Origin of the sequence: Colwellia sp. C1TZA3 (genome assembly GCF_007954265.1) — a bacterium.
In the GTDB taxonomy this organism is placed as follows: domain Bacteria; phylum Pseudomonadota; class Gammaproteobacteria; order Enterobacterales; family Alteromonadaceae; genus Cognaticolwellia.
Genome location: NZ_VOLS01000028.1, coordinates 1 through 54,895 on the forward strand (window position 1 = coordinate 1; position 54,895 = coordinate 54,895).

Annotated in this window: 45 protein-coding genes; 15 read left to right on the forward strand and 30 right to left on the reverse strand. The window is 38.6% G+C overall.

Annotated elements, in window-relative coordinates; genetic code table 11:
- Window positions 1-308: 308 nt before the first annotated feature.
- Window positions 309-677, reverse strand: a complete 369-nt coding sequence (gene rnk, locus ESZ39_RS09780) for a nucleoside diphosphate kinase regulator (RefSeq protein WP_146879731.1) — start codon at window positions 675-677, stop codon at window positions 309-311.
- Window positions 678-861: 184 nt separating this feature from the next.
- Here rnk and ESZ39_RS09785 point away from each other — a divergent pair, with 184 nt between their 5' ends.
- Window positions 862-1,041, forward strand: a complete 180-nt coding sequence (locus tag ESZ39_RS09785; protein WP_146879732.1) for a hypothetical protein — start codon at window positions 862-864, stop codon at window positions 1,039-1,041.
- A 54-nt stretch (window positions 1,042-1,095) separates the two neighbouring features.
- On the opposite strand, the gene ESZ39_RS09790 is transcribed toward ESZ39_RS09785, so the two are convergent.
- Window positions 1,096-1,305 carry a hypothetical protein gene (locus tag ESZ39_RS09790; RefSeq protein WP_146879733.1) on the reverse strand — a complete coding sequence of 70 codons (210 nt, stop codon included), beginning with the start codon at window positions 1,303-1,305 and terminating at the stop codon, window positions 1,096-1,098.
- Window positions 1,306-2,435: 1,130 nt separating this feature from the next.
- Here ESZ39_RS09790 and ESZ39_RS09795 point away from each other — a divergent pair.
- Window positions 2,436-2,840 (forward strand): META domain-containing protein, encoded by a 405-nt coding sequence (locus ESZ39_RS09795; protein WP_191321748.1) that lies wholly within the window; start codon window positions 2,436-2,438, stop codon window positions 2,838-2,840.
- Window positions 2,841-3,067: 227 nt separating this feature from the next.
- Here ESZ39_RS09795 and ESZ39_RS09800 read toward each other — a convergent pair whose 3' ends face one another.
- On the reverse strand, window positions 3,068-4,339 hold the full coding sequence (locus tag ESZ39_RS09800; protein WP_146879735.1) for a mechanosensitive ion channel family protein: 1,272 nt from the start codon (window positions 4,337-4,339) through the stop codon (window positions 3,068-3,070).
- A 709-nt stretch (window positions 4,340-5,048) separates the two neighbouring features.
- The gene (locus tag ESZ39_RS09805) at window positions 5,049-6,287 is read right to left on the reverse strand and encodes a malic enzyme-like NAD(P)-binding protein (RefSeq protein WP_146879736.1); all 1,239 of its coding nucleotides are present in this window, start codon (window positions 6,285-6,287) and stop codon (window positions 5,049-5,051) included.
- Window positions 6,288-6,821: 534 nt separating this feature from the next.
- Here ESZ39_RS09805 and ESZ39_RS09810 point away from each other — a divergent pair.
- Window positions 6,822-7,949 carry a pyridoxal-phosphate-dependent aminotransferase family protein gene (locus ESZ39_RS09810; protein WP_146879737.1) on the forward strand — a complete coding sequence of 376 codons (1,128 nt, stop codon included), beginning with the start codon at window positions 6,822-6,824 and terminating at the stop codon, window positions 7,947-7,949.
- Between the two features lie 904 nt (window positions 7,950-8,853).
- Here ESZ39_RS09810 and ESZ39_RS09815 read toward each other — a convergent pair.
- Together ESZ39_RS09815 and ESZ39_RS18015 are read right to left on the reverse strand one after the other, a co-directional pair.
- Entirely contained in the window at window positions 8,854-10,134 is a 1,281-nt protein-coding gene (locus tag ESZ39_RS09815; RefSeq protein WP_223270329.1) for a hypothetical protein, read from the reverse strand.
- A 48-nt stretch (window positions 10,135-10,182) separates the two neighbouring features.
- On the reverse strand, window positions 10,183-10,530 hold the full coding sequence (locus ESZ39_RS18015) for a hypothetical protein (protein WP_223270330.1): 348 nt from the start codon (window positions 10,528-10,530) through the stop codon (window positions 10,183-10,185).
- A gap of 334 nt (window positions 10,531-10,864) precedes the next feature.
- On the opposite strand from ESZ39_RS18015, the gene ESZ39_RS09820 reads away from it, so the two are divergent.
- The gene (locus tag ESZ39_RS09820) at window positions 10,865-11,476 is read left to right on the forward strand and encodes a glutathione S-transferase family protein (protein ID WP_146879738.1); all 612 of its coding nucleotides are present in this window, start codon (window positions 10,865-10,867) and stop codon (window positions 11,474-11,476) included.
- A 250-nt stretch (window positions 11,477-11,726) separates the two neighbouring features.
- On the opposite strand, the gene ESZ39_RS09825 is transcribed toward ESZ39_RS09820, so the two are convergent.
- Complete coding sequence (locus ESZ39_RS09825) at window positions 11,727-13,205, reverse strand: carbon starvation protein A (RefSeq protein WP_146879739.1); 1,479 nt, start codon at window positions 13,203-13,205, stop codon at window positions 11,727-11,729.
- A gap of 858 nt (window positions 13,206-14,063) precedes the next feature.
- On the opposite strand from ESZ39_RS09825, the gene ESZ39_RS17760 reads away from it, so the two are divergent.
- Window positions 14,064-14,231 carry a hypothetical protein gene (locus tag ESZ39_RS17760; RefSeq protein WP_191321749.1) on the forward strand — a complete coding sequence of 56 codons (168 nt, stop codon included), beginning with the start codon at window positions 14,064-14,066 and terminating at the stop codon, window positions 14,229-14,231.
- 387 nt (window positions 14,232-14,618) lie between these two features.
- Here the strand turns inward: ESZ39_RS17760 and ESZ39_RS09835 are convergent, their stop codons facing one another.
- Window positions 14,619-16,055 carry an NCS2 family permease gene (locus ESZ39_RS09835; protein WP_146879768.1) on the reverse strand — a complete coding sequence of 479 codons (1,437 nt, stop codon included), beginning with the start codon at window positions 16,053-16,055 and terminating at the stop codon, window positions 14,619-14,621.
- A 645-nt stretch (window positions 16,056-16,700) separates the two neighbouring features.
- Here ESZ39_RS09835 and ESZ39_RS09840 point away from each other — a divergent pair.
- Window positions 16,701-18,311 carry a SulP family inorganic anion transporter gene (locus ESZ39_RS09840; RefSeq protein ID WP_146879741.1) on the forward strand — a complete coding sequence of 537 codons (1,611 nt, stop codon included), beginning with the start codon at window positions 16,701-16,703 and terminating at the stop codon, window positions 18,309-18,311.
- A gap of 331 nt (window positions 18,312-18,642) precedes the next feature.
- Here ESZ39_RS09840 and ESZ39_RS09845 read toward each other — a convergent pair whose 3' ends face one another.
- Together ESZ39_RS09845 and ESZ39_RS09850 are read right to left on the reverse strand one after the other, a co-directional pair.
- Window positions 18,643-19,074 (reverse strand): GlcG/HbpS family heme-binding protein, encoded by a 432-nt coding sequence (locus ESZ39_RS09845; protein ID WP_146879742.1) that lies wholly within the window; start codon window positions 19,072-19,074, stop codon window positions 18,643-18,645.
- A gap of 359 nt (window positions 19,075-19,433) precedes the next feature.
- Window positions 19,434-20,213: an IclR family transcriptional regulator gene (locus ESZ39_RS09850; RefSeq protein ID WP_146879743.1), complete on the reverse strand. Its 780-nt coding sequence runs from the start codon at window positions 20,211-20,213 to the stop codon at window positions 19,434-19,436.
- Window positions 20,214-20,602: 389 nt separating this feature from the next.
- Between ESZ39_RS09850 and bhcB the strand changes: the two genes are divergently transcribed.
- From bhcB to bhcD, 3 genes are all read left to right on the forward strand, one after another.
- Window positions 20,603-21,580: a beta-hydroxyaspartate dehydratase BhcB gene (gene bhcB, locus ESZ39_RS09855; protein WP_223270331.1), complete on the forward strand. Its 978-nt coding sequence runs from the start codon at window positions 20,603-20,605 to the stop codon at window positions 21,578-21,580.
- Window positions 21,581-21,633: 53 nt separating this feature from the next.
- On the forward strand, window positions 21,634-22,782 hold the full coding sequence (gene bhcC, locus ESZ39_RS09860; RefSeq protein WP_146879744.1) for a 3-hydroxy-D-aspartate aldolase BhcC: 1,149 nt from the start codon (window positions 21,634-21,636) through the stop codon (window positions 22,780-22,782).
- Window positions 22,783-22,997: 215 nt separating this feature from the next.
- Complete coding sequence (bhcD, locus tag ESZ39_RS09865; RefSeq protein ID WP_146879745.1) at window positions 22,998-23,996, forward strand: iminosuccinate reductase BhcD; 999 nt, start codon at window positions 22,998-23,000, stop codon at window positions 23,994-23,996.
- A 3-nt stretch (window positions 23,997-23,999) separates the two neighbouring features.
- Here the strand turns inward: bhcD and ESZ39_RS17765 are convergent, their stop codons facing one another.
- Window positions 24,000-24,137, reverse strand: coding sequence for a hypothetical protein (locus ESZ39_RS17765; protein ID WP_191321750.1), 138 nt, complete (start codon window positions 24,135-24,137; stop codon window positions 24,000-24,002).
- A gap of 143 nt (window positions 24,138-24,280) precedes the next feature.
- Between ESZ39_RS17765 and ESZ39_RS09870 the strand changes: the two genes are divergently transcribed.
- Window positions 24,281-25,147, forward strand: coding sequence for an urea transporter (locus ESZ39_RS09870; protein WP_146879746.1), 867 nt, complete (start codon window positions 24,281-24,283; stop codon window positions 25,145-25,147).
- Window positions 25,148-25,451: 304 nt separating this feature from the next.
- Here the strand turns inward: ESZ39_RS09870 and ESZ39_RS18240 are convergent, their stop codons facing one another.
- From ESZ39_RS18240 to xdhA, 10 genes are all read right to left on the reverse strand, one after another.
- Entirely contained in the window at window positions 25,452-25,601 is a 150-nt protein-coding gene (locus ESZ39_RS18240; protein ID WP_262984490.1) for a DUF418 domain-containing protein, read from the reverse strand.
- 650 nt (window positions 25,602-26,251) lie between these two features.
- Window positions 26,252-26,725, reverse strand: coding sequence for a phosphate-starvation-inducible PsiE family protein (locus tag ESZ39_RS09880; protein WP_411266874.1), 474 nt, complete (start codon window positions 26,723-26,725; stop codon window positions 26,252-26,254).
- A gap of 1,272 nt (window positions 26,726-27,997) precedes the next feature.
- Complete coding sequence (locus ESZ39_RS09885) at window positions 27,998-28,636, reverse strand: TetR/AcrR family transcriptional regulator (RefSeq protein ID WP_223270332.1); 639 nt, start codon at window positions 28,634-28,636, stop codon at window positions 27,998-28,000.
- A gap of 217 nt (window positions 28,637-28,853) precedes the next feature.
- Window positions 28,854-30,140, reverse strand: coding sequence for a guanine deaminase (gene guaD, locus ESZ39_RS09890; protein WP_146879748.1), 1,287 nt, complete (start codon window positions 30,138-30,140; stop codon window positions 28,854-28,856).
- A gap of 185 nt (window positions 30,141-30,325) precedes the next feature.
- Window positions 30,326-30,850 carry an ureidoglycolate lyase gene (locus ESZ39_RS09895; protein ID WP_146879749.1) on the reverse strand — a complete coding sequence of 175 codons (525 nt, stop codon included), beginning with the start codon at window positions 30,848-30,850 and terminating at the stop codon, window positions 30,326-30,328.
- Between the two features lie 31 nt (window positions 30,851-30,881).
- Entirely contained in the window at window positions 30,882-31,223 is a 342-nt protein-coding gene (gene uraH, locus ESZ39_RS09900; protein WP_146879750.1) for a hydroxyisourate hydrolase, read from the reverse strand.
- On the reverse strand, window positions 31,220-31,720 hold the full coding sequence (gene uraD / locus ESZ39_RS09905; RefSeq protein WP_146879751.1) for a 2-oxo-4-hydroxy-4-carboxy-5-ureidoimidazoline decarboxylase: 501 nt from the start codon (window positions 31,718-31,720) through the stop codon (window positions 31,220-31,222). The genes uraH (ESZ39_RS09900) and uraD overlap by 4 nt, the downstream gene beginning before the upstream one ends.
- A 273-nt stretch (window positions 31,721-31,993) precedes the next feature.
- Window positions 31,994-32,911, reverse strand: a complete 918-nt coding sequence (gene xdhC / locus ESZ39_RS09910) for a xanthine dehydrogenase accessory protein XdhC (protein WP_146879752.1) — start codon at window positions 32,909-32,911, stop codon at window positions 31,994-31,996.
- The gene (gene xdhB / locus ESZ39_RS09915) at window positions 32,911-35,331 is read right to left on the reverse strand and encodes a xanthine dehydrogenase molybdopterin binding subunit (RefSeq protein WP_146879753.1); all 2,421 of its coding nucleotides are present in this window, start codon (window positions 35,329-35,331) and stop codon (window positions 32,911-32,913) included. The genes xdhC and xdhB overlap by 1 nt, the downstream gene beginning before the upstream one ends.
- Window positions 35,324-36,781 carry a xanthine dehydrogenase small subunit gene (gene xdhA / locus ESZ39_RS09920; protein WP_146879754.1) on the reverse strand — a complete coding sequence of 486 codons (1,458 nt, stop codon included), beginning with the start codon at window positions 36,779-36,781 and terminating at the stop codon, window positions 35,324-35,326. The genes xdhB and xdhA overlap by 8 nt, the downstream gene beginning before the upstream one ends.
- A 494-nt stretch (window positions 36,782-37,275) precedes the next feature.
- Here xdhA and ESZ39_RS09925 point away from each other — a divergent pair, with 494 nt between their 5' ends.
- A complete protein-coding gene (locus tag ESZ39_RS09925) occupies window positions 37,276-37,761 on the forward strand; it encodes a MarR family winged helix-turn-helix transcriptional regulator (protein ID WP_146879755.1) in 486 nt (161 codons plus the stop codon).
- A 124-nt stretch (window positions 37,762-37,885) separates the two neighbouring features.
- Here ESZ39_RS09925 and ESZ39_RS09930 read toward each other — a convergent pair whose 3' ends face one another.
- Together ESZ39_RS09930 and ESZ39_RS09935 are read right to left on the reverse strand one after the other, a co-directional pair.
- Window positions 37,886-38,722 carry a bifunctional allantoicase/(S)-ureidoglycine aminohydrolase gene (locus ESZ39_RS09930; RefSeq protein WP_146879756.1) on the reverse strand — a complete coding sequence of 279 codons (837 nt, stop codon included), beginning with the start codon at window positions 38,720-38,722 and terminating at the stop codon, window positions 37,886-37,888.
- Entirely contained in the window at window positions 38,712-40,910 is a 2,199-nt protein-coding gene (locus ESZ39_RS09935; RefSeq protein ID WP_146879757.1) for a malate synthase G, read from the reverse strand. The genes ESZ39_RS09930 and ESZ39_RS09935 overlap by 11 nt, the downstream gene beginning before the upstream one ends.
- An 849-nt stretch (window positions 40,911-41,759) precedes the next feature.
- On the opposite strand from ESZ39_RS09935, the gene uraH (ESZ39_RS09940) reads away from it, so the two are divergent.
- The 4 genes from uraH (ESZ39_RS09940) to ESZ39_RS09955 all read left to right on the forward strand — a co-directional run bounded on the left by uraH (ESZ39_RS09940) (window position 41,760) and on the right by ESZ39_RS09955 (window position 44,953).
- Entirely contained in the window at window positions 41,760-42,113 is a 354-nt protein-coding gene (gene uraH, locus ESZ39_RS09940; protein ID WP_146879758.1) for a hydroxyisourate hydrolase, read from the forward strand.
- Window positions 42,114-42,397: 284 nt separating this feature from the next.
- The gene (locus tag ESZ39_RS09945; protein WP_146879759.1) at window positions 42,398-42,835 is read left to right on the forward strand and encodes a YtoQ family protein; all 438 of its coding nucleotides are present in this window, start codon (window positions 42,398-42,400) and stop codon (window positions 42,833-42,835) included.
- A gap of 56 nt (window positions 42,836-42,891) precedes the next feature.
- Entirely contained in the window at window positions 42,892-43,791 is a 900-nt protein-coding gene (gene uspE, locus ESZ39_RS09950) for a universal stress protein UspE (RefSeq protein ID WP_146879760.1), read from the forward strand.
- Between the two features lie 22 nt (window positions 43,792-43,813).
- Entirely contained in the window at window positions 43,814-44,953 is a 1,140-nt protein-coding gene (locus tag ESZ39_RS09955) for a CynX/NimT family MFS transporter (RefSeq protein WP_146879761.1), read from the forward strand.
- 114 nt (window positions 44,954-45,067) lie between these two features.
- On the opposite strand, the gene puuE is transcribed toward ESZ39_RS09955, so the two are convergent.
- The 7 genes from puuE to ESZ39_RS09990 form a co-directional block, all read right to left on the reverse strand.
- Window positions 45,068-45,988, reverse strand: a complete 921-nt coding sequence (gene puuE, locus ESZ39_RS09960; protein WP_223270333.1) for an allantoinase PuuE — start codon at window positions 45,986-45,988, stop codon at window positions 45,068-45,070.
- Between the two features lie 799 nt (window positions 45,989-46,787).
- Window positions 46,788-48,137 carry a uracil-xanthine permease family protein gene (locus tag ESZ39_RS09965; protein ID WP_146879762.1) on the reverse strand — a complete coding sequence of 450 codons (1,350 nt, stop codon included), beginning with the start codon at window positions 48,135-48,137 and terminating at the stop codon, window positions 46,788-46,790.
- 28 nt (window positions 48,138-48,165) lie between these two features.
- Window positions 48,166-48,903, reverse strand: a complete 738-nt coding sequence (locus ESZ39_RS09970; protein WP_146879763.1) for an outer membrane protein OmpK — start codon at window positions 48,901-48,903, stop codon at window positions 48,166-48,168.
- A 202-nt stretch (window positions 48,904-49,105) separates the two neighbouring features.
- Complete coding sequence (locus ESZ39_RS09975) at window positions 49,106-50,317, reverse strand: urate hydroxylase PuuD (protein WP_146879764.1); 1,212 nt, start codon at window positions 50,315-50,317, stop codon at window positions 49,106-49,108.
- Between the two features lie 486 nt (window positions 50,318-50,803).
- Window positions 50,804-51,469, reverse strand: a complete 666-nt coding sequence (locus ESZ39_RS09980; RefSeq protein ID WP_146879765.1) for a TetR/AcrR family transcriptional regulator — start codon at window positions 51,467-51,469, stop codon at window positions 50,804-50,806.
- Window positions 51,470-51,507: 38 nt separating this feature from the next.
- Window positions 51,508-52,209: a GntR family transcriptional regulator gene (locus ESZ39_RS09985; RefSeq protein ID WP_191321751.1), complete on the reverse strand. Its 702-nt coding sequence runs from the start codon at window positions 52,207-52,209 to the stop codon at window positions 51,508-51,510.
- A 512-nt stretch (window positions 52,210-52,721) separates the two neighbouring features.
- Window positions 52,722-54,416, reverse strand: coding sequence for an NAD-dependent malic enzyme (locus ESZ39_RS09990; protein ID WP_146879767.1), 1,695 nt, complete (start codon window positions 54,414-54,416; stop codon window positions 52,722-52,724).
- Window positions 54,417-54,895 lie beyond the last annotated feature (479 nt).

Here is a 54,895-nt window from a genome sequence, read left to right on the forward strand (position 1 = left end):
CAGGAAAAATAACTCAAGGTAAGGCGCTCGATTGAGCAATAGCTGGCTATTGGGAGTGAGAGCAACACAGCCTTGAGCTATTTTAACTAGTACAAGTGAGCAATAACTTAATGGGATTGGTATAATATTGAATCTACCTTTTTTAGTAAAAACAGCGAGTGTAATTACCGCGTTAGATAACTATGACCCGTACCAAAGTATAAAATGGCTTAAAATAACGAAATAACATGAGCTAAGGCATGGTTAAGTTATTTCGTTTAAATCTAAGCTAACATTTTATCGTACTTAACGAGTGCAATTTAGCTATGCTATTCAATAGAGTCAATGTGCACAATGGTGGTTTTATTATTGCCTAATGGCCATTCGATTTCTTGTCCAATAGATAAGCCAATTAAGGCGCTACCAACAGGCGTAAGAATCGACAAGGTGCCATTTTCCTTGGTATCTTTTGGGTAAACAAGCTGCAGATCAAAGGCTTTTTGTGTTGAAAGCATCGTAAATGTAACAATTGAATTCATCCGTACAACGTTGTTTGGAAGTTTCTTTTTTTCAACTATTTTTGCGCGCTCTAATTCATCAACCAGTAAGGCATGAGATGGGGCGAAATTTTCTTTCTCTATCATAGAATGTAAACCATCATAGTCTTCATGGCTTATAATTATTTTTGGTTTAATCATTATATACCTCTTATTTTGTCAATTAATTGATGCAGTAAAAACTTAGTGGTTGTGAATATACTTATCTGTAGAAGATAGTTAATCACTATCTATCGCACATGCAAATCCTTCAATAGTAAACTCCTTTGGCATAATGCTAACCTTTAACCTTGCATCCAGACATACCCGATGCGTCGTTGTTGCTATGGCGCAAAGCACCAAATTTTTCAATGCGCCTGCACTACTAGCCACACTTAATATTGACATTAACGCCAGCACTGAAAACACAGATGTACATACAAAATACTCGATACTTGCTGAATTAAATAAAGCTGGTGGTTATTTTTCAAGTGTTGTGTTGCCTACTCTGTTGCCTGATAAATAATTATCAAAATAATACTTAGCTAAACAAAATATTAATAGGTAAATTTCCATATTACTATTTTTTTATTGCCCGTGAAATTGCTTGGATTAATTTTACAGCAACGACTTCCTCATATGAATCAACAGGGTCAAAATGACGTTCATATAATAATTCAACTGTTTCTAACCGAGCGTTAACCTGTTCAATTATATCTTGTTTATCATTAGCCATGTTTTCGATTAACTCAGATGTTTCAAAGAGATAATTCCAAAAGTTATTATGCATATGTCTATTCTCAGTCTCGAATAAATGAGGGTAAATGGTATTTGTAAGTCTTATCAACAAAGCTGATATATTTGTAGTTCTTTCTAGCTCAACATTAATTTTATGGCTTGGGCAACTAAGTTAATACTGTTGTTACTCGCCCTGAAATAAGTCGAATATATCTTGGTGTTATTCAGATAATAGCATTCATTAACTACATAAATGAACGCTATAAATGACACTGCAGGCGTATAATAATCACAACATAGACCACTAGTATTAACAACAATGGTTAATCCTTAGATGATAATGATCTTAATGCGGCTAATAAGTTAAATTTCAAGTCAAAACTTATAAATGCTTATAATTTTGCTAAATTCTATTACACCTACCCTCAAAAATACCTTTTTAACTATGTTTTAATTGCACCATAAATTAATTCATAAGCGCTTGCACTATCACCTTTAACAAAACGTCTAACAACATCATCAATAACATAAGTGGCAATTAATATAACGCACTTAGTTCTTGGTTCTTGGTTCTTGGTTCTTGGTTTTTAACTCCTGAGAGCTCAATAATCAAGTTTACCGCTAGTTAAAAAATAAAGAACAAGTATACGCTGAAGTTAACACTAAATGAGTACGACTGTTCATACTCAAGTCCTTACAAACATGATCAAGTATTAAATATCTTTGCTAACAATATGGGCTTTGTGGCGAGTAAAATCATGAAACATTTCAGCTAAATGTTTTCTTGTTAAAGCCAAGATCATTTACGCTTTTTTTAAGCATGAAGACAATAAGGTATTTACAATCCATGATGTTTGAAAAAATTCTTATAATCTCGGATAGGTTTTCCTTTTTTCGCTTGGTTGAGAGTAGAAAGTAACTCTATCTGCCGCAGTATTATAGGTATAACCTAGGTGAGTCTCTTTGGCAAAGCTGATAGTCTACCTGCATTAATTAGCACTATAAGGTTTATCGATTAAACAATGGCGTTTTAAACAGGATAGGTTATGAGGTAAATGACTCTTTTATTTAATAAAATTAAAATATAAATATAAACTGAGGATATAAATGATACCAATCAGAAAGTATTTAAGCGTTTTTTGTCTTTTTTCAGTAATAACGCTGACCAGTTGTGCATCAACAATGTTAGTAACGAACCAGACGAAAACTCCTGGCACTCTCGCTGATCTCACTGAGACCTATTGGAAATTAGTACAACTGGGTGGAACATCGGTTGTAATGACGCCTGAGCGACAAAGCAAACGTCATTTTACTCTACAAACTAATGACAACCGTGTAACAGGCTTTGCAGGTTGTAATCACTTCTTTGGTCAATTTAATGCAAAGGTACTCGCTGTTGGGGCCGGTAATTTAACATTCAGTGCTTTAGGAGTCACTCAAATGGTTTGTCCTGATATTGAACTCAATGAGCAGAAAGTATTGCAAGTGCTTTCAAACACCACATCTTATAACATCACAGCGAAATCATTAACCTTATTTAGTCAAACCGGAGCTGAATTAGCCAGCTTTGATGCCGTATATTTTTAACTGAAAATAGACTCAATTACTGACCTGTCACCACACTTTAATGATTAAAAACCACAATAAAAGGAGTCTCCAGTTATTTATTTTTATTATCAACACCTTGCTATGTTCTAGCTTTAAACAGGTACGGTTTAAAGCTTCAATTTTAAACATAATGCCATTAACGCTAAAGCAATTTTTTTGGTTTCGCGTCAAACAATATTCATTCAACAGTTCAACAAATTATCAAGCTAGTGTTTTGCCAGTGACCTAATATCATTCCCTGTCGGTGATTCATGTACTCTCAGTGAAAACGCGGGCAACACCGCAATAACATGATCAAAAATATCTGACTGAATGTCCTCGTAAGCATTCCAATTTGTAGTATTGGTAAAAGCATAAATTTCAACGGGTAAGCCGTTACTTGTTGGTTCAAGTTGCCTAACGATTAAGGTCATTCCCTGATGAATATCAGGATGGTTTTGCAAAAATGACAGCAGATATTTTCTAAAAGTACCAACATTGGTCAGCCGTCGACCATTTTGCATTACTGTCATATCAGTCTTTTTATCAATATTTTCTTTTTCAATTTCTGGCACCGCATGAGTTATATATTCGCTCAGTAAGTGCGCCTTTTTCAATTCATTTAATTGCGCTTTGTCTAAGAAACAGATACTACCTATTTCTAGGTGAATACTGCGTTTTATTCTTCTACCACCCGCTTCAGACATACCGCGCCAGTTTTTAAATGAGTCTGAAATAAGTGCATAAGTAGGAATTGTGGTAATAGTTTTGTCCCAATTCCTTACTTTTACTGTTGTTAAGGCTATATCAACTACATCACCGTCTGCGCCATACTTTGGCATCTCAAGCCAATCGCCCACTGCCAGCATGTTATTGGCAGAAAGCTGTATACCAGCAACTAAGCCTAAAATGGGATCTTTGAATACCAACAACAACACAGCAGACAAGGCGCCCAAGCCACTCAGCAAAATAAGGGGTGACTTATCCATCAGTAATGACACCGCTAGAATAGCGGTAAAAATACTGGCGATAAGCTTAACGGTTTGCAAAAGCCCCCTTAATGGGAAGTGTGCCTGACGGGTGCGCTTATCTGAAAACGATTGTAAAATATCTAAAAAAGTAAACAACGACAGCAGAGAAAATAAGATTATCCACTGGTTAGTAATGACTTCAGCAAGATGCAAAAAGATTGCTTCTTTTGCTAACCAAAGCTTGGCTTGGATCACTACAATCGCACCTTGAAGCGTCAACGAAAGTCGCTTCGCTAAGCGCTGAAATAATGCAAATATTACATTTTTGGTCTGTTGATTGTCGATAACCTCAAATTTGCCCTTGAGAAAGTGCTTAGCTAAGCCTCTAATCATATAATGCAATGCTATGGCAAAACTGGCTATCCATAAAATGACTAAAATATCGTACCAGACAAAGATATTACCTGGCATATTTTGCTCAAGCCAGCCTAATAAAAACTCTCTCAAATGTGTTCTTGTTTCAGTCATGATTATCTGTCCTTAATTATTACTTTAACCGTGTTATCAATCAATAAACCTAACCATACAGTTTGCGCAGATTACAGTGTAAGTCAGGCTTTAGCCAGTTAAGTTGACTTCATAAATGCCAAGTGACAAATGATTTTAGTACTGGTGTTGATTTACTGATGCGAGTGCATATACGTATAGTAAGTGACTGGCCAAAGTAGGTTATTTAACCCATGAATTAAATAGCCTGCTCAAAGCCATGTAGGTTTTTATCTAAATAGGTCGGGACAAATTGTAAATTCGCCATACTAAGGGGCTGTAAGTAAGTGATATAAGCGAGTAACATAAAAAGTCATGTTATACCAAGTTGATTAATTACCTGCTCATTTTTACTGGTTAAAATGAATAACTACAGCGTTATAAAATTTATAAGGTGAATAACTACTGACTAAATTTTATGCCTTGTATTTATCCATTTTTCCTCATGAAAAAGGTGATCACTTAATTAATCAAATTGGTATTACTCACTCATCTGCTCTTATTTAAACATACGCTAGACTAAAGGTATTATACCAAGTTGATTAACTATCTGCTCATTTTTAATGGTTAAAATAAAAAACTACGGCGTCATAAAGTTTATAAAGTGAATAACTACTGACTAAATTTTATGTCTTGTATTTCTTTATTTTTCCTCATGAAAAAGTAGACCACTTAATTATTCAAACTGGTGTTAAAGGTAACATTTAGGCATGGGGATTTGTGCAACACCAGAATCTACCGCCGCCTCTGCCACTGCCTTCGCTACATTGTAACAAAGTCTTGGGTCCATCGGACGTGGGATAATATAGCTTTTACCAAAACTTAATGAGCTTTCTCCACTCGCAATTAACACACTTTGTGGTACCTCAGCTTTTGCTAACGTACGTATCGCATGCACTGCCGCTAATTTCATTTCGTTATTTATTTTTCTGGCTCTAACATCCAAAGCGCCGCGAAAGATAAACGGGAAACACAAAACATTATTAACCTGATTAGGATAATCAGAACGACCTGTCGCCATAATTAAATCGTCTCTAACTGAATGCGCAAGTTCAGGTTTAATTTCAGGGTCAGGATTTGAACAAGCAAAAACAATAGGGTTTGGCGCCATGGTTAATAGCTGCTCTTTAGACAATAAGTTTGGCCCTGATACGCCGACAAAAACATCGGCTTCAGCAATCGCATCATCAAGCGTGCGTTTATCGGTGTTATTGGCAAAGAGCATTTTATATTCATTGAGATCGCTGCGGCGCGTATGTACTACACCCTTAGTGTCCAACATATATATTTTTTCACGCTTCGCACCACATTGAATAAGCAATTCCATGCAAGCAATGGCGGCAGCACCTGCCCCTAAACAAACAATCACCGCATGCTCAATATCTTTACCTTGAATTTCTAAGGCATTCATCATCGCCGCAGAGGTGACGATTGCAGTGCCATGTTGGTCATCATGAAAGATAGGGATTTTACAGCGTTCTTGCAGCGCTTTTTCAATAATAAAACAGTCTGGGGCTTTTATATCTTCAAGGTTAATACCACCAAAAGTATCCGCAATACTGGCAACTGTATTAATAAATTCTTCTGTTGTTTTATGTTTGACCTCTATGTCAAATGAATCAATATTGGCAAATTTTTTAAATAATAAAGCTTTACCTTCCATTACGGGCTTTGATGCTAGAGGACCTAAGTTACCTAACCCTAATACGGCACTACCATTTGATATAACCGCAACGGTATTACCTTTGGCGGTGTACTTGTACACATCGTCAGAGTTTGCCGCTATCGCCCGACAAGGCTCAGCAACGCCAGGGCTATAAGCTAATGATAAATCTTCACTTGTTTCAGCTACCGTGGTTATTTGCAGACCTATTTTTCCTGGTGTTGGGTAGGCATGATAATCTAACGCACGTTGTTTAAAATCGCTCATAATTGACCTTTAATTAAATATAAATAAGTTGGCTAAAACTCAATGGCATAAGTCACTGAGTTGGTAATAAGTTATAACATTAGCGCTTGTGCTAATGTTTCCCAGAAATGTACAAGTCGCGCTTTAAGGCACTATTTTTCTGCAAACGCGTTAAGCGCGCTTAATATCATTATTGTGTTAGCAACATTTCGGGGTGTTTTCTTAATTTTTATACTCAGTATCCTAGTGTCAGTACTGAATATAATTTATCGTTATTAGTGATTTTTCAAGATAAAGAATTTTATATAAATATCCTCACTAAAGCGCAGTTATTTCAACTATGCTCTAGATTGCAAAATTGTCATGACATAAAATTTTTGCAGAACTTCGAATAAAATCACAAATCCTGACAGATATGTCAACTTTTATTTTTCGCCATTTTATTTTACTTCAGATAAATAATTTCCTAACAAACGCGAAGCTTGACACTACTAACCGGCCTTGTTATCAAAGTATAAATCAAACATTACTTACATCTAATAAAGGCAGAAAAAAATGAATTTTCAATCATTTCACCCTCCACGCAGAATATTAATGGGCCCTGGCCCTTCCGACATCAGTCCAGAAGTTTTAGCTTCATTATCCAGACCCGCTATTGGCCATTTAGACCCTTTATTTATTGGTATGATGGACGAATTAAAAGCATTACTGCAGTATGCTTTTCAAACTAAAAACGAGTTTACTATTGCGCTGTCGGCGCCCGGCTCTGCTGGTATGGAAGCTTGTTTTGTTAATTTAGTAGAAGCAGGCGATAAAGTCATCGTTTGTCGCAACGGCGTCTTTGGTGACCGTATGGTGCAAAATGTTAACCGCATCGGTGGAGAAGCCATCGTAGTTGACTCTCCTTGGGGTCGGGCCGTTGAAGTTGACAAAGTAGAAGCGGCATTAAAAGCTAATCCAGAGGCTAAATTTTTAGCCTTTGTTCACGCTGAAACCTCTACGGGTGCGTTATCAGACGCAAAAGCCTTGTGTGCATTAGCACAGCAACACGACTGCTTATCTATTGTTGATGCCGTTACCTCATTAGGCGGTGTTGAGCTTAAAGTGGATGACTGGGGCATAGATGCTATTTATTCTGGCTCACAAAAATGTTTATCTTGTGTACCGGGTTTATCCCCTATTTCATTTAGTGAGAAGGCGGTAAATGTGATTAAAAACCGTAAAACACAAATACAAAGTTGGTTTTTAGATCAATCACTTGTAATGAGTTATTGGTCAGGTGCTGGCAAACGCAGCTATCATCATACCGCCCCAGTAAACTCACTATATGGCTTGCACGAGTCGTTAATACACTTACAAAACGAAGGCTTAGAAAACTGCTGGGCACGCCATCAAAAGCAGCATGAGGCCCTAGCCAAAGGCTTAGATAAACTAGGTATCAAGTTTATTGTTCCTAAAGAGGAGCGCTTACCTCAGTTAAACGCTATCTATATCCCAGACGGTATAGATGATGTAAAAGTAAGAAGCTATCTATTGAACGAATACAACCTAGAAATCGGTGGCGGTTTAGGCGATTTTGCTGGCAAAGCATGGCGTATTGGCTTAATGGGTTATACCGCAAGAAGCGAAAATGTCGCCTTATGTTTAACCACACTTACAGACGCTTTAGCTCAACAACAGTAGATAATGCCGAAAAATAATTTTCACGATGTGGAATTTAAAAAAGTGTGTAGCTGGAGAAAAAAGTTAAAGTTATGATTTTTTAGTAAGCAATCACAGCGCGAACCCTTCAATTGAAGCAACAAATAAGCCTGCATTATCAAGATAAAGTTTACTTGGTAATGTGGGCTCTTTTAGGCAATTAATTAACCTTTATGGCTGATTTAACAAGCACAATTAAGCTTGTTTACAAGGTCGATTTTTCACTACTTCTAGTTATCCCAACAAGACAAAAAACTCTCATGACAGACACATATTTAACCTTATCAATGAGAAATTAAAATCAACATATTCTGCTACTGGCAATATTATCGATAGCGGTAATACCTAAAGTAATACCAGTTCCATTAAGTTTGTGATCTTGTTGTGCGCAGGAAAAATAACGCAAGGTAAGGCGCTCGATTGAGCAATAGCTGGCTATTGGGATTGAGAGCAACACAGCCTTGAGCTATTTTAACTAGTACAAGTGAGCAATAACTTAATGGGATTGGTATAAAGTATCACCGCAGCCAAACCTAAAAACAGCTGAACCTATAGCTATTGGTGCATTATAAGACAAACTTATACCAATTTAGTATTAAATAAGGCAGCAAATAAAAAAGCCTAAATCACATCAATAATTCAGGCTCTTTTTTATATTTTTTTCAACGGCTTAATTTCGTATAGTGGAATATTTATCAAACTTTCAGCACTTGAAGTTTTGTGTGCATTTAAAGTGTATCTAACGCCATTTATTGTTTGCTTTCTGACCCTGTTGATTTTACAAATCGTCTAAAATAGCGGTAATTTGGCTATTTACTGACAACCAGCTTTTGCCCCAAAGTGAACGATAATGCTGAGGCAATTTTCTGAACTGACTCGTACAGATTTATAGTGGTTGATAATGCTCTCGAATCGATTTTATTTCATTACCTAACCCCGTCATTTGCCAACGACCCAGTGCAATTGGAATACTACCAATTGCATTAAGCTGGTCAAAAAAATCTTTAACACGAAAGTCCTTTCCTTGGGATTCCAATAAAATGGCATAGTCAGCCATGGTTCGTTCCAACAAATATTTTCCAGTCACATAACTACTGCCATAACCAGGCTGTCTCATATAAAGATGCTGTTCAAAAATCAATAGTTCCGGTTCCACTTTCATCCAACCGCGAGGGGTTTTATCAGCATGAATTTGGCCTGCTTGTTCCATAGTCATCTGATTGGCATGTGCATAAAGCGAACCTAGACCTCTGGCCGCGCGCTGAGCAATCATAATCCAGACAATTTCTCGAACTCTTGGATTGTCATCATATAACCCAGCATGCATAAACATTTCTTCAACAGCCGTCGCAGTTCCTTCATTGCGGCTGTCGAATATATTATAAAGTAATGCTTCTCGCCGAATCGGGCTAGCATGAGGCGTATTGTCCATCCTTGCCAATTCAAACCAATGATAAAAGTGAGAATACAAAGGTGTTGGATCAAAATGTGAACCTATTTGAAAGAAGTTACGTTTATCAGCGGGTACAAATGGCCCCAAATGTCCTTTTAGTGCCTTTTCAAAATAGTCAGCGACGGTGACAATCTCTTGTTGATCTAAAAAATTAAGGAATTTATTAGCTGAGCGTTCTTTAAGTTCATCGTATTCTGCTTGGTTAGCCGCGGCGATTAATTGCGGTAGTTTACGATTGCGATGCTCTTCTAGTTTCAGACTAGACCATGAACGATCCAGTTCTCTTTTTAACAGTCTCACTTCATCTTGCCAGTTAAGTGGAACAAGATGCACGTTATTCATATACCAAGTATATTGTGCTTGGCCGATACCCGATGGCCCATTCTTAATTTTAGCTTGAATTTCAAGCCAATCAGTAAAATCATGGGTCGACTTGATGGCGATTTCAATAACCTCTAATAACGCTGAGCTAGCCGTATTTTTTACTTTTTTTTGCAGATCTACAAGCGCTTTTGTTTGTTGATGAATATCTCTAATACCCGCTTTCCAAAGTTCTGCGGCGTTACCCGTTAAGTTAACTCTAGCTTGTTGATTAAGCGGTTTGATTATACTCAAGTCGGCAATCAGTCTTTGTTGTTCAATGTCACTTAATGGAAATTGATAAGTCCATAATTCAGTCACACCATGATGAGTCGGTCCTTCGTGTGCTGGCACATCACTGCGATAATTCCAGAGCGATTTATAAAAAGCTGGGTCTCGTTGCTAAGGTTTGAGCAATTTGTAATTAAATTCATAACCATTTAACTCCGCCCACAAAATATGCCAATCGACTTTATTCTCGATAGACCAATTGGTAGTCTCAATTTGTAATAACTTTTTTCTAATCAACTCAAATTTTTGCAAGCGGCTATCAAATGTTTTAGTGCGATAATCAGGGGCATTGTTAAATAACGGCGGTTGTTCAAACTCTCGCCATTGTTTGAATAGTTGAGTTAGAAACTGATAGTCACTGGCATTAACCGCGCTAACAGTCAATGAAGAGGCGAAAATGCAGCAGGCGGATATAAACACCAACGTCTGTTTTAAGTAAGCCAAGATAGTGTTCATCATTACCTTCTTTTAGTGATAGTTAGGTTCTATTTTATTTCCAAAAGGGAGCATAAGTAATATAAACACCCTATTTGATATGATCAATATAACCTGTTCGAAAATCTGCCCAATTGATTTGTGGTAAGGTTATTTATACTATCCCAAAAGTTAGTTTATACCAGTTCCATTAAGTTTGTGATCTTGTTGTACGCAGGAAAAATAACTCAAGGTAAGGCGCTCGATTGAGCAATAGCTGGCTATTGGGATTGAGAGCAACGCAGCATTGAGCTATTTTAACTAGTACAAGTGAGCAATAACTTAATGAGATTGGTATTAGTCATTAAATGGAATAAACATGAAAATATATGAAACAGCAACAGCACCAAATGCAAGGCGCGTAAGAATATTTCTCCATGAGAAAAACATTGCAGGCATCGAGTTTGTTCAAATGGACATTCAACGTGGTGATAATTTAACTAAAGCATTCAAACAAAAAAATCCGTTGGCTAAAATCCCAATTTTAGAACTGGATGACGGCACAGTGATTAGTGAAAGCGTTGCCATTTGCCGATATTTTGAAGAGATGAATCCAGAACAACCATTAATGGGCTCGAACCCGCTTGAAAAAGCCATAATAGAACAATGGCAACGTCGCATGGAGTTGTCGTTGTTAATGCCTACAGGCATGTGCTTCCAACATACGAGTGGTTACTTTAAAGATCGAATGAACGTTGTTGCTGATTGGGGCAAAGAATGTGGCGAAAGTGTGACAAAGTTTTTAATTTTTTTAGACAAACATTTAGCTGCTTCAGAATATATAGCAGGTGACAGCTTTTCTATTGCTGATATTACAGCGCTCATTAGCATAGACTTTAATCGTGTCAATAACATTCGAATAACAGACGAGCAAAACAATCTAAAACGCTGGTATGCTAACGTTTCTTCAAGACCCTCAGCCAAAGCCTAGAATATTATAATGATTAATTAATTTATATACTTCCCCCTAACCACTAATAGCCATAAAGGTGAGTATTGCGTTTAAATAAATGCAACTTGCCTATCACATTATTAATATCGACTTGATGGTGGCTGATCAAATAAAACTGAATTTTTCAACTGAGGCAAAACCGACTTATCCCACTACAGTTGATCAAGAGAATGTCATATTTGACTGATAAAACTAGTTATTATGGCTGGCATAGCCCGTATTTACTTACTTAAAGCTCGTCCGTTAGATTGATTTTTTTATACTTAGTCGTGTGCACAATAGCCAGCGTAATAAAGCCAATAACAGCGACTACAACACCAATCGGCTTGCCAAAATCGCTTGATAAGTTAAGACCTATTGCGGCAGTCATAATGTAAGAGATTGTTACCGCAGTTGCTATTACGGCAGGAATACTGGTGATCCAATGGAATGTACCACGGTCAAATAAATATTTGGTCGCAAGCCACAAGACACTGGTCGAAAGCAGCATATTTGAGAAGGCGAAATAGCGCCAAATTACGGTAAAATCAAGCTTAGTCATAAAATATGCAATTGTTAATATAGGAATAGCGAGTAATAAGCGATTGCGTAAACTTTGTGGAATATTAAAAGCATCAACAACGGTTAAACGCAATGAACGGAATGCGGTATCGCCAGAAGTAATAGGGAAAACTGCAACCGCAATAACGGCCATAACACCGCCAAATACACCCAAATAATTATTAGCAACATGGTTAACCACTAAACCTGGACCACCTTGGTCGAGTAATACTTTTAAGCCCGCATAACCTTCAGGAAATGCAGCAATACCCGCTAGTGCCCAGACACAACCTACCATACCTTCACATATCATCGCTCCGTAATATACTGGCCGTACATACTTTTCGTTGGTTAAGCAGCGGGCAATAATAGGTGCTTGAGTAGAATGAAAGCCACTAATAGCACCACAGGTAATCGTAATAAACAATAACGGCCAAGTGGGTAATCCATCTGGATTTGGCGCTAAAAAGTCATGTGCGTGATCGGCTTCAAAGTAGGCTAAGAAGTCACCTGCTACCGGTAAGTGCGGCGCATCTATTAATAGTGCAACGCCAACAAGTGTGGTCATTAAAATCATTAATAAACCAAAAATCGGGTAGAGTTTTGTAATAATTTTATCAATGGGTAACAAGGTGGCTAAAAAGTAATAGGCTAAAATAGCCAAGACCCAAAAGGTATTATTGGCAAAAATCGTGCCTTCAAAAAAATCTAAGTTGCTGAGCAAGCCTGCAGGGCTCATTATAAATACCACACCAACAAAAAATAGTAGCATGGCAGTAAATAGCAGCATAAAGCCTTTAAAAACAACATTGTAATATTTACCAGCTATTTCTGGTAAGCTTTTACCGTCTTCTTTTATACTCATAACGCCTGAGAAGAAGTCGTGAACGGCGCCACCTAAAACGTTACCGAGTACAATCCAAACCAAAGCAATCGGGCCATATAGAGCGCCCAGTATTGGGCCAAATATTGGCCCAACGCCTGCGATGTTTAGAAATTGAATTAAAAATGCACGCACCGGATGAATAGCGACATAGTCAACACCTTCACTAAAGCGTTTTTGCGGTGTATCAAGCGTTGAGTCTAAACCTGCTTGTTTTTCTACGAAGGGGCTATAAAACTTATAACCCAATATTAAAATAGTCAGGCAGATAAAAAAGATAATCATAAAGCACGTTCCCTTTGTGTAATTTTATTATAGAGCCATAGACCACTGCTCAACTTTTGAATCTTTGCAAATCGATCGACTGTAACAAAAGAACAACGCTTGAACAATAAATTAATACCAGTTCCATTAAGTTTGTGATCTTGTTGTGCGCAGGAAAAATAATTCAAGGTAAGGCGCTCGATTGAGCAATAGCTGGCTATTGGGAGTGAGAGCAACACAGCCTTGAGCTATTTTAACTAGTACAAGTGAGCAATAACTTAATGGGATTGGTATAAATCCCTATAGGCATTGATTGTCACTAATTTAGCCACCGCTTAGAAAACCATTGCATAAGTATGCTCACTTTATGTCAATAGCCAAACTTGATAAACTAAAACACTACTTAAGCTTTTATGAAACTGTTGAAGTGCTCTTATACCAGTTCCATTAAGTTTGTGATCTTGTTGTACGCAGGAAAAATAACTCAAGGTAAGGCGCTCGATTGAGCAATAGCTGGCTATTGGGATTGAGAGCAACACAGCCTTGAGCTATTTTAACCAGTACAAGTGAGCAATAACTTAATGTAATTGGTATTATACCAATTACATTAATTAAGTGATCACCTTTTTCATGAGGAAAAATGGATAAATACAAGGCATAAAATTTAGTCAGTAGTTATTCACCTTATAAATTTTATAACCCTGTCGTTATTCATTTTAACCATTAAAAATGAGCAGGTAATTAATCAATTTGGTATTATTTAGACTGCATAATTTTCATAGTCAATAATTTGTGTTACAACTGGCTGGGGATCGGGCAAAAGAGAATCAAAGTAAATTGATTCATACCAAGTATCAATAAATAGGATTAACAAAAGTGATGTTAAAAGCAATATATTTTCTGTTTTTTAGTTTAGTGCTGTCAAGCTTATCAGGCTGTATGGTAGTGACTACCGCTGTTGGTGTAACGACCACAGTTGTGGGCGGCGCTATTGATGTTGTTGATACCGTAACGCCAGATATTATCGACGACGATGATGACGATTGAGGTTAGATAATAACGTTGATTTTAATATTTTCACTTCGAAAATGTAATTTAATTATCTAAAATATGTGAGTATTGGTGATGAAAATCCCATGACAAGCAATCGGCACCTTAGCTATTAGCATTAGTGTTGGGCAACTAAAAACATCTAATACCAATCCCATTAAGTTATTGCTCACTTGTACTAGTTAAAATAGCTCCTGGTTGAAACAGACAATTAATTGCAAAAATTGACGAAAACTGACATCAAAATTATCCTGGTGTGGCGATAACTGCGTCATGCAACGCACAGTGCTTATTAACGTAAAAAGCCTTTCATTTGAAAGGCTTTTTGCTATCTATAAATGCTATGGGTAAATATTATCTCTATATATTACCGATAAGTACGCATTAAGTTAAAAAGATAAATTTAGCAATGAATAAAGCGGTTAAGGCCCATACCCCATTCGATATATCTTTAAATTTACCCGCACCCAGTTTAAGTACCGTATAGGTAATAAAACCAAAAGCAATACCATTAGCGATAGAGAAAGTGAATGCCATCATTACTGTAGTGCATACTGCTGGTGCGTACTCAGTTAGATCATCCCAGTCTAAGGCTCTTAAAGAACTCATCATCAGCACAGCAACATAAATAAGTGCGCCATCAACCGCAAAGCCAGGTAGCATTTGAGCCAGTGGTAAAAAGAACACACCGGCAGCAAATAATAAACCGATAGTGACTGCGGTTAATCCTGTACGGCCACCAACAGCAACACCGGCGGCAGACTCTACATAAGAGGTCACCGGCGGACAACCAAAAGCAGTACCAATAACAGAAGCAATAGAATCTGCTTTTAATGATTTACTTAAACCGGTAATTTTACCGTCTTTATCTTGTAAGTTAGCGCGTTCAGCAACCCCCATTAATGTACCTGCGGTATCAAAAATGTTCACAAATAAGAAAGTAACAATGACCGGGATTAAAGCCACTTGAAAGGCCCCGACAATGTCTGCTTTAAATAATATTGGCTCAAGTGCAGAAAAGTCTGGCACGGCTAACATACCATTATAACTAACAAAGCCAGTCGCGGGTGCAAAGGCCTTAGCCGCTTCAGCTACCACAAAAAAATCAGTCGGTAGTATCCAAGTCATGATAAAGGCAATTAACGTGGTTACAGCTATACCAATAAGTACTGCACCAAAAACTTTTCGGTAACTTAAGACCGCAATAAGTAAAAAGCTTAAAAATCCCAGTGCTGGCGCTTCTGGACCAAATTCGCCAAAGCCAAAGTGTGTTAAGTCAGCAAGCGCAACAATATTATCTGGGTCAGCAACAACAATGCCGGTAAAACGTAAACCAATAAAACCAAGGAACAAACCCACCCCTGCCGTCATCGCTAGTCGCAGGCTCATCGGTATACTGTCTAGCATCCATTCTCGAAGCCGAGTGACACTCATAAAAACGAAAATAACCCCCGACAGAAATACCGCACCTAGGGCAATTTCCCAGCTGTAGCCCATTGCGCCGACAACAGAAAAAGTAAAAAAAGCATTTAACCCCATACCAGGTGCAAGCCCTACTGGCCAGTTAGCATAAAGCCCCATTAAAATGGTGGCAATCGCAGCGCCTAAACAAGTTGCTAGGAATAAACCATCAAATGGCATGCCGGTCTTTGACATGATCATAGGGTTTAAAAACATAATATATGACATGGTTACAAAGGTGGTTAAACCTGCCATAAGCTCTGTTTTTATATTGGTATTATGCGCATGTAATTTAAAAAATCGTTCTAAAAAGCCTAATTGGCTTGGGTTTTTATCGTTGGTTTTACTCGTTTGGTTCATCACTACAACTCTCTTGTTGTTTATAAATGAGGTCATTTTTTATAGTTTTATAATGTGACCCGTTTGTCGCTGAACGCCTATAACATCCATCACTACTTTTGCTAACAAACGATAAAGCCTTCTCAAGCTATCTTATTTTGTTAACTAAGTAGATAATGCATAAATATAAATTACCTCTTACTTATGCCACCCACTAATGCTTGCTTTATTTTTTATCAATTTTCATAAGTTTTTTGTTGAATGGCATATCGATCTTATCCTTAAATAAGAAAACCTGTCAATAGTGTCAGGAAATAAGTTTTTAATATATAATTTATCGTCAGCTGTGATATTGAGTAATAATAATTAATCAAATTAGTATTACTCAATATCACAACAATTAACTTAGGCAAGTTTTCTTGGTGTACATATAACTAGTTATACCAATTTGGTTAATTAAGTGATCACCTTTTTCATGAGGAAAAATAGATAAATACAAGGCATAAAATTTAATCAGTAGTTATTCACCTTATAAATTTTATAACACTGTAGTTATTCATTTTAACCATTAAAAATGAGCAGGTAATTAATCAACATGGTATTAGTTCAAGCTAGAGACGTGTGGCTAGTAATGTCCGTAATCAACATTTTAAACATTGGGTCGTTATGCTTTTATTAACACATTTTAATCGACGTACTATTAAGGGTGACATTTTTGGTGCGCTAACATCAACGATTGTTGCCTTGCCTTTCGCCTTAGCTTTTGGCGTAACATCTGGGGCTGGTGCCAGTGCCGGTATTTATTGTGCCATTATTACCGGGTTATTTGCCTCTGTATTCGGTGGTACAAATCAGCAAATATCAGGCCCAAATACCGGTTTAACCATTGCCATGGTGGCGATACTCACCAGTTTTATTGCCCAATCACCCGAGCATGGTGTGGCGATGGCATTTACTGTTGTTAGTTTAGCCGGGGTTTTCCAAGTACTATTTGGCTTTTTTAAGCTGGGTAAATATTTTACCTTGATCTCATATCCGGTGATATCGGGTTTTACCTCAGGCGTCGGTATTCTTATTATTTTATCGCAAATTGCCCCACTCTTTGGCAAACCGTTGGCTGAATTACCTTTGTCGATGCACTTATTTACCAGTACTAATACCTTACTGGGCTTAGCTTGTTTAGTGGTACTTTTTTTATGGCCACAAAAATATAGCCGTGTTGTACCGGCGAGTATTATTGTGGTGTTGGGTGCAACGCTATTTTATCTATTTTCGGGTAGCGACATGCCGGTGGTTGGCGCTATTTCTAGCGAACTTCCTGCCTTTAATTTCCCTACGTGGCAAAGCGGTTTAGCCGGAGAAATGATTAAGTCAGCGTTATTAATAGCCACCTTAAGCACTTTAGATTCATTAATGACCTCACTAACGGTAGATAGTATCAGTAATGATTTACATGACTCTGATCAAGAACTGGTAGGCCAAGGCATTGGTAATATTATGGCTGGATTATTTGGCGCGTTACCTGGTGGCGGCGCTACTATGCGCACCGTGACTAATTTAAGGGCTGGGGGAACAACACCTTTGTCAGGTATTCTTCATGCGCTTTTTATTCTCGCTATTGTGTTGTGGGCCGGTGAATATACCGCTTATATTCCCGTGGCTGTTTTAGCAGCGATATTAACCCATGTCGGTATTAGTATTATTGATTGGAATTTTCTTAAACGTGTGCATCAAATTCCATTATTTAGTGCTGCCTTAATGATTTCAACTATGGTGATGGCGGTGATATTTGACTTAATAACGGCGGTGTTAATTTCAGCCTTTGTCGCTAATATAGTCACTATTCGCCGGTTATCAGAAATTCAGTTAGATAATATTAAATTAGTGACAACTAAAGACGCTCAACACTTATCAGCTGCAGAAACAGCGCTATTAGCCACCATGGATGACTGTGTACTGTTACTCAATATATCAGGGCCTATTGGCTTTGGTGTCGCCAGAGGTTTAAAGCAGAGTGTTTCAAAATCTGATCAAAGTAAAACCTTATTGATTGATTTTACTGATGCACAATTTGTCGGTGTTACTAGCACCATCGCCATTGAAGAAATTATTGTCAGTTATCAGGCCGAAGGTAAGCAAATACTGTTAACAAACATTTGTCAGCGGGTTCATGACGATTTTAATAAATTAAATTTATTCGACAAAATACCAAAAGAACATATATTTATTACCAGGATAGCTGCGTTCAATTATTTAAAGTACCAGCAAGAAAGATAGCCTTGCAGCTCAGTGTTATATCTAACCCATAGTATGATGGTATTTTATAGTAAATAAACAGCCTAACACCAGCATTATATTGTTGTATTTATTAACAAATAAAACTATGGGCTAATGTTTGGGTGAGGTGAAAATTTAATGATTTAATGATTTAATGAGCAACTTAGCTTTTATAAAGTCAGTATAAGTTAATTACCACTAGCTCATTCATTGCTTATACTACCAATGAATGAGCTTAATATTATATCAACTGATTTGACTTATTAACTTATTAACTTATTAACTAAAAGTATTCAAGCATAAATAGGGGCAAAATTTTCTACAATATCCCTTATGACAATATCCGGCTAAAAGTGTCAACTCCCGCTTGTGCACAACCGAGATCTTGCTCTGGTGAGCCTGAACTGACACCTATGCCCCCAACCACTTCACCATTATAAAATATAGGTAAGCCACCACCCACAATACACATGCGCCCGCCTAACGCGGTATGGATACCAAATAAATTGTTCTCGTGCCCTGGAATACAGGCCTGGTTAAATATGTGTGTACCCTTACGAGCCGATGCCGCAGTAAAGGCTTTATCTTGAGAAAGCGTAATACTGTGAATTTTTCCACCGTCCATACGTTCAAAAGCAAGTAAACTGCCTGACTCATCAACTACAGATATACACATAGGTATGCCGAACTCCTTAGCCTTAATCACGGCTCCATCAATGATTAACTTCGCTTCCATTTGGTTTAATCTATTTATTGTTAACATAGTATTCACTCTTTAGTTTTTAAAATTCGATATTAAACAAAATGATCAAACACCCTATGTTATACCAAGTTGATTAATTACCTGCTCATTTTTAAGGGTTAAAATGAATAACTACAGCGTTATAAAATTTATAAGTAGAATAACTACTGACTAAATTTTATGCCTTGTATTTATCCATTTTTCCTCATGAAAAAGTAGATCACTTAATTAATCAAATTGGTATTATGTGTTTAATTAACCTATTTAATTTTAATCTCTATCCGGTTATGACTTGGCAGTTTTAGCTTAACCGTTACGATTTAATGGTTATCACTTAGCCGTCTTGGTTTAGCCATTTAACAATGTTAATTCAATATATTTTAGGCACTTTTAAGCGCAGTTTTGACATAACCAAGTTCCATGGAAATTGATTTACCTGCCTTAACTATATGCTTGATCCACTCGTCTTTTCGTCGTTGAATTGGCGCAGATACTGATAAACCGGCCACAACTTCACCGTATTTGTCATACAATAGTACGCCGATACAACCAACGCCCATTTCAGCTTCTTCATTGTCGTATGCAAAACCTTTATCAACACAAGCGAGGCATTCATCAACTAGGGTGTCTAATTTAGAAAAAGTTTTACGCGTATAAGTAGGTAAATTTGTCCGTTGAGCATAACCTCGAATGCCTTCCACGCCTTCCCTGCCCAACATCATTTTACCGACACCAGTGACATGTAAAGGTGCCCGACTACCGATGATTTGTTGCACATGCATCATTCTATTAGGGATCGATTTCTCGACATAAATAACTACATCACCTTCTCGGGTGGTTAAGTTGATGGTTTCACCAAATTTATCGCGTAACTTTTCCATGTAGGGCAATGCGACTTTACGAAAATCAATATCATTATTTTGATCATTACTCAATCGTATTAGTCGACCACTTAGCTGATATCGGCCGACACTGTCTCGGTCAACAAAGTGATTATCAATCAAAGAATGTAAAATACGAAAGGCAGTAGAGGGTGCTAAATCAGTGTCAGCACTCAGTGCCTTTAAAGTGACCGGTAAAGAGTAGCGTGAGATTGCGTCTAATAACATCGCGGCTCGATCAATAACTTGAATTCTAGATTCTGGTTTATGCTTTTTCATAGGCTCTGCTTTATTATCCATTCTATTAGCTACTCGACAATATCTGTATTTGTCTGCATTTAAATATAAGGCTAAAACTATACTAAAGAATAGTCTAGTAGACCATCAATGATTTCACATTATGAAAACAACCATCTATTTAAAATAAAACAAACCTCAAGATATTGAAATAATTAACTTAAATTATTTTTTACATTTGATTTTATTATAATATTTCACATTGTGAAATCTTTGTTGTTTGCGTGACCCACTCATTTTCCATAAGGTGGAATCAATTAAAAATTAAACGTATTTTTAAATTGAGCGCTAAACCATTTACAAATTTATTAACAGCCAAACACCGTTATCGCAGATAAGTAGCGATATCTGAGGTATAAAAGGAGTCAGATTTGAACAGTTCAACAACAGATAAAATGTATATTCCAACCTATGACGATGTACTTGAAGCACATGAGCGCATTAAACCTTACATTCATAAAACACCGGTATTAACCTCGCGTTTTTTAAATGAGTTAACTGGTGCTGAGTTGTTTTTTAAATGTGAAAATTTGCAAAAAGCGGGTGCCTTTAAAGTGCGCGGTGCTTGTAATGCTGTTTTTGGTTTAAGCGAAGAAAAAGCAAAAATGGGTGTTGCAACACACTCCTCAGGTAACCATGCGTTATGTTTATCTTACGCTGCTGGCCGACGTGGTATTCCCGTAACCGTAGTGATGCCACATACCGCGCCCCAAGCAAAGAAAGATGCTGTTATTGGTTATGGCGGTAAAATTGTTGAGTGCGAACCTTCTACCACTTCGCGCGAAGCAGTATTTGCTGAAGTTATTGCCAAATCAGCTGCTGATTTTGTTCATCCATACAACGACCCACGGGTTATTGCTGGCCAAGCCACTTGCTCAAAAGAATTAGCCAGTCAGGTGCAAGATCTAGATGCCGTGGTTGCGCCTATTGGCGGCGGCGGCATGATTTCAGGTACTTGTTTAACGCTGTCAACTATTGCCCCAAAGATTAAAATTTATGCCGCTGAGCCACTTAACGCTGACGATGCCGCCCGCTCTTTTAAAGCTGGACATATTATTGCTGACGATGCACCAGATACTATTGCCGATGGCCTTAAAGTACCGTTAAAAGACTTAACATGGCATTTTGTCAAAAATCATGTCACTGATATTTTAACGGCAACAGAGCAAGAAATAATTGACGCTATGAAGCTTATTTGGATCCATATGAAAATTGTAGTGGAAGCAAGCTGTGCAGTGACCCTAGCCATTATTTTGAAAAATCCTGATGTTTTTAAAGGTAAAAGAGTGGGTGTCATTATTACTGGCGGTAATGTCGATTTAGATAAATTGCCATGGCTAAAGCATTAGCTGCAAACTAAAAAATAAATAAATAAATAACAATCGAAATTTTGGAGAAAAAAATGACAACAGCAAACAATTTAGAAGTAGGTTATGACGTTCCTGCCGTGCCGGGTATGAATGAAGCCGATATACAAACCCCGTGTTTAATCGTCGATTTAGACGCACTAGAACGCAACATTATCACCATGGGTAACTATGCAAAAGCGATGGGTGTGCGTCATCGTGTGCACGGAAAAATGCATAAGTCAGTAGATATTGCACTATTACAAGAGGAGCTTGGCGATAGCTGTGGCGTTTGTTGTCAAAAAGTTTCTGAAGCTGAAGTATTTGCTCGTGGCGGTATTAAAGATGTGCTGGTGTCAAACCAAGTACGTCAACCTGAAAAAATTGATCGCTTAGCGCGTCTGCCTAAGCTTGGCGCACGAACCCTTTGTTGTGTTGATGACCTTGATAATGTGGCTGAACTTGCTGCTGCAGTAAAAAAACACGGTACTGAAGTTGAATGTTTAGTTGAAATTGATTGTGGTGCAGGCCGCTGTGGTGTGGCTCCAGGTCAACCAGTGGTTGATATCGCTAAAGCAATTGCGGCAACTCCAGGCTTAAAATTTGCTGGTATACAAGCTTACCAAGGCGCCATGCAGCACATGGAAAATTTTGAAGTACGTCAAGAAAAAACCACTATTGCTATCGCAATGGTGGCTGACACAATCGCACTGTTAAAAGCCGAAGGGCTTGAATGTGACATCGTCGGCGGTGGTGGTACAGGTTCGTATTACTTCGAAGGTAACTCAGGGGTTTTTAATGAATTACAGTGTGGCTCTTACGCATTTATGGACGCTGATTATCAACGTATTCATGATAAAGAAGGTAAAAGAATATCGGAATTTGAAAACGCTTTATTTATTTTAACCTCAGTGATGAGTCACACTAAAACAGACAAAGCCATTTGTGATGCTGGCCTTAAAGTACAATCAGTCGACAGTGGTTTGCCGTATATCTTTGGGCGCGACGATGTTGAATATATTAAGTGTTCAGATGAGCACGGCGTAATTGCTGATCCGGCAGGCGTATTAAAAATTAATGAAAAATTAAAGTTAGTACCTGGCCACTGTGATCCTACTTGTAACGTTCATGACTACTATGTGGGTGTGCGAAACGGCAAAGTAGAAAAATTATGGCCTGTTTCTGCTCGTGGTAAAGCATTCTAAATTAAAATTTATCTACTATAAAAATTTTTTCTTTCTCCCATAGCACCAAGGTTAACCGTGTCGTTTAATGTCAGGCTCCCAACTGGCAATAGCCCCCCGCACTGTTAACCTTAGCATCTGGGAGTTTTTTAAATTATTCAGAGATATGACAGCAAGTTATATTTCCCCCCTCTCTTTACACTCCATCAGAGGGAGCAATATTTAAGGAAACAAAAATGAGTCATTCAACACAAAATCTAAGCAAAGGTGTTTCGGTTATATCTGAAGCGGTATGCCAAAAAGTTGTTGGACGTGATAACGCCTTTACCGCGGTCGAAAATGTCTTTGCTGCTATGGCAAAAAATACGGCCTATAATTTCCCTGTGATCCGTGAAGCAATAGGCCATGAAAATGCTTTGTACGGCTTTAAATCAGGCTTTGATCGCGATGGTATGGTACTGGGTTTAAAATCCGGCGGTTACTGGCCCGGCAACATGGGAAAAGGCTTAACGAATCATCAATCAACCGTTATTTTATTTGACCCTGATACCGGTAAATTAAAATCACTGGTCGGTGGTAACTACTTAACGGCGGTTCGTACAGCGGCTTCATCGGCGGTGTCAATCGCCCATTTAGCGCGTAAAAACGCTAAAGTATTAGGTATTGTCGGCGCTGGACATCAATCAACTTTTCAATTGCGTGCCGCGCTTGAACAACGTAATTTTGAAAAGGTTGTTGCTTGGAATTTACATACTGACAAGCTGAGTAACCTTGCTGGCGTTTGTGAAGAATTAAATATACCTTTTGAAGCGCTAAGTCGTGAAGAACTTTGTGCACAAGCTGATGTTATTATTACTATTACCTCAGCATTTGAGGCATTAATAGCTCATGATTGGATTAAGCCTGGCACACATATCGCCTGCATGGGAACCGATACCAAAGGTAAACAAGAAGTAGCTGCTGCGCTATTAGCAAAGGCTACTGTCTTCACTGATGAACTGGCACAAGCTATCACTATTGGTGAAGCTCAACATGCCATTGCTGCGAGTTTAATTAAAGCCGACGATATTGTGCCCATTGGTGATGTTATTAATGGTACTAGACCGGGCAGAACCAGTGAAGATGAAATTACTTTATTTGATGGCACGGGTGTCGGCTTACAAGATTTAGCCGTTGCTTCTGTCGCGGTTGATTTAGCAGAGGAGCAAGGTTTAGCCACTTATTTCACGCTTTAATCTTTACACTTTAATTAAAAGTAATAGCGAAAATAGCGTCAACGGTGATAAAATCACCGTTGACAAAAAATTGCCTGAGGTAAACGCTTTAGCACTAATCATATCAGCACGTAAAAGCACTAATGCTAAAGTATTTGGCATTTAACGTTTAGCATTAACACTTATACGACTTACTCATATAATCCATCATCAAGGTGATTAACATTTCCCCATCATGACTCACCTATAATGTCAGTTATAATGTCAGCCATAATATCAGCCATGATGACTAGAGATAAATCTGCATGAAGCTCACTATTAATCAAATCCCCAAAGCTATCTTTCGTAGTTTCTCGCAAATTATGCTACAAAAAAGCAGCTTAACGGGATTATTGTTTTGTCTCGGCATCGCCATAAATTCACTCTCCATGTTATTAGCTGCCTTGCTTGCCGTTGTAATCAGTATCATCACCGCAACCCTGTGTCGATATAACGCAGCATTAATTAAACAGGGGGTTTATGGCTTTAATGCTGCACTTGTGGGTACAGCTGTTGGCTTCTTTTTACCGCTGAGTTTATTATCGCTAATACTCATCGTAATTGGCGCGTGGCTTGCCACTGTCGTTAGCCATATCATGTTAATACATAGCGCTAAAATGCCTATTTTTACCGCGCCTTTTATTATTTCAACTTGGTGTATTTTATTGGTGCTGGAGCTTTTAGGGATAGAGACAGTGACTGAGCCGTTTTCAACGTATGATATTGCTGATTTTTATACGGTATTTCGCGGTTTAGGCCAAGTGATGTTTCAAAGTTATTGGCTCTCGGGATTAATTTTTTTTGTGGCTCTATTAGTAAACTCTTATAAGTTGGCCATTTGGGCTGTTATTGGCTCAGGGGTAGGCATGTTAATCGCGCGCGCTTTAGGCTACTCAGAGGGTACTTTATTAATAGGAGGCTATGGTTTTAATGCTGCTCTAGTTGCCATTGCCCTCGCACAGCGCTACCAAACTAAGCATTATTTGATTTTTCTTGGCATACTACTGAGTGTTTTATTTTCTCAGCTACTAACATTGCTAGCCATACCTGCATTAACTGCACCATTTGTCATGGTTAGTTGGATGATCGTCGTAATACGGTCAAAAATAACCGGGGTTTATAAACTACCTTAACTGTCGGCTGACAATAAAGTATCATAATTTTTAGGTGAGTTTATAAGGCAAAGTGGCCATAAAGATAATTTTTTAGTTGATGTTTTTTCCAAGATCAACTATTGGCTAACGTAGGACTAATACCAGTTCCATTAAGTTTGTGATCTTGTTGTGCGCAGGAAAAACAACTCAAGGTAAGGCGCTCGATTGAGCAATAGCTGGCTATTGGGATTGAGAGCAACACAGCCTTGAGCTATTTTAACTAGTACAAGTGAGCAATAACTTAATGGGATTGGTATAACTATGCCAGCCATGATAACAATTGTTAGCTTGCCACCTTACGAAAGACCCATTCGAACGGTCCAGTTTTGAAAAATATAAGCCAAGCCACACTGAAAAAAATCTCACAACAACGAAAAATTAATACGCAGAATAAAAAAAGTTTATTGTCTGGTTTTCTAGACGACCAATAAATTCAAGTATCCCCCATCGCAATAAATACGTGAGCAACATACAAGGTCAAAGATAGTTTTCCTGTTTGGTAAAGCCACTGAGTAATGTTGCTTTCAGAGGATTTCTCAGAAAAATACAAACTTCCAATAAGCACTATAATGGCTGAACTGCCAGCAGAGATGATCTATTGGGGTAGTGGAGGTATAATCGATGTTGAAAATAAAACAATGACCTCTTCAGAGGTCATTTCCAGTAAACGACCATCTCCAAGTATCGATCTTATTAGATAAAAGCTAATTTCGGTGATAAGTAATACCAGTTCCATTAAGTTTGTGATCTTGTTGTGCGCAGGAAAAATAACTTAAGGTAAGGCGCTCGATTGAGCAATAGCTGGCTATTGGGATTGAGAGCAACACAGCCTTGAGCTATTTTAACTAGTACAAGTGAGTAATAACTTAATGGGATTGGTATAACCTAATGATTACCGACGAAATCACTTGCTTCATTCTATGTGTTAACTCACTTAATTTAGCAGTGAAGAGAAAAGGTTCTAAAATTAATGAACAAGGAGCAGTGTATTTAACTTGAGGTGGGGAGTCATACCAGCGCTTAAATAATAGGCTAAGTAATGCTTGGCTAAAATTGTATAGCGAAGCAAAACGTAGCCAATAGTTAGGTATCCTTGTTGATTTTGTTAGGGCTTGAGAGTACTGGCCTTTTTAATAAAAAATACGTTACCCCTAAAGAAATAGTTACTAAAGCAAGACCTACAATGTGTTCTGCAGAAACAATTTTAAGATCTAGCACTATAATTTTACGTGCTACGGCCATAAGGGCTGTAGCAATGACCAGCTCAACTGGGATAACATGTGATCCTAGATACAGTCTAATATTGATGAAAATTTCAACAGCTATTAACACAACCATGAAAGCACCAAAAGTATGCAGAATATCTTCAACACTTAATAGCAAATACGGAGGTACTGAGAGCCTGGTATAAATAACATAAACAACATCTGCAATGCTCCAATAAATGACTAAAACCATCAATACAGAAAGTATTTTAATCGCAAATCTAATACTAAGATGTAATACATTTAATAACGGATCTGAAGTATTTTCAGGTAACTCTTCATGTTTCATAATTTTTCCATAAGTATAAGAGTAAATGCCTTAAATTGATAAAAGCCCTAACGCTTAATTAAACTGCAAAATAGTTGGATTGTTTTTTTGCGTTTTTTGCAAAAAATGGCACAAGCTATTTTTGTCAGATTAAATTACCTTGTTATTTGACGCTAGCGTGAGAATGCTAACGATAGCAAGAGCTTTTATAGTATTGGCGGTCCGACCGTAGCGCTAAAAAGTGCCCAGCGCCACTGCTTACCAAACCGTGAACTTTAAGCCTAAAGCCAACGAAAATTTAGCTAATGGCTTTACCGCCTTATGTTTTTAAAAATAGTAAAGTCTATTAGCGACTTTAACCAGACCGATCAGGCGAAAACTGAGGCGTAACCTACCAAACCTATTTGAAAAACACGGTTCTGACACATAAATATTAACTTGAATTAGTGGTGCCAAACAACGGCTTATTAGACGGATCAGCTCACACTTTCTACCAAGGTGAGTGTCCAACTAATGAATGGTTATTCAAATTAATATTACATAACTTAATATTAATATTCAACACGTTAATATTACGTGTTGAATATATCGATATAGAAAGGCTGATTCAATGCTACTTTTTATATAAAAGCAGGATGCTCAGTAAAGCGCTATCTACACAGTAGTCATTAATACAATTAGGCATTTATCTCTTGTTAAAGCATGAGGGATAAATGTCCGTTGAACTGAGCGACTAAACTCTGTCTATATGATTTTTTTTGAGTCAATTTTGTCAAGGGTTGTGGTTTTGTTGTAGATCATATTTAGCAGCTTACCTATTTAAGTATTCGCAATCCTTACCTGCCAGTTTGCCTATATATTGTCTTTTTTCACAACAAACCCAGCCTCTGCTACCACCGCTTCAGCGCATAATTAACCGTTAACACCACTCAACTAACTCACTCGAAATCATACTAATTGTTTATTGGGCAATATAGCCTATCAAGAACACCCCCAACATAATGTTAATTGGGACTTTCAAGCTCTATTTAATCTGCTACCTTGTCTGTGATGACTTCGTCAAGTCGCTCTATTTCTTTATTTAAGCTTTTCCTAATGAAGGTTAATGATTTGCCTCTAATGGCATTAGCCATAAAGCCGTAATAACACAGTCGCATAAAACCTTTAGGCAGAACATATAATAAACATTGTCTTATACCAATTTGATTAATTAAGTATTCTACTTTTGCATGAGGAAAAATGGATAATTACCGCGTTACTCAAATCCAAGGTATGAAACTTCATTGTTGACTTGCCTTAGCGAATACCACAACCTTTAAGAATTATTTGTGTTAACGAAACAACTACGGCTTCAAAGTCATCATCTGTCATCGACTCTTTATTAAGCCCTGCCACTACTTGAACATTAAAGTCAGCATAATGCTGGGTTGAACTCCAAATCAAGAATAATAAATGGTAGGGATTAACCTCATCAATTAAGCCTTGCTGGATCCAAGACTCAATAACCGTGACTTTACTGTGCAACCAAACTTTAAAATCATTATTAAGATACTCGGCTAAAACTGGTGCACCATGAATTATCTCACTGGCAAATATTCTCGAAGCATCAGGGTCGTTTTTAGAATGCATTACCTTAGCTCGTATATAGGCACTTAGTACTTTTTTTGGTTCGTTATCAACTGTTAATGTATTGTAGTCTCTATTCCACACCGCAATAATATTACTGAGCAGCTGCTGGTATAAGTCAGTTTTGTCTTGAAAATAATAATGGATATTAGCGCGAGCAATATTCGCACGTTCGGCAATGCGTTTAATTGACGCGCCTTTAAAACCATAGGTAACAAATTCTTTTTTCGCGGCTTGTAAGATAATAGCTTTGTTCTTTTGTCGAATACTACCTTCCAACACTTTATCTTGCTCTTGTTCTTTACTCACAAAAATTCCTATTAAAAACTAATAACTAATAACACCAGCAGAGCTCGTTATTACCAACAACTGGCCGTAATAACAAGCTTCTAACATCCGTTATGCTAAATACTAGCTTTAGCTACTCATTAGCATCAAAGCATTATTCAATCTTCAATCTCAATAAATTTTCGATTTTACAGACTTTTACTGTTATTTAAAAACCGATTCAACTGACTGAGTTAACCTAAACCCGCTGACCCATAATATGAGTGGCTTTAACATTACGTTCGTCGCCTAACATACTTAAAATAAATAGTTTTTCTGATAGCGTTTTGCAATGCTGCATACGTCTATCCATTAGCGGAGTCGCGTGATAATCCAGCACAATAAAATCAGCTTCAGCGCCTTTCACAAAATTACCTATCGTCCCTTCAAGATCAAGCGCAATAGCTCCCCCTAAGGTGGCTAGATATAACGACTGAAATGGACTGAGTTTATCGCCTCGCAGTTGCTGGGTTTTATAACCTTCATTGATGGTACTTAACATAGAAAATGTTGTACCTGCGCCAATATCGCTGCCTAAGCCAACATTAACCTTAAATTTTTGAGCTTGTTTAAGGTTAAACAAGCCACTACCTAAAAATAAATTCGAACTAGGACAAAAAGCAATGGCTGAGCCTGCTGCACTTAAACGCTGACATTCACTGTCATGCAAATGCACTCCATGAGCAAAAACACTACGACGACCGAGTAATTTACTTTTATCGTAAACAGCTAAATAGTCTTTGCTGTCAGGAAATAAGTCTTTTACCCAGGCAATTTCCGCTTTGTTTTCGCTTAAATGGGTGTGCAAATAAACACTGGGGTTTTCAGCCAGTAATTGCCCAGCTTTATTAAGTTGCTCAGTTGAACAAGTGGGAGCAAACCTTGGCGTAATAGCATATTGTAAACGGTCAGTGTTATGCCATTTTTCAATTAAGGCTTTACTATCGTCATAACCACTTTGGGCAGTGTCAGATAAGTAATCAGGGCAATTTTGATCCATTAATACTTTGCCACAAATCATGCGAAGATTTTTCTGCTGTGCGACGGTAAAAAAAGCCTCTACCGACTCTTTATGTACCGTGCCAAACACTAAAGCCGTGGTGGTTCCGGCCTGAAGTATTTGTGTTAAAAAAAACTCAGCAACTTTTTTACCATGCTCTAGATCAGAAAATTGCCGTTCAAATGGAAAAGTATAGTTTTCTAACCACTCTAGTAATTGTTCACCGTATGAGGCGATCATTTCTGTTTGCGGATAATGGACATGGGTATCGATAAAACCTGGCATGATCAGGCCATTTTCGTAGTGGATAACCTCAATGCTGTTATCTAGCGTGGCAAGCAGTACTTTTGCTTCACCTATTTGATCTACTAACCCATCTTTAATGATCAGCAGTCCATCTTCTATGTATTGATAGCTGTCTTGCAGGGCAACTTCAACGGGATCAGCCAAAAAGTGTAGTAGCTCGCCACGATATACTTTCAACATTTATTTTACCTTCTGATTTTTCTACCATAATTGCTTAGCAAGTAGCGTTAATTAGGCTTGAATTAATAAGTGAAAAACTCAGCTAATTGGATGCTTATTTGCTGTTTCACGCTGTTTTGATTCTGTTTCATCACTGGTTTATGATGAGTCAACTTCACTGTTAATGACTCATCACTTTACTTTGGTTAACTTTTTGCAATAACTAAAGAGCCATCCAGTTCAAGTACGTCACAGTTATCACCATCGCCACCTCGATCAACCACTAAAAAGTCACTTTCGCCGCCAAGTGCTAAACAAAAATGATGCCAAGTACCTTTATGATAGTTCACGCCTTGGTCTGAATTAGCGATAAATATTTCAAGTTTATTGATGTCAAAGTCACCGGCAGGTGCAACCACCACTAAATAGGGATTTTGCCCCATAGGAATAAAAGCTTGGCTACCGTGCGGGTGACGTTCCATCATTTTAATGGCAATCGGTTGTGCTAGTGGTGTGGAACGAAATATATTGATTAGGGTGTGACCGGCATTAGCATTGACATCAACTTTCGCTAAATCATGGTAACGCTGAGTAAAACCATTATTAATTTCAATTATTTTAGCTTCAGCATTGGCCTCAATAACATCACCAAAAGCACTGAATGCTGCGCCGGTTAATGGTTTTGGTGTAATAGTTTGTGCCTTGTTGCTGGTGGTATTAGTATGAGTCATGGTTATAGAAATTTCCTAGTTAAAATTATGCTTAGCTACCACGATAGGTTGAATAACCATATGCCGTTAATAATAGCGGAATATGGTAGTGATTTGCACTGCCATCGAGTTCAAAAACAATATCAACATAAGGATAAAAACCTTGCTCTTTATTGTTGATAAAATAGGTTTTAGTCGCAAAGTGCATGCGATAAACCCCTGCCGCTAACACAACATCATCTGCTAATAAGCCGGCAATGCGACCATCAGCGTTAGTAGCACCTGTGGCTAATATACTCCAACCCTCTGTTGTTTGAGCAAACAAGGTAATAGGTAAGTTTTGTGCAGGTAAACCACGTGTGGTATCAAGCACATGGGTAGTTATTTGGCTCATACCAGTTTGTCTAAACGTAAATGAAATATTTTACGCTGCTCTTCTGCAGCGTTCATCAGTTCAGTTGCTTTATCGTTAGGTAAGCGCGCTTGCAGTAACGCCACCATTTGCGCGGCGCTTTTGCCCGTTGCACAAACGATAAATATAAAACCAAATTTTTCAAGATAGTCTGTGTTGCCTTGAGATAATGATGCAATCACTTGTTCTGTCGCTTCACTCACTGAGCTTTGTTCACCACTGGCAAGCTCTTTAGTATTGGCATACTTGGCTCTAAGCGTATCAACATTACCAATTTGAGGATGACCTTCAAAGGCTTCTAAATAATCAGCCTCGGTTAGGCCTTGCCATGCTAAGTCAGCTTTAGTGCTTAAGTCTTGCTTGTCCGCAAAAGGGCGTGACGACACTATAGCGCTCACCCAAGCCGAAGAAGTACAACACTGCATAAAAGTATGTTTGGCTTGGTCGAGCGTTAACTCATTTAGTTTTGCTAAGTTCATCTTATGTCCTGTTAAGTTTTTATTGATTAAGTTTTTTATTGATTAAGTTTTTTATTGATTAAATATACCTATGCAATGACTAAGTCACTGACTCAATCACTACTAACATGCTGTTACTACGCTAGTGAACAACTCACGCTTAACTTGTTTTATGGTTAATTATGTTTAGTGCATTTAACTATATTACTATGTTTATTTACACTTTCTCACGTAATGTTATTTCACATTGTAGAACGTAATTATTTGATAGGCTCGGCTAGACAAATAACTGACCTAGTCCGCACTAAGTAATTGCTTTAATTCTTGCCAATCAATGCCCTGCTGCGATTTAGGCCGAGCTTTGCTAACAGCCTTTGGCGCTGAAATTTGCTGGCTATCTTGCTCAAGTTGATTACTAAGTACCGTTAATCTTGCTTGCTCAGCTTGATAAATATTAATAATTTCTGCTGACACTGACACCGCTACTTCCATCGGTAATTTGCCGCCCACATCTGCTAGGCCAATGGGACAATTCATTCTAGCCACTTGTTTTTGATCAATATCTCGGTGTTTATAGCGCTGCTGAAAACGCCGCCATTTAGTGTCTGAGGCAATTAAGCCTAAGTAATGAAAATCAGCGCGTTTTAAAATCGCTTGTGATATTTCAAAATCCATCTGATGATTATGCGTCATAACAATAAAGTAGCTATTTTCAGCCATATTAGCCACTTCAAGCTCAGGCGCGTCACTGACCACTTGCTGGACATTGTCATTATTGGCTACATTGGCTGGAAATTGCTCTGCTCGGCTATCTACCCAAGTTATTTTACACGGCAACTGCGCTAATATTGGCAGCAAGGCTTTAGCAACATGACCGGCACCAAACAACATGATGTTAACGCCGGTAGCGGCAAAACATTCAAATAAAACCGTGGTATTACCACCGCAACATTGGCCTAAGTTACTGCCTAATTGAAAATGCTCTAAATGTTGGGCATTTTTAGCACTAGTAAGCATTTTTTTAGCGTACTTAATCGCTTTATATTCAAGGTGACCACCGCCAATAGTGTCAAAAATATCATCATTACTGATAACCATTTTTGTGCCGCTGTTTCTTGGCGTCGAACCAGAAACCCCCACTAAAGTCACTAAAACATAGGCTTGACCTTGTTTGCTTAACTTATAGCTCGCGCTGTTCCAGTTACTTGTCATCAAATGTCCCCTAAGGCTCGGGTAGTTTCTTTCATGGCTTCTACTGCCCAAAGTACGCGCTCTGGTGTTGCTGGTGTATCAAGCTTAGGGCTTAATTGGTAGTTAGATACACTCGATATGGCATCTTTAAGTGCGGACCAAACTGAGATGCCTAACATCAATGGTGGTTCACCAACGGCTTTCGAATTATAAATAGTGTGTTCACGATTAGGATCGTCAGGCACAAGACTAACTCTAAAATCACTAGGGGTGTCACTAATAGCTGGAATTTTATAAGTCGCAGGGTTGTTGGATAACAGTCGCCCTTGCTCATTCCAGACCAGCTCTTCGGTCGTTAGCCAACCCATACCTTGAATAAAGGCGCCTTCAATTTGGCCAATATCAATAGCCGGATTTAATGACTGCCCCACGTCTTGCAAGATGTCAGCGCGTAATAATTTATATTCACCGGTTAAGGTATCAATTAACACTTCTGATACTGCCGCACCAGTTGAATAATAAAAAAACGGTCGCCCTTTACCTGTAGCCCGATCAAAGTGAATTTTTGGGGTTTTATAAAAGCCAGTTGAAGACAGTGACACTCGGCCCATATATGCTTGCTGAACAAACTCGGCAAAGGAGAAGGTCTCTGCCGCTACGATGACTTGGTTTGCTTTAAAAACAACTTGTGCTTCATTAACGTCATATTTTTCACAGGCAAATTCGATCAGTCGTGCTTTTATGATTTTAGCCGCGGCTTGCGCTGCCTTACCATTTAAGTCGGTGCCTGATGACGCGGCGGTGGGTGAAGTATTGGGCACTTTATCGGTGCGCGTGGCTGATACGCCCACAGTGTCTACATCTACTTGAAATTCTTCGGCAACAATTTGCGCCACCTTGGTATATAAACCTTGGCCCATTTCAGTGCCGCCATGGTTTAAATGAATGGTACCATCGGTATAAATATGAACTAAAGCACCAGCTTGGTTTAAATGCTGCACGGTAAATGAAATACCAAATTTAACCGGCGTTAACGCCAGCCCTTTCTTTAATATAGCGTTGTCATTATTAAACTGGCTAATGTTGGCTCGGCGCGCTTGATAATCAGCGCTTTGCTCTAGCGAGGCAATTAACTCCGCCATTTTGTTATGTTCTACTTTTTGATGATAATGGGTTTCATTGCGCTCATCTTTACCATATAAATTAATTTTACGAATTGCTAGTGGGTCTTTGCCCAAATGGCGAGCAATATCGTCCATCACCATCTCAATGGTCATCATGCCTTGTGGCCCACCGAAACCTCGAAAAGCAGTATGCGAAACGGTATTTAATTTACAGCGATTACCGGTGACCGTGGCTTGATCTAAAAAGTAAGCATTGTCAGAATGAAACATAGCGCGATCAACAATGGCGTCTGACAAATCGGGTGAATAACCACAGTTGCCATTGACCTCAATGTTAATGCCTTTAATTTGCCCGTTGCTATCAAAGCCAACATGATAATTATTTTCAAACGGATGACGTTTACCTGTCATGCACATATCATCTGAGCGGCTAAGTTTAAACTTTACTGGCCGCTTGGTTTTATTTGATAATAACGCGGCAAGACAAGCCCATGGCGCGGCTTGAGTTTCTTTACCACCGAAGCCGCCTCCCATACGGCGGGTATCAACCACCACTTTATTCAGGGGTATATTAAGGACTTCGGCGACTAATTTTTGTACTTCACTAGGATGTTGCGATGATGAAAATACAGTCATGCCGCCATCTTCGGTTGGCTCTGCGGTTGAGACTTGGCCTTCAAGATAAAAATGCTCTTGACCACCAACAGATATTTCACCTGACAACTGATGCGCCGCTTGTGCAATAGCGTTGGCCGAATCGCCACGTTGCATAGTAAACGGCGGGCGCACGAAGCTTTGCTTAGCCAGTGCATCTTTTACAGTTAATACCGCAGCCATTTCTTCATATTCAATTTTTGCCAGCTTAACGGCGCGCCTTGCTAAATCATGACTGGTGGCAGCAACGGCAAATATAGCTTGGCCAACATAGTCAACTTTATCAATCGCTAGCACGGGGTCGCCCGGAAATACTGGGCTGATATCGGTATGGCCAGGGACATCGTCTACCGTGATCACAGCAATTACCCCTGCTGCCGCTTTTACGGCTGATAAATCAATACTTTTAATCAAGCCACAAGCAATCGTACTTTGACCTACTGCAGCATGCAGTTGCCCGCGCAAACTTGGTCTGTCGTCAATATAGAGTGCTTCACCACTGACATGTTTGTCAGCGCTTTCATGCTTTTTCGACCGACCTACTCCGCCTAAACCTACGCTGTTTAAATCAACGTTGTCTAAATCAACATTGCCTGAATCGACAGCACTCGATGCTCCATTAATATTTTTGTTAGTCTGTTTTGACTTTATAAGGCTACGCATAATTAACGACCCGAGTTTCAATGTTTTTACTTTGTAATTCCAAGTAACATTTTTCGATTAAATTCTGCCCGACTTTCATACGATATTTATCAGAGGCACGAACATCTGACATGGGTTGAAAGTCTTGAGTTAATGCTTGTTGTGCAGCCGTAATACTCGCTTTGTTAAATGTTTTGTTTAACAAAGCCGCTTCACAATGCTTAGCGCGCATCGGAATGCCAGCCATACCGCCAAAGGCAATGCGGATGTTAGTCACGACATTATCGTTAAGTTCGATAAAAAAGGCCGCGAGCACCGCTGATATGTCATCGTCAATACGCTTAGATATTTTGTAAACTTTTAGCAGCTGCCCAGCTTTAGCTTTAGGAATGTAGATATTTTTGATAAATTCTGCTTCGTTCAGTACGGTTTTCTTGTAGGCGATAAAGAAGTCTTCAAGCGCTATTTTACGTTCGCTATCTCCACGTTGCAGTGTCATTGTTGCCCCTAAAGCAATTAAAGCCGGCGGCATATCTCCAATCGGTGATGCATTACCTATGTTGCCGCCTAAGGTGCCATTATTGCGAATTTGTTTTGAACCAATACGTTCAATCATTTCACCGAGCTCATGATATTCATTCGCTAGCATCGGGGTAAACTCACTGTAAGGGACGGCTGACCCAATAACAAACTCATCCGCGTTATTGTCTAAACGGTGTAATTCAGCGACATCACCCAAGTAGACTAAATCGTCAATAGTGGCTAGGTTTTGTGTCACTGTTAGCGCCAAATCTGTAGCACCAGCCACTAAGATTGCCTGAGGGTTATCAAGTAATTTTTTCGCCAATTCAGCGCTGCTTTTGGGCGCAAAGTAACGATGAACATTATTGCTAAGCTCGGCTGACGGCAAGGTTTTAAAGTCATTCAATTGTTTTACAGTTTGCTGATAATGTTGAGCAAATGAATCATTGGCTGTACTTTCATTAGGCACTAAAGCGGCATCAATAATAGAGCGGTAGCCGGTACAGCGGCATAAATTACCCGCTAGGGCCTCTAAAACTTCGACTCTATTAGGTGTATTGTTATGCTGGTGGAGCGCAAATGAGGACATCACAAAGCCGGGGGTACAAAAGCCACATTGCGAACCATGATGATCGACCATAGTTTGCTGAACATGATGTAATTTAGCGCCTTGTTTAAGGTGCTCTACCGTGATGAGTTGCTTGGCGTGCAAACTACCAACAAAACTAATGCAGGCGTTTATCGCTTTATAATTCAGTGTTTGCTTATCTTTTGCTAATTCGGCCATAACTACCGTGCAAGCACCGCAATCACCTGAACTACAGCCTTCTTTGGTACCACTATTAAAGCGCTCCTCACGCAAATATTGCAGAACAGTCATATTGGGATCAATGTTCTCAATGCTCACAACGTCGTTGTTCAATAAGAAACGAATTGCATTTATGCTCATAATGGCGTCCAGTTGTCTTGTGGTAAATTTATTGCATGCACAATTTTTCAGTCTTCAAATATATCAGAATAAAAACCTGACACAAGTGTCAATTTCTTAATTTAGCTTTTTACTGTCTGTTTTTACTTTTTAAAAAGTTAATGGCTAAAACAAAAATAGCTAGATTAAACAATATAAGCCTATACAAAACAGTAGCGTAATAAAGTAAACTGCGTTTAAATAAAATATAATAAGCTCAACGACCTGGCATTTTTATTCTACCTAGATCATTTTTGGCTAAAGCCTTATCGTGAATAGCTTTCAAACAAATAATTTGCTAGCCTTAATCAACTTATAATAATGTTGGTTAATTGCAGCCGTTTATTTGATATTTAAATAAGGCAGAGCGGATAAATGTAGTTCACAGCCCTGACAAGCAATAAAACTGTATAAATTTCAGCCTAAAATTACAACACCCCTTAGTGTAAACCCACAATATTCTCTCGGAAGTAACAATGGACGAAGTCGATAAAAAAATTGAACAATGGGCAATTCAAATGCCTGAACTCGACACCAAGCCCATGGCAATTACCAGTCGAGTGCTACGTATTTCAAAGCACATGAGTGATGAACTAACCAAGTCATTTCGCGATTACGAACTTACCGACGCTGGTTTTGATGTTTTAGCAACCTTGCTGCGTATCGGCCCGCCACATGCGCTTTCACCGAATCAACTGCTTGAACAAATGTTGATCACCTCTGGCACAATGACCAGCCGAATAGATTTGCTAGAACGGAAAAAGTTAGTCAAACGAACCACCAATAAAAATGATAAAAGAAGTGTCACAGTATCACTAACATCAAAAGGTTTAAGTCTTATCGAGCAAGTAATTGTTGAGCATGCTCAGAGCCAAAAAAAGTTAGTTTCTTGTTTCTCACCTACAGAACAAGCACAGTTTGAAAGCTTATTAAAACGCTATTTAACGCAAGTAGGCTACTGATTAAAGAGACTTCGCTTTCTAAAGCCTAATTAATCAACTTGGTATAACAAAAGCTTAATCAACAAAAAAGCGCGTATAGCGTCATTTAACAATGGCCGCTATACGCGCTTTACTAGCTAATTTATTAGTTTTTAGGACGAATAAACGGCATTTGTCTATTTACATCTTTGTATAACAAATATCTAAAAGGTCCTGGTCCGCCGGTGTAACATGACTGTGGACAAAAAGCCCGTAACCACATAAAATCGCCCGCTTCTACTTCGACCCACTCGCCATTTAAATGATAAACAGCTTTACCTTGTAAGACATATAAACCATGTTCCATAACATGAGTTTCATCAAAGGGAATAACACCCCCTGGCTGGAAAGTAACCACGTTAACATGCATATCAAAACGCATATCTGTTGGGTCCATAAATCGGGTTGTACCCCAAACACCACCGGTATTTGGCATATCTGTACGGTCTAGGTCTTGATCACTGGTGACAAAAGCTTCAGGAACATCAATGCCATCTACGTATTGGTAAGCCTTGCGGATCCAATGAAATTTTACGTTGGCAGCGCTATTATTTTTTAACGTCCAGTGACACTTTGGCGGTAAATAGGCGTAACCACCAGTGTCCATATGATGTTCAACACCTTCAATAGTAATGTCCATTTCACCTTCAACAACAAAAAGAACACCTTGGGCACTTTCGTCAAGTTCAGGTTTGTTTGACCCACCTTCAGCGCCTACTTCAACAATATATTGTGAAAAAGTTTCCGCAAAGCCACTTAAAGGACGAGCAATAACCCACATCCGCATATGGTCCCAAAAGGGTAAATAGCTAGTGACAATATCTGTCATCACGCGTTTAGGGATAACCGCGTAGGCTTCGGTAAAAATAGCGCGGTCTGAAATTAATTGTGTTTGTGGGGGTAAACCGCCACTTGGGGCATAATAAGTGTTGTTATTTGACATGGTTAGTGTTCCTTAATGTCTGGGCTGCAATGAATTTTTTTCTGTATTCATGCAGCAAAGGTTCGGTATACCCATTGGGTTGAGTTTTACCTTTAAATATTAAATCTAATGCTGCTTGAAAAGATAAGCTCTTTTCAAAGTCTGCAGACATTGCTTGGTAATCTGGGTCGTGTGCGTTTTGCTGATCTACCACGACCGCCATTTTTTCTAACGCTGTTCTAACTTGTGCTTCAGTCAAAATAGAATGTTCAAGCCAGTTACAAATATGTTGACTAGAAATTCGTAAGGTCGCTCTATCTTCCATTAAGCCAATGTTATTAATATCAGGCACTTTTGATGCCCCCATACCTAAATCAACCCAGCGCACCACGTAGCCCAATAATCCTTGCGCGTTATTGTTTAACTCTTTTTCGATGTCTGCTTTACTGAGATTATTTACCTTGGTTAATAAAGGTACGGTTAGTATATCATCGAGATTAGCACGGGTTCTTTTTGCCAAGGTCTTTTGTATCTCAAAGACCTTAACTTGATGATAATGCATAGCATGTAACGTTGCTCCAGTGGGTGATGGCACCCAAGCTGTATTAGCACCCGCTAATGGGTGAGCAATTTTCATCTTCATCATTTGCGCCATTTCATCTGGAATGGCCCACATGCCCTTGCCTATTTGCGCTTTACCGGAAAAACCACAAGCTAAACCTATATCGACATTCCAATCTTCATAAGCTTTAATCCAAGGTTGTGCTTTCATATCACCTTTTGCCACCATAGGGCCGAGTAACATACTGGTGTGTATTTCATCACCTGTTCGGTCCAAAAAGCCGGTATTAATAAAGACAATACGGCTTTTAACCGCTCTAATACACTCTTTTAAGTTCACGGTGGTGCGACGCTCTTCGTCCATAACACCAATTTTAATGGTGTCTCTAGCAAGACCTAAAGCATCTTCAACCGCGTTGAAAATTTTATTAGCAAAGGCCACTTCTTCAGGACCATGCATTTTAGGCTTAACAATATAAATATTGCCATTTCTAGAGTTACAATGCAGATTGGTTTTTTGTACATCATGTAAGGCTATCAATACACTTATCATGGCGTCCATGATACCTTCTTGAATTTCAAAACCGTCTTTATCTACTATCGCTGGGTTAGTCATTAAATGGCCAACATTACGACAAAACAATAAGCTACGACCATGGACACTGAAGCTACTACCCGTGAGATCTTGATAGGCTTTATCAGCTTTTAGTACCCGTTTTGTTACCTTACCTGCTTTTTCAATTGTCTCGCTTAAATCACCTTTCATTAAGCCAAGCCAATTGCGATATACCTGAATTTTTTCTTGTGCGTTTACCGCAACAACTGAATCTTCAAAGTCTTGTATGGTGGTTATGGCCGACTCTACCGTAATGTCTTTTACACCGGCAGCATCTGTTTTGCCAATAACAGACGTAGCATCTACTTCGATGGCAACACGTAGGTCGTTATGGATTAACAACATTGAGGTGGGTTTACTTTGCTCGCCTTGAAAGCCAATTAATTGCTCAGCATTCTTTAATTGTGTGTTTGTGCCATCGCTTAAACTCACCTGCAACTGGTTATTATCAATAGTATAAGCAGATGACTGTTGATGTGAGCCGGTAAGCAAAGGAAAATGAGCATCTAAAAAGTCTCGAGCATAAGCAATAACTTTATTGGCTCTAATGGTGTTGTGCGCGCGACCTTTTTCGGCTCCGCCTTCATCACTAATAACGTCAGTACCATAAAGTGCATCATATAGACTGCCCCAACGCGCGTTTGCCGCATTTAAAGAAAAACGTGCATTGGCAGTTGGCACCACTAACTGTGGCCCAGCTTGTAAGCTAATTTCAGTATCGACATTTGTTGTGCTTATTTGAAAATCTTCGCCTTCAGGCACCAAATAGCCAATTTCAATCAGAAATTTTTTATAGGCATCAAGGTCAAAGTTACCTTGATGCTTTACATTCCACTGGTCTATTTGTTGCTGTATTGCCACTCGCTTGACTAATAAGGCTCTATTTTCTGGCCCTAATTCATGGCTTATTTTTGAAAAAAGCGTCCAGAAATGTTGCTCAGTAATTGCTAAGCCTGGTAATACTTCTTCTTTAATAAAGTTTACTAAATCGCCATCAACCTTTAGTAAGTCTTTTTGCTGGTATTTTGTCATTTTCTTATTTACTCATTGCTAATGGATATTTAAAGCTTCAATGGTCTTTAATTTAAACAAATACTCGACACCTGTCAACTAAGTCAGGCAATTGTAAACATAATTGTTGACAATTAATTCAAGTAACCTATAGTGAGCTCAAGCATAGTACTTTTTTTAATCATGTGAATATAAACGTAATCAGTTCAGATGGATGTTTTCTACGAGACCTTACCTAATATAAGTTGTTTCTTTAAAGAAATAACACAAGTTATACCAGTTCCATTAAGTTTGTGATCTTGTTGTGCGCAGGAAAAATAATTCAAGGTAAGGCGCTCGATTGAGTAATACCAATTTGATTAATTAAGTGATCTACTTTTTCATGAGGGAAAATGGACAAATACAAGGCATAAAATTTAGTAAGTAGTTATTCTACTTATAAATTTTATAACGCAGTAGTTATTCATTTTAACCATTAAAAATGAGCAGGTAATTAATCAACTTGGTATAATAGCTGGCTATTGGGAGTGAGAGCAACACAGCCTTGAGCTATTTTAACTAGTACAAGTGAGCAATAACTTAATGGGATTGGGATTGGGATTGGTATTGGTATTATTATGTTCAGTATCTGGATTGACTTCAGTTAAGCTTTGTTATTGCAGTGAAAGCTCACCGTAAAGCGAGGACTTTTGAAACATCTAGAGCTCGTATTAAGCACTAAGCAAAGGTGAACTCGCTATCGCTATTGAGCAACTTGGGCTAGCTATTGAGCAACTTGGGCTAATAGTCGAGCTTTATCTTCAAGCATTATAAAAAATAATATGCTAAAAAACCTAGAAGACATGACTAACAAAAAGCAAGGAATAATAAATGGCAAAGTTATCAACACACGTACTGGACACCGCCAATGGTGTGCCGGCACAGGGTATCAAACTTGAATTTTTTCGAGTAGAAGGTTCAAACCAGCGATTAATAAAAACCTTAACAACTAACAGTGACGGTCGAACAGACGAGTTGTTATTAGACGACAGTACGATTGAAGTAGGCGAATACGTTATTGTTTTTCATGTTGCTGAATATTTTTCTAAATTAACCGGTGATAAAAACGAACCTGCCTTTTTAAACCGTATACCAATTAACTTTGGTATTTTTGATGCAGCAGCTAATTACCATGTACCGTTATTAGTATCGCCGTGGAGTTATTCCACTTACCGCGGTAGCTAATCAATTATACCAGTAAATACGTTGTTTGTTGGTAAACTAGCTTGTGGTTTAAAATAAGCAATAAACACCTGCTCCACTTCAAGATGCAGTTTCAGCCTTGAGCTAGGAAATCAGCTCAAGGCGCGGTACGATGACAATGGTTATTCTTGGTAACTGCTCCTGCGTTACTCTACTGTCCTACATCCACTTAGGAGCCTTATCAAGTATTGCAATACTGGACTGTTTTTCTAGCTTAACCCTAAGGGTATATAAGTTAACAAGCATAACTGATCAAGGAAACAAAAATGAAGCAATGGAACATTTATCTCTCAGGTGAAATTCATAGCGATTGGCGTCAACAAATAGAACAAGGTTGTCAATCGCTGCCGGTTATTTTTACTTCGCCAGTTACTGTGCATGAACTTAGTGATGCAGCAGGCGACCATTTAGGCCATGCTGAAGATCCCTTTTGGCGCGACCACCAGTCTTCAAAAATTAACGCGATAAGAACTCAAACCCTGATTAAAGATTGCGACCTAGCTATTGTTAGGTTTGGTGATAAATATAAACAATGGAATGCCGCTTTTGATGCTGGGCAATGTGCCGCTTTAGGTAAACCTTACGTGACACTTCATGATGACAGTATTATCCACCCGTTAAAAGAAGTTGATGCTATGGCTTTAGCATGGGCAAAAACCACCACCGATATTATCAAAATCATTGAATATGTTATTAAACAATAAATAATAATTAACCACCAATAACAGAACATCTACACATCAGACAAGGGAAACACATAATGGCAGATTATAAACGTATATTCGTAGTTATCACCCCTCATCGGGAAGAGCAACCTGCTCTTACTCGTGCTGTTTTTTTAGCAAATAAATACCAGGCAGAATTGGTATTAGGCAGTTCGATGTACAACAGAAGTATCGAAAAGTCATCAGGTGTTGCAAGCCAAAACTGTAAAGAGCTTAAGCAAGCTCTGCTTGACGATCAAAAAGCTGTTATGCAAGCCTTAGCCGCATCGCTTGATATTGAAACAAAAACTGAGTGTGTAGTTACTTGGCATAAAAAATGGTATGAAGGTGTTATTAATCTTGCTACTGAAAACAATTGTGATCTTATTATCAAAGAGACTAAGCATTACAAAAAATCAGTGCGCAACTTATTCACCCCTGATCACTGGAACTTACTCCGCTATAGTCCTATTAATGTGCTAATGGTCAAAAATCATAAGTGGACTTGTAATGGCGATATTGTTACTGCCATTAGTCTAGATGACGGCGACAGCGAACATCAGTGTTTAAGTGAAAAAGTAGCGAAAGAAGCGGCCTCGATGGCGAAATTATTTAGTGCAAAATTACACTTTATTAATACCGTCAGTAAAGCCCCAATGCATATAGCAGTAGATAAGTCTGCTTTTGATCCCGATAAAGTCAATGCACGAGTTAAGAAAAAGCATCAAGAAAGTTTGCAAACGCTAGCGGATAACTTAAGTATCCCCAATGTAAACATTATTGTTGAAGAAGGCTTGCCGGGTCACGTAGTACCAAAACTATGTGACGATTTAAATGCCGAATGTTTAATATTAGGCTCTGTAGGCCGTAAGGGCGTTAACGCCGCTTTACTCGGCAATACTGCAGAATATATTATTGACAAATTAGATTGTGATACGCTTGTTATTAAAGGCTAATTACCTCAGGACTGGCATCTTATTGCTAGTCCTTATTCTTATCTCTATTAATTTACGCCCCGCACTCACCTCAGTTGCCCCCGTTATGGAGCAAATTGTCGCCGACTTATCACTCAGTCGAGCCAGTGCCGGCTTAATTACCACTATTCCTGTGCTGTTAATGGGTTTTCTTGCCCCTATTGCTCCCCTGTTAGCCCGACGATGGGGCCAGGAGCGGATATTAACTGGCAGTATGGCGTTACTTGTTGTGGCTTTTTCAATACGTTACTTTAGCCAGTACAGTTTCACCTTATTATTAGTTTCAGCGTTTATTGCTGGCATGGCTATCGCTATTGCTGGGCCATTAATGTCTGGATTTATTAAGCAATACTTTGCTCGGCAAATTACGGTCGCTATCACCATTTATTCTGTCAGTATTTCTTTGGGCGCTTCGCTTGCTGTGGCGCTGACGATTCCTATCATCAAAATAAACAGTGACCATTGGGAACGTGGTCTAGCGGCGTGGGGACTATTGGCGTTAGTGGCCTTTCTTGCGCTGCTGATTTTTATGCCTAAGTCAACCAGTAGTCATCAACCCGTTTATCAATATCAAAAACTGCCTTTTCATTCATTGAGAGCCTGGTTACTAACTGCTTTTTTTGCCGCACAGTCAGGGGTTTTTTATGCTTTATCCACCTGGTTAGTTGCCCATTTTCAACAGGCAGGTTTTGATAATATTAAGGCCAGTATGCTAGCAAGTGCCTTTATGGCTTCTGGCATCGTTGGTGCATTAACTTTGCCCTTGTTGGCAGCACGCGTCACCAAGCGTAATCGACTGATTGGTGGCGTCACTATGACCTCAACATTACTCATTTTATCTATTGCATGGCTGCCACAGTGGCACCCAATAGTGGTGGTATCGTTATTAGGTATTTCCACATCAGGTACTTTTGCGCTAGCGCTGGCGTTACCGGTGATGGAGTCAAGTTCGCCGCAGTCCGCCTCACAGTTATCCTCGATGATGTCATCATTTGGCTATATTGTTGGTGGCATAACTCCAGCACTGGTAGGCATTGGTCGTGATGTAACAGACAGCTTTCAGTGGCCGTTGACTTTTTTATCAGCTTTAAGTTTTTCTATGGTGATCATTGCCTTATTTTTGCGTAATAAACCAAGCGATTAAGCACTTCAGAGTTGAATCTAAGACATAAAAAAAGCCTAAGAAAACCGATTAATTGGGTTTTATTGGGCTTTTATTTAAAGCTGTCTATCTATCTAAACGCTTGTGCTAGGGACTTTACTTAACACTATGATGCTCTACCCAGTGCTCGGCAATATCTTGTCTGCGACATAACCATACATCGTTAAACTGTTCCACATAGTCAAGAAACCTCACTAAACTTGCAAACCGTCCTGGTCGACCTATGATGCGACAATGTAGGCCTATTGACATCATTTTAGGTGCGTATGATCCTTCGGCATATAAAGTATCAAAGGTGTCTTTTAAGTAATTAAAAAACTGATCGCCGGCATTAAAACCTTGTGGACTTGCAAAGCGCATATCATTTACATCAAGGGTATAAGGCACAATTAAATGCGGTTTTTTGATCCCGTCAATAAAATAAGGTAAGTCATCAGCATAACTGTCCGAGTCATATAAAAATGACTCTTCTTCCAAAACCAGTTGTCGAGTATTCTCACTCATTCGCCCTAAATACCAACCCTTGGGCTTTTTACCGGTCATTTGTTGATGAATTTCAATGGCTTTTTGTAAATGTTCACGCTCTGTTTCAATGGCTACTTTTTGATAATCAATCCATCGGTAACCGTGACTGGCAATTTCCCAGTCAGCCTTTAACATCGCTTCTACAGCTTCTGGATTTCTCTGCATCGCCATAGCGACACCAAAAACGGTAACTGGGACTTTACGCTCGGTGAATAATCGATGTAAGCGCCAAAAGCCCGCTCTACTACCAAATTCATAAAAAGATTCCATATTCATATGGCGTTCATTTTCAAACGGTAGCGCACCAATGATTTCAGATAAAAATGTTTCAGAAGCTTTATCGCCATGCAAGATACAATTCTCTGCACCTTCTTCGTAATTTATAACAAATTGAACCGCTATTTTTGCCTTGTTAGGCCAATTAGCCTTAGGAACTTGCTGGCCATAGCCTTTCATGTCTCTAGGATAATTATTCATATTTACTGGTGTCATATCAATGTCAACTCAATAGTTTGATTGCTAATTTTTCATCGTTGCCTGCAGGACCAGCCCTTTGAACAACATAAATACGGTCGTTTATGGAGCCTAGCCTCATGTGCTAAACACCCCAGAGAATTAAAGCCTTGTTGACCGTTAATCACAAAAGCTTGAAAATTTATCTGCCTGTAAAAACGTTTATATTCTTAATGTTTGCACTCTTTAATCATCAAATAACTGGCCAAATCACGGTAACTTTTCGTTAAATCAGAGCGTTTATTACTTAGATTAATTCACGCTAACAGCATTTTATATTTACCACATCAACGATTAAAAAAAGCTTGTGTTGGTGACGTATTAGCAATGATGTCGATGAGTTTATGGGCTTTCCTTGCACCTTATTTAACCCACGAGTTAAGGTTGGTTTATTTAAAATATCTTTAGGTAGTCAATAGATGACTATTCTGTGTTTTAGGCTATTACTGCCCAAACAACACTTTTAGCTCGTTATGGTCTATCTAGTCAAAGCAATACTTAGGTTTCTTCAAACGGCTAAATACATTTAAAACCAACTGCAGCAGAGTGCTGAGGTCATTTTTACAAATTTTCTGCTTGATTATTTTCTAGTTGTTACATCAGGTGTTAGTGGTGAAGCTAATATTATCAAACAATAAGTTTTTAGATTTATTGTTCGATAAATTGTCTTAAGCTGTTTCGCTAAAGCTATGTCAACTTAGCTAAAGTAAAGCAAAGTAAATCGAATTAAGAAATTAATTAAGGCTAGTGTATCAAGATAAACTAGCCTTCTTTAAACTTAGTCGGGTTCGTTAGGTACGATAAGGTTAAGAATAATAGCAATAAATGCTGCCGGTAATAAACCTGTCGACAATAACGCTTTAGCGGTACTTGGCATATGCTGTAAAGCACCAGGCTCAAGCATTAAACCAAAACCTAACGACAATGATATAGCAAATATCACCATGTTACGGCTAGTCCAGTCGACGTCTGCAAGCATTTTCATACCTGACGATGCCACCATACCAAACATTAAAATAACACCACCACCTAATACTTCAATTGGAATGGTTGAAATAATCGCGCCTACTTTAGGAATAAAGCCACATATAATAAGGAATATTGCACCAATAGTAGCGACATGTCGGCTCATCACTCGTGTCATAGCAATTAAACCAACGTTTTGTGAGAATGAGGTATTTGGTAAACCACCAAAGATTGATGAAAATGCCGTACCCAAACCATCAGCATAAGTAGCGCCTTTGATTTCAGTATCAGTGGCTTCACGGTCAGCGCCACCTTTAGTGATACCTGATACGTCACCAACCGTTTCAATCGCAGAAATAAAGGCCATTAAAACGATACCGAGTACGGCAGCAACCGTAAACTCAATACCAAATGGCAGTATTTTAGGCATAGCGAAGGTAGACGCTCGGCCAACATTATCAAAGTTCACCATACCAATGGAATAAGCTACCGCGTAACCCGCTAACAAGCCTAGCAAAATTGATGATACTGACAAAAAGCCTTTAGTAAAAAATTTAAGACCTAGCGTCACTACAATAACAACACTAGCAACACCCCAGTTTTGTAATGAGCCATATTCTGCTGTGCCGATAGCAGGTACACCACCCGCTGCGTATTGAATGCCGACTTTCAATAAAGACAGGCCAATCATAGTCACAATTAAACCGGTGACTAAAGGCGGTAAGGCAAAACGTAAGCGTCCTACTAACGGAGCTAAACAAGCTTGGAATAAACCACCAATTAAGATACCACCAGTAACCGCTGCCATAGCATCAACACCTTTACCGGCAACTAATGGAATTAAAATGGGGATAAAAGCAAAGCTAGTACCTTGCACTATCGGTAATCTAGCGCCAACTGGTCCTGCACCTATAGTTTGTAGCAAGGTTGTGGCACCCGCTAATAACATACACATTTGCATCATGTATAACATCATTGGGAAGTCAGGTGAATTAGAGCCAAAACCAAAGCCCGCTGCGCCAGCAATAATGATAGCCGGAGTTATGTTCGCGACAAACATAGCAAGTACATGTTGAATACCTAATGGTATAGCCACCTTTAAAGGCGGCATGTACTCAGGATCACGACATTGCTCAGGTGTTCCTACAGATGAATTAGACATAAAAAATTTCCTCGTTTAGATCGGCAGACTAAAATGTCCAACGTACCATGATTTGTGGAACTGACTCGTCACGGCCTTCAATACCTAAACGGTTTTTCCAGTACTGATACTCTACGCCTACTGCAAGGCTTTTATTCGCATGCCATAAAAGTTGAGGTTGAACAAGCACATTTGATTCGCTACCAAAACCTTCACCTTCTCCTGAAGTCCAATCTAAAAAGCCTTCAAATGAAAAGTTCTGGTCACTGATGGTAAACGACTTATTCCAAACTAAATTAAATTGTACCGAGCTACCCTCTTTCGTTGGGTCATTACGGTATTGCACGTGCGTTTTTACAAACTTAAAGCCAGGTATGTTCCAATCTAAACTCGCACCTGCCATTTTAACTATCTTGGTAGTAAATCGGTTAGAGGTCATATCAGCTTGAACAATACCGTAAACACCTTTAACTACGCTATTATTTTCAGGCTTAAAAAAGCGATAACGAGGACCAAATTCCAGATGTGTGCCACTGGTATCATCCGCATGATTGATGTTAGTCACATCGACGAATAAATAAGTATCACCCCAAGTAAAACCTGTTGCATTGGCAAAGGTAAAAATAGCTTCGTCTTTATCTGCACCATTAAATCCGCGCGCATAGTCTTGGCCATATAAACCTTCTACTTTAGTAGAGCTCCATACTGAGGCATGTGCTGTTACTGCTGCGCCGACTAAACCAACTAAAAGGGTCGAGGTAGCAATAGCTGTAGTTATTTTATTCATTTTTTATTCTCGCTTTTGTTGTGTTGTTATTTTGTTGTTGTGTTTTTTTGTTGTTTTTTGTTGTTTTGTTGTTTTGTTGTTTTGTTTTGTTTTGTTTTGTTTTGTTTTGTTTTGTTTTGTTTTGTTTTGTTTTGTACTACTTTTTGACTTTTGACTTTTTTACACAAAGCACTTTTCAAGTTAATGAAAAGTGCTTAATAAACTATTTTGCAGCTTGTAGTTGTTGATACCAGGTACCTAGCACCGCACGTTCTTCATCTGTAATACCGGTTAAGTTACCAATAGGCATGGCTTTAAGTACAACAGCTTGTTGGTATATCTGTGCAGCTTGCGCTTTAATTTGTTGTGGTGTGTCGTACATGTAGCCTTTTGGTGCAGCGGCAAAGCCAGGATAAGTTGGCTTTTGAGCATGACATGAGGCACAGCGTTGCTCAATAATAGTTTCAACTTGAGAAAACTCGACTGCAGCTACTGACGAGTCTAGGTTTGTTGCTAGCGTTTTAGGTGCCATAGCCCAAATAACAGCAGCCATAATGACAAAAGCGGCAATCAGCGCACCGGTAAAGGGTTTACCTGGTCCGTGACGTGAAACAAAGAAGACACGAATCAAGGCACCGGCCATAGAAATACCCATTAATATTAACCAATTGTACTCATGGCTATAGGTCATCGCATAGTGATTACTAATCATCACAAATATTACAGGTAAGGTAAAATAAGTGTTGTGAACTGAGCGTTGTCTGCCAGCGATACCGGGAGCAGAATCAACTTTTTCACCCGCTCTTAATCTTTCAACCATTTGCTTTTGGCCCGGAATGATGACAAAAAACACACTCGCTGCCATGATAGTACCGAGCATTGCACCAAAGGTCATAAATGCGCCACGGCCACTAAAAATGTGGGTTAATACATAAGCGGCTATTGAAACCAGGACAAAGATAACAATACCCAAGACTAAATCGTTTTTTGCTAGTGCAGATTTACACAAAAAGTCGTAAATAATATAGCCACCAAACATAAAGCCAAGACTGATTAAAATTGCTGTGCTTTGAGACATGTCGGCTATTTGAGGGTCAATAAGGTAAATGTCCGCGCCATACCAGTAAACAATGGCCATTAAGAAGAAACCACTGATCCAAGTGCTGTAAGCTTCCCATTTTGACCAGTGCAGATTATCATCTAACTTGTCATTTTTAGGTCCAAGCATATATTTTTGTGAATGATAAAAGCCACCGCCATGTACAGCCCAAAGCTCACCAAACATGCCATTTTCAACATCAGTAGACTTTTTTGGCGCACTTAACGAGTTATCTAGCATGACAAAATAGAATGATGCTCCAATCCATGCAATACCCGTAATAATATGAAGACTGCGTACTAAAAAATTTAATACGTCAAAAAAATACGCTTCCAATTGTCTGCTCCTTTTAAGCAACGATTATAGTGTTAGTGACTTTTTTAAGCCGCCTAATACCTGTCAATGTGAGTAACCTGATTAACTACAATAATTAACCTTGGTTTAGTGTGTTTTAGTTTATGTTGCATACTGTGCTAATTATCAAAATAAGCTTAATTTCAGTGGTGGCACAGCGTTAAATAAATTTATGAAAAATATTTTTACTACTCTTTATAAATAATTATTTATTTGACACAGAGCAGAGAATTAATAACAACGAAATGGGTAGATTACTCGTGCTTTGAATCAGCACCTCAGTTGCCACTTATTAAGTGTTCATTAATCAATATTTGCCTAGCATATGAAATAAAAAACACATTGTCAACAATCATGCATGCAATTACATGACACTAAAGGCAGTTTATTTTTTTGGCAATAAAAACCCCCTTTAATAACGTGGTATTAAAGGGGGTTTAGCAAAAATTTAAAAATTAAAAACTGTTTTTAAGTGCCTAAATGCTCTTGATATGACATGCCGCAGCCTTTTAAAATAATATGTTTTATGGTTCTTTTCGCTTCCTCAAAGTCTGCTTTACTGAGCGGTCGCTCAAGGGCAGCTTCAATTTCAACAGCAAAGTTAGCATAATGCTGAGTCGCTCCCCAAATAGTAAACAACAAGTGATAAGCTGATATTTTGTCTATTTTACCTTGCGCTTGCCAAGCTTCAATAACCTTAGCTTTTTCAGCAATCCAATGCTTAAAGTCAGTTTGTAAGTATTGACTTAAATAAGGTGCGCCATGCAATATCTCACTGGCAAATATGATCGACGCGGTAGGATTAATGCGTGAATACTCTATTTTAGCGTCAATATAGTTTGCAATGGCTTGAGCGGGATCATCGTTTGAGTTGGTATTAGCAAACGACTGATTCCATAGCTCTATAATATTACTCAGCACTGCGCCGTACAAGGCTAACTTGTTGTTAAAATAGTAATGAATATTGGTTCTTGGCAACTTTGCAGTTTCTGCAATACGTGATATGGAAGCACCACTAAAGCCATATTGCTTAAACTCTTGAGCAGCAGCCGCTAATATTTTATGCTTATTATGCAAACGTGTTTTTTGATGAGAGCTGCCAAGCGTGTCACCATTAATTTTTATTTTGGCCATATCGGGTTCAATTTACTTTGTTTAAAATCACTCATGTTCTAACGTTTTTTAAAAATATCAACTAAATCACCCGCAGGTTCTTTATCTTCTAACTTTAAACGCGCTTCAATACCTTCTACGTGTCTATACATGAGCTCAGTTGCTTTTTCGATTTGACCTTTTTGCATCACGTCAATTAATTCGAAATGCTCAAAGTGCGAGCATTTTGGCGCATCTGGCTGCTCGTAAAGCACAATAACTAAAGATGTTTGCGGTATTAAGGTCGTAATAATGCGCTCAAGCGTAGCATTTTTTGATATTTTCGCTAACATTAAATGAAAGTCGCCCCCTAACTGAATACTCTCAACAATGTGTTCATGATCAATATTATCTTGCTCAGCTTTAACAATTCTTCTAAGTAAATCATAATCAGTAGCGGTCGCATATTTAATGACATCTTTGACAATAGCCACTTCAATCATTTTTCGCGCGTCAAGAATATCCTTCGCTTGTTTAACGGTTGGACTGGCAATAAAAGCGCCTTTATTAGGCTCTATTTCAATAATATGATCTTGTGAAAGTCGCAACAAAGCACTACGAATAGTCGTGCGTCCAACATTAAATATTTTTGATAGATTATCTTCTGTAAGCCGAGTACCTGGGCGTAAACGAAACGACAAAATGGCATCGAAAATTTCTTGATATATTTCTTTATCACTTATTTTTTTCTGCTTTTTGTCAGTTTTTAACTTCTCTTTCATCACATTCCTAAGTACGACAGACCAATTTATACCAAACATTCAAGCACGTAGTATATACCCAAACTATCTTAATATGCTCGTTTCAATAACAATTAAAACGATTAGTTGCTTAGGTAAATAACTGATCCACTGCAAGGTTCAGCTTAGTAAACGGCAAGAAAGCTTAAATACAGTCATCGATTGCCAGCGACACTCAAGATAGTAAAGAGAGAGCGAAGCTGGATGCTAGCGTCAAAAATAGCAATTTTTGCAACTGTGCTTTGTTTTACAGAAATTGATCTAACCCATTTCACTTCAATATGCAGTTACCCGATTAAGGGCTTAAACAACATGTTGGAGCTTAAAAGCCACCCTATTTTAAGCTCCTTATAAAGCAAATTCTAGACATAACATCATAGACATAAGCTCCTTAGATATTAGTTATTTATCATCAAGCATGACGCTGACAAGCTATTTTAAAGGAATAAACTTACGATATAGTTCTACACGTTAAAGCAATAACCGGTCTACAACTATATTGATACTCGTTTATAGGCTCTATATTCAGCTTGCCAGAAATTAGCCTCAATTTCAGCCAACAAGGCCTCATCAGATAAAGGTAAGGCCAGTTGTTGCTCCATCGCTACTTTTGCCACGGCAAAGGCGATGCTACGGCTCAGTTCGCCGATATCGGTCATGGGTGGCAATAATGCCGCATTAACATTTTTAGCTTGTGGCGAAGCGTCAGCAAGTGCATTACTGGCAGCCATCAACATTTCATCACTAATAAGGCGCGCACTACAAGCGAGCACACCTAAACCAATACCAGGGAAAATATAACTGTTGTTACATTGTGCAATATGAATAAGTTTACCATTATGAATCACTGGCTCAAATGGACTACCGGTGGCTACAACAACCTCGGCATCAGTCCATGCAATAATTTGTGCTGGTGTCGCTTCCACTTGTCGAGAAGGATTACTCAGCGGAAAAATAATCGGTAGGTCACAATGCAGCTTCATGCTACGTACCACTTGTTCAGTAAACAAACCTGACTGGCCTGAAACACCAATTAATATCTCAGGTTTAGCACAATTAATCACATCAATTAACGCTGGATATTCTGAACTATATTGCCAATCTTCAAGTGCCGATAACGGTTGTTGCAAGGCACTTTGAAAATCACGCAAATCCGTCATCCCTTGCGTTAACAAACCGTATCTGTCGACCATAAATATATGTTTACGGGCTTCTAAATCACTCAGACCTTCAAAGCACATTTGCTGGATTAGCATTTCAGCAATACCACAGCCTGCAGAGCCCCCACCCACAAAAACCACTTTCATCTCAGAAAGCTTAGTGTTGCGAGTTCGACACGCCGCCAAAATAGTGCCTAGCGTAACCGCTGCAGTGCCCTGAATGTCATCATTAAAACAACACACGGTATCTCTATAGCGCTTAAGTAGCGGCATGGCATTGGGCTGAGCAAAATCTTCAAACTGAATCATCACTTCTGGCCAACGGCGTTGAATTGCTTGAATAAATAGATCTAAGAATTCATCATACTCAGGTTGGCCGATACGTTCATGCTTAGCGCCCATATACATAGGATCGTTTAATAGTTTTTTATTATTAGTGCCAACATCTAACATCACCGGTAAGGTATAAGCTGGGCTAATACCACCACAGGCGGTATATAAGGAAAGTTTACCAATAGGAATGCCCATACCACCAATGCCTTGATCGCCAAGTCCTAGAATTCGCTCGCCATCAGTGACTACGATCACTTTGACATTTCGCTTCGTGGCATTACGTAGAATATCATCAATCATGTGACGGTCTTGATAACTTATAAACAAGCCTCTGGAAGAGCGATAAATATCAGAAAACTTTTCGCAAGCATCGCCTACCGTTGGGGTATAAATAATTGGTAACATCTCTTCAATATGATCTTGGACTAAACGAAAGAACAAGGTTTCATTATTATCTTGAATAGCACGTAAATAAATATGCTTATTTATCGGCTGATCAAAACTTTTGTATTGCATATAAGCTCTTTCAACTTGCTCTTCTATCGACTCGTAGCGCGGCGGTAATAAGCCTAGTAAATTGAAGTTTTTTCGTTCTACCTCAGTAAATGCACTACCTTTGTTTAACAATGGTGCTTCAAGTAAGGAAGGGCCTGAATGTGGAATATATAAATAATTTGAAGATTGATTATCACTCATTGTTGATATAACTCTTGTTGGAAGGTTTAAAGGTAGAATAGTTGCATTCACATTATCTTGATATCAAGATAGCAAACGATTATCTTGATATCAAGATAATCGTTTAAATTAGCTAAACATCAACTAACCGTCCCAAGTTGCAGATGAAATTGTGCTATAAGTAGTTAAACTCAGTGCTTTTAAACTAAATTACGGCACAACTTATCCCATAACACAGCATATTCCTTAGCCTTATAAAAAAACAATGATGACATTAAATTTCAAGCTGTTATTTTAAGTTACTAATAACAGCCTTATAAACTGGTCAAATTAAAAACAAAAAAATAGCCCACTAATTCATTAGTAGGCTATTATACCAATCCCATTAAGTTATTGCTCACTTGTACTAGTTAAAATAGCTCAAGGCTGTGTTGCTCTCACTCCCAATAGCCAGCTATTGCTCAATCGAGCGCCTTACCTTGAATTATTTTTCCTGCGCA

What these genes read in the sequence shown, in the direction of transcription:
- rnk (WP_146879731.1), bottom strand. Translation starts at nt 677, where the DNA reads ATGATTAAACCAAAAATAATTATAAGCCATGAAGACTATGATGGTTTA.
- ESZ39_RS09785 (WP_146879732.1), top strand. Translation starts at nt 862, where the DNA reads ATGGCGCAAAGCACCAAATTTTTCAATGCGCCTGCACTACTAGCCACA.
- ESZ39_RS09790 (WP_146879733.1), bottom strand. Translation starts at nt 1,305, where the DNA reads ATGCATAATAACTTTTGGAATTATCTCTTTGAAACATCTGAGTTAATC.
- ESZ39_RS09795 (WP_191321748.1), top strand. Translation starts at nt 2,436, where the DNA reads ATGTTAGTAACGAACCAGACGAAAACTCCTGGCACTCTCGCTGATCTC.
- ESZ39_RS09800 (WP_146879735.1), bottom strand. Translation starts at nt 4,339, where the DNA reads ATGACTGAAACAAGAACACATTTGAGAGAGTTTTTATTAGGCTGGCTT.
- ESZ39_RS09805 (WP_146879736.1), bottom strand. Translation starts at nt 6,287, where the DNA reads ATGAGCGATTTTAAACAACGTGCGTTAGATTATCATGCCTACCCAACA.
- ESZ39_RS09810 (WP_146879737.1), top strand. Translation starts at nt 6,822, where the DNA reads ATGAATTTTCAATCATTTCACCCTCCACGCAGAATATTAATGGGCCCT.
- ESZ39_RS18015 (WP_223270330.1), bottom strand. Translation starts at nt 10,530, where the DNA reads ATGATGAACACTATCTTGGCTTACTTAAAACAGACGTTGGTGTTTATA.
- ESZ39_RS09820 (WP_146879738.1), top strand. Translation starts at nt 10,865, where the DNA reads ATGAAAATATATGAAACAGCAACAGCACCAAATGCAAGGCGCGTAAGA.
- ESZ39_RS09825 (WP_146879739.1), bottom strand. Translation starts at nt 13,205, where the DNA reads ATGATTATCTTTTTTATCTGCCTGACTATTTTAATATTGGGTTATAAG.
- ESZ39_RS17760 (WP_191321749.1), top strand. Translation starts at nt 14,064, where the DNA reads ATGTTAAAAGCAATATATTTTCTGTTTTTTAGTTTAGTGCTGTCAAGC.
- ESZ39_RS09835 (WP_146879768.1), bottom strand. Translation starts at nt 16,055, where the DNA reads ATGAACCAAACGAGTAAAACCAACGATAAAAACCCAAGCCAATTAGGC.
- ESZ39_RS09840 (WP_146879741.1), top strand. Translation starts at nt 16,701, where the DNA reads ATGCTTTTATTAACACATTTTAATCGACGTACTATTAAGGGTGACATT.
- ESZ39_RS09845 (WP_146879742.1), bottom strand. Translation starts at nt 19,074, where the DNA reads ATGTTAACAATAAATAGATTAAACCAAATGGAAGCGAAGTTAATCATT.
- ESZ39_RS09850 (WP_146879743.1), bottom strand. Translation starts at nt 20,213, where the DNA reads ATGAAAAAGCATAAACCAGAATCTAGAATTCAAGTTATTGATCGAGCC.
- bhcC (WP_146879744.1), top strand. Translation starts at nt 21,634, where the DNA reads ATGACAACAGCAAACAATTTAGAAGTAGGTTATGACGTTCCTGCCGTG.
- bhcD (WP_146879745.1), top strand. Translation starts at nt 22,998, where the DNA reads ATGAGTCATTCAACACAAAATCTAAGCAAAGGTGTTTCGGTTATATCT.
- ESZ39_RS17765 (WP_191321750.1), bottom strand. Translation starts at nt 24,137, where the DNA reads ATGCCAAATACTTTAGCATTAGTGCTTTTACGTGCTGATATGATTAGT.
- ESZ39_RS09870 (WP_146879746.1), top strand. Translation starts at nt 24,281, where the DNA reads ATGAAGCTCACTATTAATCAAATCCCCAAAGCTATCTTTCGTAGTTTC.
- guaD (WP_146879748.1), bottom strand. Translation starts at nt 30,140, where the DNA reads ATGTTGAAAGTATATCGTGGCGAGCTACTACACTTTTTGGCTGATCCC.
- ESZ39_RS09895 (WP_146879749.1), bottom strand. Translation starts at nt 30,850, where the DNA reads ATGACTCATACTAATACCACCAGCAACAAGGCACAAACTATTACACCA.
- uraH (WP_146879750.1), bottom strand. Translation starts at nt 31,223, where the DNA reads ATGAGCCAAATAACTACCCATGTGCTTGATACCACACGTGGTTTACCT.
- uraD (WP_146879751.1), bottom strand. Translation starts at nt 31,720, where the DNA reads ATGAACTTAGCAAAACTAAATGAGTTAACGCTCGACCAAGCCAAACAT.
- xdhC (WP_146879752.1), bottom strand. Translation starts at nt 32,911, where the DNA reads ATGACAAGTAACTGGAACAGCGCGAGCTATAAGTTAAGCAAACAAGGT.
- xdhB (WP_146879753.1), bottom strand. Translation starts at nt 35,331, where the DNA reads ATGCGTAGCCTTATAAAGTCAAAACAGACTAACAAAAATATTAATGGA.
- xdhA (WP_146879754.1), bottom strand. Translation starts at nt 36,781, where the DNA reads ATGAGCATAAATGCAATTCGTTTCTTATTGAACAACGACGTTGTGAGC.
- ESZ39_RS09925 (WP_146879755.1), top strand. Translation starts at nt 37,276, where the DNA reads ATGGACGAAGTCGATAAAAAAATTGAACAATGGGCAATTCAAATGCCT.
- ESZ39_RS09930 (WP_146879756.1), bottom strand. Translation starts at nt 38,722, where the DNA reads ATGTCAAATAACAACACTTATTATGCCCCAAGTGGCGGTTTACCCCCA.
- ESZ39_RS09935 (WP_146879757.1), bottom strand. Translation starts at nt 40,910, where the DNA reads ATGACAAAATACCAGCAAAAAGACTTACTAAAGGTTGATGGCGATTTA.
- uraH (WP_146879758.1), top strand. Translation starts at nt 41,760, where the DNA reads ATGGCAAAGTTATCAACACACGTACTGGACACCGCCAATGGTGTGCCG.
- ESZ39_RS09945 (WP_146879759.1), top strand. Translation starts at nt 42,398, where the DNA reads ATGAAGCAATGGAACATTTATCTCTCAGGTGAAATTCATAGCGATTGG.
- uspE (WP_146879760.1), top strand. Translation starts at nt 42,892, where the DNA reads ATGGCAGATTATAAACGTATATTCGTAGTTATCACCCCTCATCGGGAA.
- puuE (WP_223270333.1), bottom strand. Translation starts at nt 45,988, where the DNA reads ATGACACCAGTAAATATGAATAATTATCCTAGAGACATGAAAGGCTAT.
- ESZ39_RS09965 (WP_146879762.1), bottom strand. Translation starts at nt 48,137, where the DNA reads ATGTCTAATTCATCTGTAGGAACACCTGAGCAATGTCGTGATCCTGAG.
- ESZ39_RS09970 (WP_146879763.1), bottom strand. Translation starts at nt 48,903, where the DNA reads ATGAATAAAATAACTACAGCTATTGCTACCTCGACCCTTTTAGTTGGT.
- ESZ39_RS09980 (WP_146879765.1), bottom strand. Translation starts at nt 51,469, where the DNA reads ATGGCCAAAATAAAAATTAATGGTGACACGCTTGGCAGCTCTCATCAA.
- ESZ39_RS09985 (WP_191321751.1), bottom strand. Translation starts at nt 52,209, where the DNA reads ATGAAAGAGAAGTTAAAAACTGACAAAAAGCAGAAAAAAATAAGTGAT.
- ESZ39_RS09990 (WP_146879767.1), bottom strand. Translation starts at nt 54,416, where the DNA reads ATGAGTGATAATCAATCTTCAAATTATTTATATATTCCACATTCAGGC.